The following is a 57429-nucleotide window of genomic DNA, read 5'->3' as shown; positions in this document are numbered from 1 at the left end:
GTTGCGCATGCACGAGCGCATGGTCGAAGCGCGCTCTCTCGAAGAGCGCCTCATCCGCATGCAGCGTGGAGGGGACGGCTACTTCTGGATCGGCGGGCCCGGCGAAGAGGCGTTCAACGTCGCGCTCGGCCTGCTCGCGAAGAAGGGCCAGGGTCTCGATCACGACTACCTGCATCTGCACTATCGCTCGAGCGCGACGCTGCTCGCGATGGGCGCCGATCCGGTGGACGCGCTCCGGCAGATGAAGAGCGTCGCGACCGATCCCTACTCGGGCGGTCGCAACTTCTGCGGTCACTACAGCAAGCGCGAGTGGAACGTCGCGCCGATCACCTCGCCGATCGAAGTGCAGTACGCGACCGCGATCGGCACCGCGATCGCGCAGAAGCGCGCGGGCGGCGAGGGCATCACGATCGTGCAGGGCGGCGACGCGGGCACGGCCGAGGGCGACTTCGCGAGCTGCCTCGTCTGGGCGTCGCGCCCGGGCTTCGAGCTGCCGATGCTGATCATCGTGACGAACAACGGCTGGGGCATCTCCACGCCGGGCCACGAGCAGCACGGCGAGCAGCGCATCGCGGATCGCGGCAAGGCGTTCGGGATCCGCACCGCGACGATCGACGGCAACGACGCGGAGAGCGCGTACCGCGGCCTCGAGGACGCGATGCGCTACGTGCGTCGCGAGCGGAAGCCGTTCCTCCTCGAGGCGTACGTCTCGCGCCTCTACGGGCACTCGAGCTCGAGCGGCTCGAACTACGTCGAGAGCGAGATCGACTGCGTGACCGAGATCGAGAAGAAGCTCGTCGCGCGCGGCCTGCGCACCAGCGACGAGTGCGACTCGCTGCGCAACGAGTACGAGCAGTTCCTGCTCGAGGCGGCGAAGACGGTCTCGCTCGAGCCGAAGCCCGAGCCGGCGTCGGTCTGGGAGCACGTCTTCGCGGATCGCGACATCGTCGGCGAGGGCGCGCGCAAGGTGCCGCACGACAATCGTCTGTGGAAGGCGCCGAGCTGCACGTTCCCGACGACGAAGGCGTCGAAGAACGGCAACGCCTCCTGAGCTGATCGATCCACCACGACGACGATTCGACGGGGCCCTCTCGGGGCCCCGTCGCGCATGAGAAACCCGGAGCTCCTCATGGCAACGATGGTCCAGGCAGTCCGTCTCGCGCTGCACGTCGGCGAGACGAAGCTCGGCGTGACCGACATCTTCGGCGAGGACGTGGGCCCGCCGCTCGGCGGCGTGTTCACCGCCACGCAGGGCCTGCGCACCGCGTGGAACTCGCCGCTCGACGAGCGCGGCATCGTGGGCGCCGCGATGGGCCTCGCGATGGCGGGCCAGAAGCCGGTCGCCGAGATCCAGTTCTGCGACTACGCGTTCAACACGATCGACCTGCTGAAGCTCGCGGGCAACACGCTGTGGTCGAGCAACGGCGACTGGAACGTGCCCCTCGTGCTGATGACGCCGGTGGGCGCGGGCATCCACGGCAGCCTGTACCACTCGCACTCGCTCGACGCGCAGGCGACGCGCATCCCGGGCTGGAAGATCGTGATGCCGAGCAACCCGCGCGACGCGTACGGGCTGATGCTCTCGGCGATCCAGGATCCGAACCCGGTCATGGTGCTGATCCCGAAGGCGCTCATGCGCGTGAAGGCCGCGGGGCCCGACGAGATGATCCCCGGTGAGCCCGACGACGCGCGCGCGCTCGGCAAGATGATCGACGCGCCGATCGGCCAGCGCGAGGGCTGGGAGCCCGAGTGGCCCGAGACCGCGCTCGAATTCGTGCCGATCGGCGCGGCGAAGACGGTGCGTCGCGGCGAGCACGTCACGGTCGTGACCTACGGGCGCATGGTCGGCGTCGCGAAGCGCGCGGCGGACGTGCTGTCGCGCGAGGACATCGACGTCGAGCTGATCGACCTGCGCTCGCTGCACCCCTACGACTGGCCGGCGATCGCGGAGTCGGTCTCGCGCACCGGGCGCGCGGTCTTCGTCAACGAGGACACGGAGATCACGAACTTCGGCGAGCACCTGATCCGCCGCTGCGTCGAGGAGCTCTGGGACTCGCTGCGCGCGCCGCCGATCCTCGAGGCGGGCAAGCACCTGCCGGGCGTCGGTCTCGCGGAGCCGCTCGAGGCGGCGACGATCCCCGGGCTCGGCTCGGTGACCGACGCGATCCGTCGCTGCGTGCGCCAGCCCGATCGCCGCATGGGCACGTCGCGCCCGCGGCGCGACTTCGCGTTCACGTGGACCGGTGAGGCGCCGGTCGGTCCGTTCGACGCGTACGAGCGCGCGTTCCGGCATCGATGAGCCAGTACGGGCTCGCGGCGCGCTGCCCGTCGTGTGGCGCGGCGCGGCTCGAAGAGGCGAGCAACGAGCTCGTGCGCTGCCAGGTGTGCGGCGCGATGCTCGATCGTCATCTGCGCCCGCTGCCGCCGATCCACGGTGCCGGCGCGCCGCGATCGAGCGACGTCCCGCCGCCGATGCCACCAGCGCCCGAGGTCGTCGACGACGCGGAGCAGACGTGGGTCCGGCTCGACGCGAGCGAGGAGATCCCGACCGATCCCCGCGCGCAGCAGCACTTCGAAGGGGCCATGCACCCACGCATGGCGGAGCCCGCGAGCCATGCATCCATGCATGGCCCTCCGCAGGCGCGCGGATCGTTCGCGCCGCCGCCTCCGCAGGTGGCTGGACCGTTCGCCGCGCCGCCTCCGAAGGACGCGTTCGAGCGCGACGCGCAGAAGCGCCCGTGGTTGCGCGCCGTGGGCGATGGAGGTCCGCCGCAGGGCATCGACCTCCTCGTCCTGATCCTCGCGGGGATCGACATCCTCTCGATCGGCCTCTGGGCTCGCTCGAACGCGCCGATCGCGGGCTTCTACATGATCCCGCTCGGGGTCTCGCTGCTGATCGCGTACTTCTTCTGGGCCGGGAAGAACTGGGCGCGCTTCCTCCTGATGACGGGCGCGCTGATCGAGCTCGCGATCGGCGGCATCGCGTTCGCGACGGTGCGCCGGCACATGACCGGGCCCGAGATGTTCTCGCTCGCGGCGCGCGTCGCGTTCGACGTGTACTTCCTCTGGTTCTGCGTGCGCCCCGACACCGTGTCGTACTTCGAGCGACGCTCGGGCCGCCCCAAGCGGTGAGCGCTTGCTGGAGTGCTCGTGCCGCAGGTCCCGGACGGGAGCGCGCGAAGCGCGCGGACGGTAGGGACCGGCGGTCGAGCCGATGTTCGACAGCGCTTGCTGGAGTGCTCGTGCCGCAGGTCCCGGACGGGGGCGCGCGAGCGGCGGGCACCACTGCTGCATATGCACGCACGCAGATGGATGGTCGCGATCGTGGCGCTCGGCCTCGCGCTCGGGCTCGCCGCGGGTGTCGCGCTGCGATCGAGCGCGACCGCGCAGACCCGGGGCTACGCCGAGTGCTACGCGCAAGCGCTCGTCTTCAACGACGTGACAGCGCTCTCGACGCCGCGCACGACGACGCCGATCCCGAGCGGGTGGACGATCGTCGGCGTGCACGGAGGTCCCGCGACGGTCGTGCTCTGTCGCTGACGGGTGCCTATCTCACCTCTCGATGAGCACCCGCGACGTCACCACGCCGGCCGAGCGCATCGATCTGCTGCTCGAGCAGGCGCGTCACTTCCTCGAGCTCGATCTCGTCGGCGAGGCGATCGCGCGCACGCGCCACGCGCTCGCGCAGTGCGAGAAGGAGCTCGCCCATGCGGGCGACGCCGTCACGCGGCGCGAGATCATCACGCGCCGCGAGATCGCGATCGACCTGCTCAACCGGCTCGGCGGCAAGCCGCTGCCGTCCGACGAGGAGCACGGTACGATCTGACCGAGTGTCCAACCTCGGCTCGCCGGCGCAGCACCCTCCCGTCCGCGTGCTCCGCACGCTCCCGTGCGAGCTCCGCACCGATCGCTCGATGCATCGACCTCTCGTCCGTGCGCTGCCAGTCCTCGTCGCGCTGCTCCTGACGCACGCGAGCGCGCGCGCGCAGCTCGAGGGCGCGGTGCACCTGCGCACCGGGTTCATCCCCGACCCCGCGGTGCTCGAAGGGCGCGCCAGCGCGACGCGTCCCGCGAGCGAGCTCGCGTCGGCGTGCACCGGCTTCGTCGGGACCTCCCCGAGCCACGTGCTCGCGCTCGACACGCGCTTCGGGTACCTGCGTCTCTTCGCGACCGCCGACGTCGACCTCGTCCTCGCGGTGCGCAACGCGCGCGGGGAGTGGCTGTGCAGCGACGACCGCTTCGGGCCGCATCCCGCGGTCGAAGGGCTCTTCCCCGCGGGGCGCGTCGAGGTGTGGATCGGCGGCAAGACCCTCGGCACGAGCGGCGACTACCAGCTGCGCATCACCGAGACGCGCAGCGTGAGGCCGGGCATCGGCGAGGCGTCGACGTGGGACGAGGGCGAAGCGCTCGCGCGCGATCTCGGGCTCGAGGTCGAGGCGACCGAGGGCAGCCACGAGGGCATCCGGCTGCAGCGCGGGTTCCTGCCCGATCCGCGCACGCTCGCCGGCGCGGCGGGCGGACCGATCGACGCGACCTCGCTGGGCGGCACCTGCCGCGGGCACATCTCGGCGCGGCCGACGCACGCGATCACGCTGCGCAGCGACTTCGACTTCCTGCAGCTCTGGGTCGATGCCGAGGGCGATCGCGAGGAGGAGCTCACGATCATCGTGCTCACGCCGCAAGGACGTTTCCTCTGCGACGTGGGGACCCGCGAGGTGCCCGACGTCGCGGCCGACGCGTGGCCCGAAGGGCTCTATCGCGTCTGGGTCGGCACGCTCGCAGAGGACACGACCGAGCCCTACCGGCTCGGGGTCTCGGAGATCCGTCGGGTGCGCTGAGCGCGCGCACGCGCTCGCCTCCTCGCCGGGGCGGCGAGGCTCGAGGCGAGCCGTCATCGAGATGTCGAACCGAGAGAGCGGGAGACCGTCGGGGCCCGCGCGATCCATCCGCGCCGCGCGACGCGCGGCGTGCGGGTCACTTCGCGCGGTAGACGATCATCCCGTGGGTGAGGTCGTACGGGCTGAGCGCGACCGTCACGCGATCGCCGAGGATCACGCGGATGCGGTACTTGCGCATGCGGCCGCAGAGCTGCGCGCGGACCACCGCGCCTGCGTCCGTCTTCACCTCGAACTGACCACCGGCGTAGACGTTCGAGATCACGCCGTCGAGCTTGACGTGATCGTCACGCTCGTTGTCTTCCTCGTAGAACGCGTCTTCGTTTCTCCGTCGCCTTGCCACGCATCGCCTTCGGAGCGCGGACACGAGGCTCCGCGTGCAGGGCGCGCGCGGCCGGTCCGGCTCAGGGCGGCGTATATAGTGAAGTACGGCGTGGGTGGCAACGGCACGCGCCTTGATAGCCCTCAGCGGCGCAGCGCGGCCACGAGCCCGGCGGGATCGTCGGTGATGAGCCCGTCGATGCCCGCGGCGGCGAGGGCGAGCGCGCGCTCGGGCGCGTTGACGGTCCACGCGTTCACGAAGTGGCCGCGCGCGTGCCAGCGCGTGATCGCGCCCGGCGTGCAGAGCGTGTGGTGAGGGTGCAGCCCGTCGGACGGGGTCACGCGGCGGAGGAGGGCGCCGCGCACCTCGCCGGTGTGCTCGGGATCGAACAGGAACGCGAGCGGGACGCGGGCGCGGAGCGCACGGAGCGCGACGAGGATCTCGGGGCGGAACGACGAGACGAAGAGCCCCTCGCGCTCGCTGGGCCTGCGGCGCGCGAACAGGCTCGCGACGGCGCGCGCCAGGGCGAGGCGGTCGGGCACGTCGCCCTTGAGCTCGACGTTGACCAGCGCGCCGCGCGCGAGCGCGAGATCGAGCGTGTCGTCGAGCGTCGGGATCGTGTCGCCGCCGGCGTCGATCGTGCGGAGCGTCGCCGCGTCGAGATCGGCGACGCGCTCGGGGCGCTTCGCCACGCGCTGCAGATCGGGGTCGTGCGCGACCATCACGATGCCGTCGCGGCTGAGGCGGACGTCGAGCTCGACGCCGTCGGCGCCCTCGTCGAGCGCGAGCGCGAACGCGCGCAGCGTGTTCTCGGGCGCGCGCTTCGACGCGCCGCGATGACCGTAGACGAAGGGACGACCGCCGCGCGCGCGAAGCCGTGTGATCACGCGCGGAGGTTAGCGCGGTCAGTAATCGTCGCGGAGGCTCACCGTCTCGAGCTCCTTGTCGAGCATGCGACGGAACACGCCGGGCCCGATCCACGTGTACGCGCAGACCGCGAGCCACGCGTACTGGAGCAGCGACGCCGCGCCCTCGAGATCGAGATCCTCGAGCACGAGGCGCGCGATGCGGTAGGTGATGAACGTCGCGAGCATCAGCGCGACCGAGCGTCCGTCGCCGAGCACGCTCGTGAAGCTCGCCCACCGCCACCACAGGCCGAGCCACAGGCTCTCGCGCGCCTTCACCTGCGCGAGCAGGTTCAGCGCCTCGAGATCGGTGGCGTCGTTGCGGAGCGCCCAGATCGCGTGCTCGCGCGCGCCCGCGACGTCGCCCTTCTTGAGCAGCACGAGGCCCATCGCGACGAGCGCGCTCGACGCGCCGGGGTGCTCCTCGAGCGCCTCGCGCGCGTGCTGCTCGGCGGCCGCGAGATCACCCGCCTGGGCCTCGAGCCGCGCGAGATCGGCGAGCGTCTCGGGATCGGTGGGATCGATCGCGAGCGCCTTCTCGAGCCAGCGACGCGCTTCGTCGCGTCGGCCTCGCAGCGTCGCGAGCGTGGAGAGCGCGACGTGCGCCGGCACGTCGGCGGGCTCGAGCGCGAGGGCGGCATCGAGGTGGCGCTGCGCATCGTCGAGCCGGCGCATGCCGATCAGCACGACGCCGAGCACGCGGTGCGCGTTCGCGCTCTCGGGCGCGAGCGCGAGCCCGGTCTCGGCCTCGTGCAGCGCGGCGTGGATGCGGCGCTGCTCGTAGAGCGCGAGCGCGAGCATCAGGTGCGCGTCGGCGTGATTCGGCTCGGCGCCGAGCACGTCCTTCAGCACGCCGATCGCTCCGGCCCAGTGGCGCTGCGCGAGGAAGCGACGCGCGATCTCGAGCTTCCGATCCGCGAACGACTCGCTCACGAGAGCACCAGCATCAGGAAGAGCGGCAGCTCGGGGAGGATCGTCGCGCGGAGGATCGCGCCCGCGATCACCAGCGCGAGCCCGCTGCGCGCCTTGTGCCCGAAGTGCTCGAAGAGCCCGAACGTGCGCTCCTGGAGCGTGTGCAGCCAATACGCGACGCCGAGCTTCAGCCCGAGCATCACGAGCACGACGTAGCGCGCGGCCGGTCCCGCGGCCTCGGCGCCCAGCATCGCCATCACGAGCACCGTGACCACGACCGAGCCGACCGCCGCGATCGCGACCCAGCGCTGCTCCTGCTTGCGCGTCGCGCTGCCCATCGCGATCGAGTTCACGATGAACCAAGGCCACGCGAGCCACGCGCCCGCGAGCATCTGCGCGAGCAGTGGCCAGAACGGCCGCACCGCGAAGCGCGCGAGCCCGCTCGCGCTCGGCTCGTCGACGATCCGATAGCTCATCGCTCTCCCCGATTCTTGAACACTCGTTCAACCCTTCCCGTGTCGATCGAGGAACGCGAGGACCTCGTCGTACTGCCCGGCCTCGTTCGCGTAGCGCGCGTAGTTGCGCGCGGTCGTGAGCCACTCGCTCGTCGTCGCGCGCGTCTCGCCGAGCGCGCGCACCAGGTGCGCCTGGGTGATCGGCACCTCTGCGCCGCGCTCGAGCGACTCCTCGATCGCCGCGTCGGTCGCGTTCTCGACCAAGTGACCGAGGTCCGCGCCCGAGAGCCCGCTGGTGCGCGCCGCGATCGCGCCGACGTCGATCGCGTCGTCGGTCGGCTTGTCGCGCAGCAGGATCTCGAGGATCGCCGCGCGCGCGCCGCGATCGGGCGGCGGCACGAAGAGCACACGATCGAAGCGACCCGGGCGGCGGAACGCGGGATCGATCGCCCACGGCACGTTCGTCGCACCGAGCACCAGGACGCCGCCGTTGTTCTGCGCGAACCCGTCCATCTCCGCGAGGAACTGGCTGACGATCTTCGACGCGTGCATCTCGCGGCTGTACTGGCGCTTGCCCGCCAGCGCCTCGAGCTCGTCGAAGAAGAGCACCGCGGGCGTGCTGCTGCGCGCCTTCTCGAAGATCGCGTGGAGCTTCCGCTCCGACTCCCCGATGTACATGTCGAGGATGTCGGAGATCGCGACGTCGAAGAACGTCGCGTCGCACTCGCCCGCGGTCGCGCGCGCGAGCAGCGTCTTGCCGCAGCCGGGCGGTCCGTAGAGCAGGATCCCGCCGCCCACGCGCTTCTTGAACCGCTGGAAGATCGTCGGCTTCTGGAAGGGCAGGATGATCTTCTTCTCGATCTGCCGCTTCACCTCGTCGTGACCGCCGACGTCGCGCAGCGTGACCTTCTCGCGCGCGGGCTGGAGCATGCGGACGACGTCGGCGTCGTCGGTCGCGTCGTTCGCGATCACGCGCAGCTTCGGGCCGCCCGGGCGTGAGACCTCGCGCACCTTCGCCTCGAGCGCGGCCGCGAGCTCCTTGTCCTCGAGCGTCGGGTTCGCCGCGAGCGCGGCGCGGTACGCGACGAGCGCTTCGTCGCGGCGATCGAGCGCGAGCAGCGCGCGAGCGCGGCGGATCGTGATCTCCGGGCGATCGCCGGTCGCGAACGCGAGCGCGCGCGTCGGGCTCTCGGCGCGGAGGTACGCGTCGATCGCGAGGATGCGTTGCGCGGGCTCGAGCACCGCGCTCGGATCGACGACGTCGAGGTGTCTCGCGGCCCGGCGCGCCTCGCCTGCGGCGAGCAGCGTCTCGACGACGATCGCGCGCAACGCGAGGTTGTCTGGGGATGCGGCCAGCGCTTTCTCGAGCGCGTCCAGCTGGGCAGTGCTCACGGGACGACGAAGGTAGCAGGACGCGCGTCCCGACGCGCCCCACGCGCGCGTGGCGGAGGGTCCCTCGTGCCTCACGTCGCTGGCTCGGTGCGACGACGTGGGGCCCGGGAGCGGTCTGCGCGTCCGACGTCACACGCACGGTCGATGCAGCGCGGCCAACGCCTCCCGCGTCCGCGCGTGCTCGCGCGAGCGGACGAGGCGGAAGGAGCGATCCGTCGTGGCGATCAACCTGTTGAACGAAGTGACGTCGGCGATCGGGACCGACACGCTGAGCGGGCTCGGTGGAGCCCTCGGCGAGAGCCCGGACGTCGTCCGGCGCGGCGCGCACGCCGGCATTCCCGCCATCCTCGGCGGACTGACGGCGATGGGCGACACGCCGGGCGGCGCATCGCGCGTGCTCGCGCTGGTGCGATCGAGCCAGTACGACTCCGAGGGCTCGCTCTCACGCATCACGTCGTCGTTCGGCCGAGCAGGGATCGGGGCCGAGCCGCTCGCGCGCGAGGGGTCGGGGATCCTCGGATCGATCTTCGGATCGCGCACCGACGAGGTCGCGGGTGCGCTCGCGGGCCGCTCGGGCATGAGCGGACGCTCGATGGGCGGCCTGCTCGCGATGCTCGCGCCGCTCGTGATGGGCGTGCTCGGGAAGACCATCCGCGAGCAACGTCTCGACGCGAACGGGCTCTCGTCACTGCTCGGTCACCAGCGCTCGTATCTCGGCGGGCTGGTGCCCGACGAGGTCACGCGGACGTACGGCGTGGTCGGGCCGCACGTGTACGAGCGGCCTGCGCCGGTCGTGACCGAGCCGGTGCGCACGCAGCGCGTCGCCACCGAGGAGCCGCACAAGAAGCGGCCCGCGTGGCTGATCCCGCTGCTCCTGCTGGGCGCGCTGCTGCTCGCGCTGTTCTTCCTGTTCCGCGGGCGCGGCGAGGAGCGGCGCGCCGCGGTCGCGCCGGTGCCGGTCGAGCGCGAGGAGCGCGCCGCCGTGCGCGAGCCGCCGGCGAAGCCCGAGCCCGCCGCGACCGCGACGACGACGCCCGAGCGCGAGCCTGCCGGCAAGCCCGAGGCGACGCCTGCGCCGATGGTCGCGCCGGTTCCCGAGGGCACCGAGGCAGAGCCCGCGATGGAGCCGCAGGGAGAGCAGCAGGCGACGCTCGGTGGCACGCCGCCCTCGGGCGCGATGCACGAAGAAGAGGCCGCCGCGGCCGAGCAGGCCGCGATGGAAGAGCAGCAGGCCGCGATGGAGGAGCAGCAGGCCGCGACCGAGCAGGCTGCGATGGAAGAGCAGCAGGCTGCGATGGAGGAGCAGCAGGCCGCGACCGAGCAGGCTGCGATGCAGGAGCAGCAGGCTGCGATGGAGGAGCAGCAGGCCGCGACGGAGGAGCAGGCCGCGATGGAGGAGCAGGCCGCGATGGAGGAGCAGCCTGCGATGGAGGAGCAGGCTGCGGCCGAGCCGATGCAGCCCGCGCCCGGCGAGGAGACGCTCGCCGAAGCGCCGCGCGGCGGCATCGACGCGCTCGCCGCGTCGTTCGAGGAGGGCTCGGGGGAGTCGCTGCCCGCGCGCTTCACGATCGACGGGCTCGACTTCCGCTCCTCGGAGGCCGACCTCTCCGCGGACTCGCCCGAGCTCGATCGCCTCGCCCAGATGCTGAGCGAGAACCCGAACGCGCGCGTGCGCATCGAGGGCCACACCGACTCGACCGGCGATCCCGCGTTCAACGACTCGCTCTCGCAGATGCGCGCCGAGGCGGTGCGCGACGCGCTGGTCACGCGCGGCGTCCAGCCCGATCGCATCGAGGCCCAGGGCTACGGCGCGTCGCGTCCGATCGCGTCGAACGACACGGAGGAGGGTCGTCGAGAGAACCGTCGCAGCGAGATCGTGCTGCTCTCGCGCTGACGCGAAGGAGGAGCACCCCACCGAAGGAACCGAACAGGAGGAGAAGTCATCATGGCCAAGACTGTCGTCGGGCTCTTCGACGACGCCACGAGCAAGCGCGTCGAGAGCGATCTTCTGGGCGCGGGCTTCGCCCGCAAGGACATCCAGCGTCGGGGCAGTGCGTCGATGCGTGATCTCGAGAGCCTCGGGATCCCGCGCCCGGACGTCGGACGGTACGAGTCCGCGATGAAGAGCGGACGCACGCTCGTCATCGCCGAGACCAGCGATCTCGAGGCCGGCAAGGCGAGCGACATCATGCGGCGGTACGAGCTCGCCGAGGCGCGCGCTGCGACGACCGCGACCACCGCGACCACCGCGACCACCGCGACGACCGACGCCGCGCGCGTGAAGGCGGGCGAGCGCGAGGTCGTCATCCCGGTCGTCGAGGAGGAGCTCGAGGTCGGCAAGCGCGAGATCGAGAGCGGCGGCATCCACGTGATGACGCGCGTGATCGACAAGCCCGTCGACGTCGACGTCTCGCTCCGCGAGGAGCACGTGCACGTCGATCGCAAGCGCGTCGATCGCCCGGCGACCGAGGCCGACATCGCGGCGGCGCGCAGCGCGGGCGACATCGAGATGAGGGAGCACGCCGAGCGCGCGGTCGTCGGTAAGAGCGCGCACGTCGTCGAGGAGGTGCGCGTCAGCAAGGACGTCGCACAGCACGTCGAGCACATCCACGACACGGTCCGGAAGACCGAGGTCGCGGTCGAGCCGCTCGCCGGGTACGACGCGACGTTGCTGCGCGAGCACCGCGGGCACTTCGATCGCACGTTCGCCTCGAGCGAGGGCGCGACGTGGGAGAGCTACGAGCCCGCGTACCGCATGGGCCACTCGTTCGCGATCGATCGCCGCTACGGCGGCCGCGAGTGGACCGCGGTCGAGCGCGACCTGCGCACGCGCTGGGAGACCGAGCACCCCGGCACCTGGGAGCGCATGAAGGGTGCGATCCGTCACTCGTTCGACCGCGCGCGCGGCGCCGTGGGCGCGCCGCGGCACGCGTAGCGCGCGGCGCGACGGCGCGGGCTGCTCTCTCGGGCGGCTCGCGTCGTCGTGCGCGTCCCGGGGGCGCCGGATAGACATGGGCGATGGTGTCCCGGTTCGAAGCGATCGGCGGTGAGCGCGCGCTGCGCGCGATCATCGACGACTTCGTCGCGCGCATGACCAGCGACGCGATGATCGGGTTCTTCTTCGCGAAGGTCGATCGCGCGCGGCTCGCCGAGAAGGAGTACGAGCACGCAGCGGACTTCCTCGGCGCGCCCGACGTGCGGTACACGGGGCGTCCGCTGCGCGCGGCGCACGGGCCGCACCGCATCTTCGGCGGGCAGTTCGCGCGGCGGAAGGAGATCCTGCGTCAGGTGCTGATCGCCCACCGCGTGCCCGAGGACGTCCAGCGCGCGTGGCTCGAGCACGTCGAGTCGCTGCGCGCCGAGGTCACCAGCGATCCCGGCAGCGAGTGTCGATGAGCGACGCTCAGATCGTGGTGCGCGATCTGCGCAAGGAGTTCCGCGTGCACCAGCGCGCCGCGGGGCTGCTCGCGGCGACGCGCTCGCTCTTCCGCCGCCCCACGACGATCGTGAAAGCGGTCGACGGCATCTCGTTCTCGCTCGCGCGCGGTGAGCGCGTCGGGTTCCTCGGGCCGAACGGCGCGGGCAAGACCACGACGCTCAAGACGCTCGCGGGATTGCTGCACCCGACGAGCGGCGAGGTGCGCGTCGACGGGCACGTGCCGCAGAAGCGCGAGGTGCGCTTCCTCGAGAAGGTCACGCTCGTGATGGGGCAGAAGCAGCAGCTCCTCTGGGATCTGCCGCCGGTCGAGACCTTCGAGCTCAACCGCGCCGTCTACGAGGTGCCGCGCACGCGCTTCGAAAAGACGGTGCGCGAGCTGAGCGAGCTCCTCGAGCTCGGCGATCTCGTGAAGAAGCCCACGCGCGAGCTCTCGCTCGGCGAGCGCATGAAGTGCGAGCTCATCGCGGCGCTGATCCACGAGCCGAAGGTGCTCTTCCTCGACGAGCCCACGATCGGCCTCGACGTCGCGATGCAGGTCGCGGTGCGCGAGTTCGTGCGTCGCTACAACCAAGAGCACGAGGCGACGCTCATCCTCACGAGCCACTACATGGACGACGTCGCGGCGCTCTGTCCGCGCGTGCTCGTGATCGACAAGGGCGTGCTCAGCTACGACGGCGCGCTCGACGAGCTGGTGCGCCGCGTGCGCCCCGAGAAGCGCGTCGTGCTGCGCTTCTCGCGCGCGGTGGAGCGCGGCGATCTCGACGCCCTCGGGAAGATCGTCGAGCACGCCGGCGAGCGCGCGGTGATCGACGTGCCCCAGCAGGATCTCGGCGCGCGGGTGTCGCGCGCCCTCGAGACGCTGCCGGTGATCGATCTCGAGGTGACGAGCGCGCCGCTCGAGGAAGTGATGAGCGAGCTCTTCGCGCGCACGCGCAAGGAGCGGGCGGAGCACGCGCGATGATGCGCACGCTGCGCGCGATGCCGACGCTGATGCGCGTCGGGTTCGCCGAGGCGATGGCGTACCGCGCGGAGCTGCTCGTCTGGGTGCTCACCACGACGATGCCGCTCGTCATGCTGCCGCTGTGGATCGCGGTGGCCGAGACCGGCCCGGTGCGCGGCTTCACCGGCGACGACTTCGTCGCGTACTTCCTGACGACGTTCGTCGTGCGTCAGGTGACGAGCGCGTGGGCGAGCTGGACGATCAACTACGAGGTGAAGAACGGCACGCTCGCGCTGCGCCTGATGCGCCCGATCCATCCGTTCTGGGCCTACGCGATCGAGAACCTCGCCGCGCTCCCGATGCGCCTGCTCGTCGCGGGCCCGGTCGCGATCGTCGCGCTGCTCGCGACGTCACGCGATCGGCTGACCAGCGATCCGCGCATGCTCGCGATCTTCTTCGTCTCGCTGATCGGCGCGTGGTCGATCACGTTCCTCGCGCACGTCGCGGTCGGGACGCTGAGCCTCTGGACGCAGAGCAGCATCAAGGTGATGGACGTGTGGACCTCGGGGTTCTTCGTCTTCAGCGGGTACCTCGTGCCGATCGCGCTCTTCCCCGAGCCGGTGCGCGGGCTGCCCGAGTGGCTGCCGTTCCGCTATCAGCTCGGCTTCCCCGTCGAGGTCCTCACGCGATCGATGGCGCTCGAGGACGCGCTCTCGATGCTCGCGCGGCAGTGGGGCTGGGTGCTCGGTCTGGGCCTCTTGTGCGTCGTGCTGTGGAACCGGGGGCTCAAGCGGTTCCAGGCGTTCGGCGGCTGAAACAATTGTGGAACATCGACCGACTCGGCAGACTCGACTCGTCTGGGGCTGACGAGGAGAGAAGATGCGGTTGGTCGATCTCTCGGTGGCGGCGAGCGGCGCGTCGCGCGCGCGGTGGGCGCTGGTCTACAGCACGTCGGACGCGGCCTCGGCCGCGCTCGCGACGTCGGCGCGCACGCGGGCGGACGTCGTGCTCGGGTGCACGTCGTCGGGCGGCGTGTTCACCCCACGCGGGTTCGAGCGCGGCGCGTTCGCGCTGCTCGGTGACGAGGGCGATCCCACGGTCGAGATCGCGGGGCGCGCGTGCAACGCCGCCGCCGCGCGCCGCAGCGCCCGCGATGCCGCGCAGCAGATCGTGAAGCGCCTCGGCCGCAAGCCCGACGCGCTCTTGTTGCACGCGACGCCGGGCTTCGAGGAGCGCCTCATCGAGGGCGTCGACGACGCGTTCGAGGGCGCCGCGCCCCCGATGTACGGCGGCAGCGCGGCCGACGACGATCTCAGCGGGCAGTGGCGTGTCCTCCACGGCTCGACGATCGAGCGCGAGGGCTTCGTGCTCGCCGGCTTCGCGAGCTCGGCGCCGATCCACGGCTCCTTCGTGAGCGGCTACGTGCCGGGCCGACAGCGCGGCACCGTCACGCGCGCCGCGGGGCGCGTCGTGTACGAGATCGATCGACGCCCCGCGGCCGAGGTCTACGACGAGTGGCGCGGCGGCGAGCTCGGTCACGAGCCCGGCGTGGTGCTCGCGAAGACGACGCTGCACCCGCTGGGGCGCGTGATCGATCGCGTGGGCAACCTCCCGCGGCATCTGCTCTCGCACCCGCACGAGGTGCGCTCCGACGGCGCGCTCACGCTCTTCACCGAGGTCGCGACGGGCGACGAGCTCGTCATGATGATTGGCTCGCGCGGCTCGCTGATGGATCGCACGGAGCAAGCGGTCTCGCGCGCGCTCGGCAGCGAGCGCGGTCGCGCGCTGCGCGGCGGCGTGCTCGTGTACTGCGGCGGCTGCGTGATGGCGATCGGCGACGCGGCGCGCGAGGTGGGCACGCTCTACTCGCGCGCGATCGGCGGCGCGCCGTTCATCGGGGCCGCGACGTTCGGCGAGATCGGGTGCTTCACCGGCCCGACGCCGACGAACCGCCACGGCAACCTGATGTGCGACACGCTCTTGTTCGCGTGAGCCTACGGGAGCGCGCGGACGGTAGGGGCCGGCGGGCGAGCCGATGTCGTGCCGGAGTGCTCGTCCCGCCGGTGCCGGACGGGAGCGCGCGGAGCGCGCGGACGGTAGGGGCCGGCGGGCGAGCCGATGTCGTGCCGGAGTGCTCGTCCCGCCGGTGCCGGACGGGAGCGCGCGGAGCGCGCGGACGGTAGGGGCCGGCGGGCGAGCCGATGTCGTGCCGGAGTGCTCGTCCCGCCGGTGCCGGACGGGAGCGCGCGGAGCGCGCGGACGGTAGGGGCCGGCGGGCGAGCCGATTTGTTTCGAGCCGGGGGCGCGAGGCCCGGGCGCGGGGTCTCGGAACCCCGCCGCGTTCGCGGACATCCGCGCGTAACCATTCACGATTCGTCGTGGCGCATCGGTTGCGTTGCCGGTGAACCGTGACCATGCGTACGCACCTCGCGCTCACGTGCGCGCTCGCGCTGACGGGCGCGTGCAGCGGCGCGCTCGACGACGCGCCCGCCGGGCCGTCGGGCACGTCGCGCACCCCACCCGGTCCCGGCGCGACCTCGACCGTCGCGTCGGTCAGCGGCGCGCGCCGTCTCTCGCAGGCCGAGCTCGATCGCACGCTGTTCGATCTGCTCGGCGACGACACGCGCCCCGCGCGTCGCCTGCTCGCCGAGGACGAATACGCGCCCTACGACAACGACTACACGCTGCAGCGTGCGTCGCGCGCGCTGATCGAGTCGCTCGAGGCGCTCGCCGAGGACGTCGGCACGCGCGCGGTCGCGAATCCCGCGGTGATGGCGCGCATCGTCCCGTGCACGCCGGCGAGCGACGGAGACGAGGCGTGCTTCCGTGCGTTCGTCGCGTCGTTCGTGGGCCAGGCGCTGCGTCGTCCGCCGAGCGACGACGACGTCGATCGTTACCTGCCGCTGCTCGCGTTCGCGACGGAGGACAACCCGTACGTCGACAACGACTTCTCCACCGCGGTGGACCTCGTGATCCGCGCGGTGATCCAGGACCCCGAGTTCCTCTATCGCATCGAGGTCGGCGAGCGCACCGACGACGCCGGCGTCTTCACGCTGGGCGATCACGAGATCGCGACGCGGATGGCCTACCTGCTCTGGGGCACGACGCCCGACGCGACGCTCCTCGCCGACGCGGCCGCGGGACGGCTGCGCACCGGCGAAGGTCGCCGCGCGATCGCCGAGCGCATGATGGAGGACGAGCGCGCGCGCGAGCAGGTGCGTCGCTTCCACGCGATGTGGCTCGGCTATCGCTCGATCCCGCACTCGGCGGAGCGCGTCGCGCAGTTCGATCGCGAGACCAGCGCGCTCATCGATCGCGTCGTGTTCGACGAGGCGCGCGCGTACACCGACCTCTTCGCGAGCGACGAGACGTTCGTCGACGCCGCGCTCGCGACGCACTACGGGCTGCCCGCGCCGAGCGATCCCGCGGGCGCGTGGGTGCGCTATCCGGAGGGGAGCGGGCGCGCGGGCATCCTCGCGCACGGCAGCGTGCTCGCCGCGTTCAGCAAGTTCACCGACACCAGCCCCACGCAGCGCGGCATCTTCGTGCGCACCCGATTGATGTGCGACGCCGTCGCGCCGCCGCCGCCGACCGTCGACGTCGATCAGCCGCCCGGCGGCGACGGAGGCGACGCGCTGTGCAAGAGCGAGCGCTACGCCGCGCACAGCGACATGTCGTCGAGCTGCGGCGCGTGCCACGCGCAGTTCGATCCGATCGGGTTCGGGCTCGAGCGCTTCGACATCTCGGGGCGCGTCCGCGAGCACGACGAGGGTCGCCCGGAGTGCGCGATCGACGGGGTCGGCGAGCTGCCGGGCGTCGGTGCGTTCAGCGGTCCCGCGGAGCTCGGCGCGATGTTGATCGCGGAGGGCGAGATCGACGACTGCGTGGTGCGGCAGGTGTGGGAGTTCGCGGTGGGCCGCGACGCGATGACCAGCGAGCGCGCAGCGATCGACGCCACGGTCGCGCGCTTCCGCGAGAACGGTCGCTCGATGCGTGGCCTCTTGATCGATCTCGTCGCGAGCGAGCGCTTCGCGCTCCGGGCGGAGGAGTGATCATGCGATTGAACCGCAGGACGATGTTGCTCGGCGCGGGCGGGGTCGCGATCGGTCTGCCGCTGCTCGACGCGATGCTCGAGCGTCGTGGATCGCGGGCGCGCGCGCAGACCGCGCCGTCGCGCTACTGCGTCGTGTTCGCGGGCCAGGCGTGCGGCGGCGACGGATGGGCGAACGATCGCTCGATGGTCGCCGGCGTGCGCAACAGCGAGACCGGGCACTGGATCGTGCCCTCGACCTACGGCGACGGATACGAGATCACGACGCCGCTGCGCCCGCTCGAGACGATGCGCGATCAGCTCCAGATCGTCTCGAACATGCGCATCCCGTACTCGACCACGTCGACCGACGCGGCCGCGGTCCCGCCGGGCGGCGCGTATCGCGACTTCCACGGCGGCGGGAAGAGCCCGCTGCTCAGCGGCACGCGCTCGACCGAGGCGCGCTTCACCTGCAACGGGCCCACGAGCGATCAGCTGATCGCGCAGCTGCACGCGGGCGCGACGACGCACGAGTCGCTGGTGCTGCGCGCGCAGCCGAGCTGGTATCTCAGCGGCTCGAGCTACGCTGGGCGCCAGTACGTGAGCTATCGCGGGATGCGCGATCCCATCGAGGCGCAGACCTCGCCGCAGATCGCGTTCGACTCGCTGTTCCGCGGGTTCGTGCCCGACGACGACGCGGCCGCCGCGCGCCAGGACTTCGAGCGCCGCGCGCGGCGCAGCGTGCTCGACGTGGTGCTCGGCAAGCGCGATCAGCTCCTCGCGCGGCTGGGGCGCGCCGATCGCGAGCGCATCGAGCGGCACTTCGACGAGCTGCGCGATCTCGAGACCCGCATCGCCGCGCTCCCTCCGGTCGCGGGCGGCGGCTGCGAGGTGCCGACCGATCCCGGGCCCGACTCGCCGATCGGCGGCGACAACACCGGCAGCGGCAGCGACGACATCCGCCCCGGCGCGGGCTACTCGAACGAGCACGAGCGCGCGCGGATCATGGCGGACCTGATCCACATGGCGTTCGTCTGCGACCTCACGCGCGTCGCGACGCTGCAGATCACGACCTTCCAGAGCCACATGAGCGTGCTGCCGGTGAGCGAGATGCTCGGCACGCCAATCTACGCGGACCTGCACGAGGTCGGGCACAACGGCGACGCCAACACGCGCGGTCAGTTCGCGGTGAGCCTGATGATGCAGTGGCACGTGAGCCACTACGCGTACCTGATCGACAAGATGCGCGGCACGAGCGAGGGCGACGGCTCGCTGCTCGATCACTCCGTCGTCGTGTTCACGCCCGAGGCGGGGCACGGTCGACAGCTCAACGACGCGACCACCGACTTCCAGACGCACAGCGTCGAGCGCATGGTGATGCTGGTCGCGGGGCGCGGTGACGGCTCGCTGCGCACCGGGCAGCACGTCGACGCGGCGGGCGCGCACCCCGCGCACTGCCTCGTCACCGCGATGCAGGCCGCGGGCTACGAGAGCGACACGCTCGGCGAGGTGAGCGGGACGATCTCCGCGATGACGAGCTGATCGGGAGTACGATGGGCGCGATGCGCGCGCCGTGTGCTCTCGTCTTCGCTCTGCTGATCGCGTGTGGGGGATCTCCGAGCGATCCCGCCGATGCCGGTGCCGTGATCGATGCGGCGATCACACCGGCGATCGAGTGCGTGCGGCCGTTCCACGGCGAGATGGTGCTCGACGAGCCGATGCGCCCGATCCCGTTCGTCGCCGCGATCCGCGCGCCGGGCGCGACGAGCGCGCGCGTGAACGACGTGGCGATCGCGATCGACGCGAACGGGCTCGTCACGACCGAGATCCCGGTGCGCTTCGGCGTGAACGACGTCGAGGTCGAGGTCGACGGCGTGCGTCAGCTCTGCACGTTCGTGGTCGCGCCCGCGTTCGCTGCGACCGACGGCGACGATCCGCGCGTGGGCACCACCGCGCTCTTGCAGATCGGTGGATCCGGCGTCGACGACGGCGACGACGACACGACGCTCGGCTCGCTCGACGACGTGCTCACGCGCGCCGGCACCGCGGGGCTGATCGCGGGCGCGCTCGACGTCGGGCTCGGCAGCTTCGTGTTCGACGTCGTGCCGTGCACCACCGACCCGGGCACCGGGTGCTCCACCGGGCCGCAGGTGATGTTCACGACGATCGATCTCGACACGAGCATGCTCGGCGCGCCCGAGGAGAGCGAGCTCTCGGTCGTCGACGGCGGCCTGCGCGTGATCGCGCGCAGCCGCGATCTGCGGCTCGGCGTGCACGTCGTGGGCTGGACCTACGAGGCCCACATGGTCTGCGACGACGTGACCCTCGAGTGCCATCCCGTCGGCCCGGACTTCGACTCGATGGGCACGGTCGAGCTCGACCTCGAGATCACCACGATCGTCGACGTCGGTCTCGACGGAGCCACGCCGACCGCGACGACGCGCACCATCGAAGCCGTGCGCATCACGAGCGTCGACGTCGAGCTGCCCGACATCCACGAGCTCATCCGCGACCCGATCGTGGGCTCGCTGCGGAGCCAGCTCCCGTCGGAGCGCGCGACCGCGAGCGCGCGCGACGACCTCGGTGACGCGTACGGCGAGGGCGTGCGCGCGCTCGTCGAAGGCCTCCTGCGCGGGCTCGAGACGCCGCTCGCGCGCGGCAGCCTGAGCGTGCCGAGCTACGCCGGCGCGACGACCGAGCTGCGCCTCGCGGCGACCCCGACGCGCATCGAGGCGAGCGCGGAGCACGGCCTCTTGCTCGGGATCCGCAGCCGCTACGAGCTGATGGGCGATGCGGTGCGCGACGGCGGGCGCGGCATCGCGCTCGAGAGCGCGGCGATCGACGTCGACACGATGCTCCACGAGGCGAGCCGATCCGCGGTGTCGGTCGTCGCGCTGAACCAGACGTTCCACGCGCTGCATCGCGCGGGCGCGCTCGACGGAGTCGTCGCGCCCGACATGGTGGTCGCGCCGGACATGGTCGTGGCGCCGGACATGGTGGTCGCGCCGGACATGGTGGTCGCGCCGGACATGATGCGGCTCGACGCGACGGTGCCGCCGATCGCGAGCGTCGACGCGAGCGGCGTGTCGCTGATGCTCGGCGGGATGACGGCGACGTTCGACGGGCCCGCGCCCTACGGCGACGGACTGCGGGTGCGCTTCTCGGCGCTCGCGCGCGCGAGCACCGTGTCGTCGGGCGCCGATCCGAGCTTCGGTGGGATCGAGCTCACCGAGCTGCGCGTCGCCGCCGAAGGGCGCGCGATGTCGAGCGCGGAGACCGCGACGGTGCGCGCGTACGTCGCGGTGCTGAGCCACTTCCTCGCGAGCTCGCTGCTCGATCGTTCGCAGCCCGCGCTGCCCGCGCCGACGCTGCGCGCGCCGTCGACCATCACGATCGGCGGCCGCGCGCTCTCGACCGGGATCGCCGAGGGAACGCAGCTCGGCTCGGCGCCCACGTGGCGCGCGGCGGAGGGCCGCTTCGAGTCGAGCGGCGCGTTCCGCGAGCTGTGATCGCGACCCGAGCCGCGCTGGCGCCGAGGATCGCGCCTGGCCGCGGGAGACTGGCGTTTTTTCACCAAAAAACGCGTCTGGCCCGGGGCCAGAGCCGTTTTTTGGTGGAAAAACGCGTCCGAAGCAGCGGCGGAGCCGTTTTTCGGCGAAAAAATGCGGGTTTCCCGGGGCGGGAGCCGTTTTTCGGCGAAAACCCGCGGGTTTCCTGGGGCGGGAGCCGTTCTTCGGCCGAACGACGGGTCCGAGGCGGCCGCGGGGAGCCGTTCTCGCGCCGATGTATCAAATCGGCGGCGTGATCGGCCGCAGATCGAGCCCGCCCGACACGACGTAGCTCGTGTACGCGCCGAACCCGTAGACCTGCAGGCCGAACGGGCGCTCTGCGCTCGCGCGGTGCACGCCGGGCTGGATCTGCATGCTCGCGTGCGACCACCCCGTGCCCTCGATCTCGCGCCAGCCGGTGACGATCGTGCGATCGAGCTCGACGCGCGCGCCGGTCGGCGCGATCATGTCGAGCCAGCTCTGACGGTACGTCTCGGGCGCGAGCACCGTGTACGAGCTGCGGAACTGCGCGTCGGGGATCGCGAGCGCCATCCCGGGATCGCCGCTGCCTCCGCGTCCCGACGTGCCGAGCCCCGCGTAGTCCTGACCGACGAGGAACAGCGTCGCGAGCAGCGCGCCCGTGCCCTCGACGCGCACGCCGTCGCGCAGCTCGAGCTCGGCGTGCTCACCGCGGCCGAGCGTGATCGGCGCGTGGATCGCGGGCGTGAACGTGATCGTGTTCGCGTCGGCCGCGCTCACGACGCGCAAGAGGTTCGGCTCGTCGCGCAGCGGGCTCGTCGGCGCGACGAACGCCGAGCGACCGAGCGACTCCACCGGGAAGAGCTGCTCCTCGAGGTGATCGCACGCCCAGCGATCGAAGGGCACGAACGTGCAGTCGTGGCCCGCGATCACCGCGACCGGTCCGTCGGCGCGCACGATCGTCCCCGTCAGATCGTACTCGGCGCCGGGATCGCAGTAGCGCACGCCGGGATCGAGCGCGCTCGTCTCGACGCGCTCGACGCCCGGGCACGTCTCCGCGCCCTCGCTCGCGAGCTGAATCACCTCGCCGCGCGCGAGCGTGATCGTGCGCCGCTCGCCGGGCGCCATCGCGGCGAACGTTCCGTCGAGGCTCGGCGCGATGCGCGCGCTCGCCTCGATCTCGACCGACACCTCGCCCTCGGCCGCGCCGACGATCGTCACGAACCCCGGCGACGTCGAGTACGTGCCCGCGCGTCCGAGGAAGAACGTGGGCCGCGAGACCGCGACGTAGTTGCCGGTGAGCACGTGCGCGGGCAGCAGCAGCGACGCGTCGTTGGTGAACGAGTGGCACTGGCGATCGCCGGCGACGCCCTCTTCGTCCTCGCAGTCGTGCTCGAGCCGGAACTCGAGCGGGTTCCACTGCGTGACCACGACCGGCACGTCGGACACGAGGTGGTACGCGCCGTCCGCCTCGCGCACCGACGCGATCCCGAGCGGCGCGCGCAGCGACTCGATCCACGGCAGCGCGACGATCTCGAGCGCGCCCGGCGCGACGGTGCGCCGCGCGATCTCGGTGCCCGCGCGATCGACGACGATCACCGCGGGCACGAGCTGCGGGTTCGCGATCGCGACCGCGAACGTGAACTCGCGCGGCAGCGGCGCGTTGCGCGTCACGACCGGCCAGTACTCGCACCCGAGGTACGAGCGATCCTCGGCGGCGCGCGCGCAGAGATCGACGCAGCCATCCGCGCTGCAGCGCTGGCCCGTGCTCGGATCGCAGGTCGCGCCGCGCGTCCAGCCGCTGCCCGCGGCGTCGCAGACCTCGATCGTCTCGCCGTCGCAGCGCACCTCGTTGGGCAGACAAGGACGACAGCCGGTGCCGGTCACGCAGCGCTCGCCTCGCGCGGCGCAGTCGTCGGGCATGCGCGGGACGCCGCGCGCATCGCACGACCACGCGACGTCGCCCGCGCACACGATGCCTTCGCTCGCACCTTCGCAGACCGGCGGCGGTCCGGCGTCGCGCGAGGTCGGCGCGAACGGGACGGGATCGTCACACGCGACGAGCAAGAGGAGCGCCGAGCAAAGCGCGACCGACACGTGGCGGGCTGACACCACGCGCATCGTAGTCGGTCGCAACGCGCCGCGGGATCGGCGTGCGGCGTGCCTTGCTCGCGCCGCTCAGTTCGGCTTCTTCTGCTGGTTGTCCTCCTTCTTCTTCGGCGCGCTGTTCGGCTTCTTCTCGTCGTCGGCGTTCGCCGCGAACACCGTGTCGTCGCCGGGGTGCGCCTTCGAGCGCAGGGCGTCGCCCTCGCCCGTCGGGTCCTCCTCGCGCGACGGCAGCGGCGGGTTGTGGGGCCACTCGGTTCCGGTCTTCTTGGCCGGCTCGCTGCGCTCCTGCGGCTGCGAGCCCGCCTGCTTCTGGTTCGCCATGCGACAGATCGCTGCAGCGCGCGTGCCCGCTTTTCGGGGTGCAGCGCGCGACCCATACTCGTGCGCATGGCCATCGCGACTTCGGAGCTGGTCACTGCGCTGCGCACCACTGCGGCGCGCCTCGAAGACGGCGCCACGTACCAGTGGACGCACATGGGCGCGTGCAATTGCGGGCACCTCGCGCAGACGCTCACGCGGATCGATCGCGCCGAGCTCCACCGGCTCGCGCTCCAGCGCGCGGGCGACTGGGGCGATCAGTCGATCGAGCACTGCGCGACGAGCGGCCTGCCGATCGACGACGTGATCACGACGATGCTCGACGCAGGCATGGAGCTGCGCGACATCGGCGAGCTCGAGCGCCTCTCCGCGCCCGACGTGCTCGCGCGGATCCCGCTCGAGGAGCGGCCGCTCGATCGCCGCGATCGCGCGCACGTCGTGAAGTACATGCGCGCCTGGGCCGAGATGCTCGAGGAGCGCCTCGAGCCGACGTCGGGCGTGCACGAGATCGCTCGTCCCGTCGCGACGAACGCGCTACGTCGCGCCGGATGATCCGTCGTCACCTGCGACTGCTGGCCGCGCAGCTCCGGCTCTCGGGGCTGCTCGCGCTGCAGTACCGCTGGGAGTTCCTGCTCGACGGCTTCTTCTCGATCTTCTGGACGATCACCGCGCTGCTCCCGCTCTGGCTCGTGTTCGACGAGCGCCCGGTGATCGCGGGCTACACGTACCCCGAGGCGCTCACGGTCGTCGGGTTCTTCACGCTGCTACAGGGGATCCTCGAGGGCGCGATCCATCCGAGCCTCGCGACCGTGATCGACGCGATCCGCACGGGCACGCTCGACTTCGTGCTGCTGAAGCCCGCGGACGCGCAGTTCCTCGTCTCGACGCAGCGCTTCGCGCCGTGGCGCGGCGTGAACGTGCTCGCCGGGATCGGCGTGCTGATCTACGCGTTCTTCGAGATGGGCCGCGCGCCCGAGCCCGCGCACGTCGCGCTCGCGGGCTTGATGCTCGTGCTCGCGATCATCGTGCTCTACGCGCTCTGGATCATCGTGGTGAGCGCGGCGTTCTACGTGGGGCGCATCGACAACCTGCGCTTCTTGTTCCTCGCGGTGTTCGACGCGGCGCGCTGGCCGAGCACGGTCTATCGCGGCGTGCTCTCGTTCGTGTTCACGTTCGTGATCCCGCTCGCGCTGATGACGAGCTACCCGGCCGGCGCGCTGCTCGGACGACTTCCTTGGTCGACGGTGATCGGCGCGTGGATCGGCGGCCTCGTGTTCGCGCTCGCGGCGCGCGCGGTGTGGCTCACGTCGATCCGTCGCTACACGAGCGCGAGCTCGTAGTCAGCGCATCACCTCGATGATCGCGGCGGCCTCGCGATCGGCGAGCCCGGCGCGCGCGGCGCGCGCGAAGATGCCCGCGGCGAGCGCGGGGAACTCGGTGCTCAGCCCCGATGCGCGCGCGGTCTCGAGCAGCCGCGCGGTCGCGTCGACCGAGATGCGAAGCGGGCTCTCGCTGACGGTGAAGTCGCCCGACTGGATCACCGCGCCCTCGTGCTGGAAGAACGCGCCGAACGAGGGCCCGATGTCGCGCACGATGCGGCCGTAGGTCGCGACGTCGAGGCCCTCCTTCTGCGCGATCGTCGCGCCGTGCACGAAGCCGATCATCGCGCCGTAGACCCACGAGAGCGTCGCGAGATCCATCGTCGCGGCCGCGGCGGGATCGTCGCCGAGGTACACGAGGCCGCCGGCGAGCGTCTCGAGCAGCGCGCGCTGCGCGTCCCACGTCGCGCGATCGCCGCTGACGAGCACCGGCGTGTCGGGGTGGCCCATCTGGCTCGGCGCGGCCTGGATCGCGCCCGCGAGGAAGTGTCCGTCGTGCTCGCGCGCCCAGCGCGCGCCGCGGCGCGCGCTCTCGGGCGAGATCGTCGTCAGCTGGATCAGCGTGCGGCCCGCGAGCGTCGCGCCGGGGGCCGCGAGGATCGTGTCGACCGCGTCGTCGTTCGAGACGCACATCACGATCACCGGGCTCGCGGCGAACGCCGACGCGACGTCGGGCGCCGCGAGCGCGCCGCGCGCGACCTCCTCCGCGACTCTCGTCGCGCTCCGGTTCCACACGGTCACCCGCATGCCGTTCGCGCGGAAGAGGCCGGCGATCGTCACGCCCATCGCGCCCAGGCCCACCACCGTCACGTCGCTCGTCTGCATCCGAACCTCCTTCGCGACGAGCTGTGTGGATGCTCGAACCGGACGTCGAGTACGGATGTCTTGGTACGGTACGTACCTTCTGGTGCGTGGAGGCGAGGATGGCGAAGAAGCGCCCTCGGGTGTGCGGCATCGGTCCCGCGTTCGAGGTGATCGGCGGCAAGTGGAAGGCGCAGATCCTCTGGGAGATGCACACCGACGCGAAGCGCTTCGGCGAGCTCAAGCGCCTCGTGCCCGGGATCAGCGAGAAGATGCTCACCCAGCAGCTGCGCGAGCTCGAGGCGGACGGGCTCGTGCATCGCGAGGTGCTCGTCGCGGTGCCGCCGCACGTCGAGTACTCGTGCACGCCGCTCGGCGCCTCGCTGAACGAAGCGCTCGGCCCGATCGCCGACTGGGGCGAGCGCTACGAGAAGGCGCGCGCGAAGGGACGCTGATCTCGTAGGATCGCGCGCACCGCACACGATGCGCGATCGCGGCCACGTCTTCGTCGTCCACGGCAACCTGCTGCGCCTCGAGTGCGACGCGTGGCTGCTGCCGTGCGGCGTCGGAGGGAGCACGGCGGGGTATTGGCGCATCCCGCCCAACGCCGACATCTACGACGCGTGGGAGTGGCCGCCCGGCGACTGGACCAAGGTGCTCCGCTGCGTCGCGCTCGAGGGCGATCACGATCGGCCGCGACCGTTCGCGACGCACATCGGCGGCGGCAAGGACGCCGAGGTCGCGTGGTTCGTCGAGGGCGCGCTCGAGTTCGTCGCGCGCGCGCACGAGCGGCTGCGACGCGACGGTCATCCGCCGCGTCACGGTCGCGCGCGTCACCTGCTCGCGATGCCGATCGTCGGCACCGGCTACGGCGGCGGCGCGGCGCGCGCGGGCGAGATCGTGACGATGCTGCTGCCCGAGCTCGAGCGCGAGAGCGAGGCGCGCGGGATCGACATCGCGCTGGTGTCGCTCGATGCGTCGAACCACGCGGCCGCGCAGGCGACGCGCCGCGCGTACTGGGCGTCGCGCTCGCCCCACGAGCCGGCGTGGCCTGCGCTCACCGAGGCGCAGCGCGCGCGCGCGATCGCGCTCGCGCAGCAGGCGGTCGAGGGCAAGCTCGTGCTCTTCCTCGGCGCGGGGATCTCGCGCGGCGCGGGCTTGCCCGACTGGGCGACGCTGCTCGAGCAGCTCGCGGCGCGCGCCGCGATCGACGATCGCGCGGGCTTCGCGCGGCTCGATCACCTCGATCGCGCGGAGGTGCTCGAGCGACGTTTCGGAGGGACCGCGGCGCTCGGTCGCGAGGTCGCGTCGCTGCTCGGCTCGGAGCGATCCTCGCTCGCGCATGCGCTGCTCGCGGCGCTGCCCGTCAACGAGATCGTCACGACGAACTACGATCGACTCTTCGAGATCGCGAGCGAGCCGGTGATCGGCGCCGACGCGCTCGCGGTGCTCGGGCCGGGACGACGGAGCGATCGCGCGCGCTGGCTGCTCAAGATGCACGGGTGCGTGACGCGGCCCGAGGAGATCGTGCTCACGCGCACCGACTATCTCCGCTACGCGGAAGAGCGCGGCGCGCTGATGGGCATCGTGCAGGCGCTCCTGATGACGCGGCACATGCTCTTCGTCGGGTTCTCGCTCGACGACCCGAACTTCCATCGCATCGCGGACGCGGTGCGGCGCGCGGTGCGGGGGAGCGAGCGGCGCGGCAGTCGCGACTTCCTCGGCACCGCGCTCACGCCGGCGCGCCGCGGCTTCGTCGAGGAGCTGTGGAGCGACGACCTCGACTGGATCGCGCTCGCCGAGCAGGGAGACGACTTCGCGGAGGCGGCGCGCCGCCACGACGTGTTCCTCGACTGCGTCGCCGCGCACGCGCCGCGCGCGGCGCACCTGTTCGATCCCGCGTTCGCACCGCTGCTCGCGCCGCACGAGGCGGAGCTCACGAGCGCAGTGTCGGAGCTGCGCGGATTGGTCGAGACGGTGCGCGCCCGCGGCGAGACGTCCCCGGCGCTCGCGGTGATCGAGCGAATGCTCGTGGAGCTCGGCGCAGTGGGTCGAGTGCCTCACCGAGCGTTGCGAAAGCGCTGAGCCCGACGGCGCGTTCCGAGGAGAGCCGGAGCCGCTTCTGAGGAGAGCAGGAGGAGAAGGAAGACCACGGCAATGCGCGCGCAGGTCATCACGGCGTGGCGCGTCGAGCGCTCGAGTCGAAGCCGATCGGCTTCACGTGCGAAGCGCCCGGTGGATCCAGCAGGTCAGCAGACGACCAGAATCCACGTGGTCCTCCTAACTCGCCTGCTTTCCTCGGAATCCCGAGCGCGTTCCGAGCGCAGGCGCGACGAAAGGAAGAACCATCGACGTGGTCTTCCTTCTCCTCCTGCCCTCCTCGGAAGCTCTCTTCCTCAGAACGTCATTCGCAGACCGGAAGCACCGCCGAGTCGGGGCTCAGCCAGCGCCCGAGGGCACCGGCCGGCGCCCGCGTCGCATCGGGCAAAACGTGCGCGAACCGTGCGCGCACGCTCGGGCGAGCGGGCAATTCCCACGGAAATTCGCGATCCCGCCTTGGCTCGCCGGGTGCACCGGGGCGCTTCGTCAGTCTCGAAAGGAGCCCTCGCGTGTCCGACCCCTACGCCCCGATCCAAGGCATCTCGCTCGAACGCTACGCGGAGCTCGGCGCGGAGCTCGACGGCATCACCGACGAGCAGGCGCAGATCGCGAAGGTCGCGCAGCTCGGCGTGAGCGCGGCGGACTGGACCGCGGCGAAGAACGGCTGGACCGCGCGGATGCAGGACATGAGTCTGATGGGCGCCGTCGCGACGAAGTACATGGGCCTCTACAACCAGGCGCTCGCGAAGAAGACCGGCGTCGCGAAGGTCTCGTTCGAAGACTGGTGCGCGATGAGCGCGGCGATCGCGGTGTTCGGCTACGAGGCCGCGATGAAGCACTTCGGGGTCACGCAGGGCGAGTGGACGACGATCAGCGCGCACTGGCAGAGCGAGCTGAGCCGTGATCCGATGAACCTCGCGATGAAGCGCAACACGCTGCAGGAGCAGGAGACGCAGCGGCTGCGCGCGGGTGGTCAGCCGAAGGCGGTCGTCGTGGAGCGCGGTCCCGCGGGCGCTGCGGTGGCGGGCGGCGCGGCGGCGTTCGATCCCAACGCGCACGCCGCGATGCAGATGAACGCGGCCGCGCAGCACAACCAGCAGTACTTCGCGCAGGCGGCCGCGGTGATGAACCAGGGCGCGGTGCAGGCCGCGGTGAAGATGGCGAGCGGCATGGCGCAGCTCGGCGGCGGCAGCGGGCTGATCGTCGGCGCGGCGGTGAAGGTGCAGTGGTCGGACGGGAACAAGTACCCCGGGACGATCATGCAGATCGCGCAGGGCCAGTCGCAGATCGTGTTCTCCGACGGCCGTACGATGTGGATCGCGAACCAGTACCTGAGCGTCTGAGCGCCCCGTGTACCAAGTCGTCCAGAAGTGCCAGGGCTGCGGCGCGGGGCTGACGCTCGACGACATGCGCAAGACGCAGTGCCCGTACTGCCAGGTCGTCTATCCGCATCACTCGCAGGCCGCGCAGCACGCGCAGGTCGCGGGCGCGATGATGAATCAGATGATGGCGCAGGCGGGCTACGTGCAGAGTCCGTATGCCCCGCCGCCGCTCGGAGGAGGACCGCCGGGCGGGCCGCCGCCGGCGGTGATCACGCAGGCGTATGGCGACCCGTCGGCGATCGTCGCGAAGCAGGCGCAGGCGATGGGGCGCGGCATCGCGATCGTGATGATCGTGTCGACGCTCGTCGTGCTCGGGATGATGGCCGCGGGCGTCGCGGTCGCGCTCGTGTTGCTGCGCTGAAAACGACAAGAGCGCCGATCCCCTCGCGGAGGATCGGCGCTCTTCGTGTGCCCGCGACCGGCAGTCCGAAATACGATGTGCGCCGTGCGCGGCCTCGCTCCACTCGCGATGCTCGCTGCGTTCGCAGCCAGCTGCGGCTCACCGGCGGATTCGCCTGACGACTCCACGTTTGCCGCGCGAATGGAGGAGCTCGATCGCGCATCAGCGCACGTGCCGGTGCCGGAGGTGGTCGACTTCACCGATCCACCGCCGGAGCCGCCGATCGGCGCGGACGGTTTGCCGACCGCACGGGCGCTCGCGCGCGTCACGCGGGAGATCGACGAGCTCTGCCCGGACACGTACTGGCACTCGCCACGTCGCTCGGTTGAAGATCGGCTCGCCCGCTGGTCCCGTCCGTCCGCGCGCTGCGCGCGCTGCCATGCGGGACCCGCGGGACGAGCACTCCTGCAGGATCAGCGCGTCGTGACGCTCATCGACCAGCGGTCGAGCGTGCCCACGTCGTTGCGCGCGCCGTCGACCACCGTGAGGCGCCACGTGCCGGTCACGCTCTCGCCGACGAAGCCCTCGACCGCGAACGTGCGCTCGAAGCTGCCCGCGTCGATCGACGCTTCGCGCAGCAGCACGAACTCACGACCACCGACGCGCGAGAGGCGCACCGTGAGGTCCATCGGGAACTCGTGCGTGATGCCGACCGTCACGCTCATGCGCGAGATCGTTCCCGCGTCGCTCACCACGATGTCGCTGGTCACGCCGCTCGTGCTGTCGTCGGGGATCGCCGCGGCCGGCGTCGCCGAGTGCTCGCGCGTCTGCTCGGTGCCGCCGCAGCTCGCGCCTTCGCAGCGCGTGATCGCGAGGCTCCACGAGCTCAGCGTGCCCACGTCGGCGCTCGCCGTGTCGACCACCACGAGGCGCCACGTGCCCGCCGCGTCGACGCCGTTGAAGTCGGCGACGCTGAACGTCTGCTGCACGTGATCGTCCGCGCCGCCCGCGCGATCGAGCAGCGTGACCACGCGGCCGTCGCGCTCGAGGCGCACCTGCAGATCGCCGCGGTACGTGTGCGTGATGTCGACGGTCACCGCGAGCGAGCTGATCGCGCCCGCCTCGGCCACCACGATCTCGCTGCTCACGCCGGCCGGCGTGTTGTCGGGGATCGCGACCATCGGCATCGCCGAGTGCGTCGTCTCGCTCGTGCTGTCCATGCACGCGCGGTCGCTCGCGCAGTCGCTGTCCTCGCAGTCGATCGCACCGTCGCGATCGTCGTCGCTCGTGTTGTTGCAGGTCTCGGGAGGCAGGCGGACCGTGGGCACCGCGCTGACGTACGCCGTGAGGTACTGCTCGACGTAGCGGAACGAGATCCAGCCGTAGCCGTCGGGCTGCGTGCCCTCGGTGCCGAAGCGCGTGGTGCCCCACGAGTTCTTGAACATGAAGAAGCCGCGCTCCATCACCGGGCGGCCCATCGCGTCGACGACCGGATTGCCCTCGCCGTCGAGGCGCTGGACTTCCATCTCCGAGTCCCAGCCGACGAGCAGGAACGCGTGACCAGCCGGGCGCATGCGCGAGTCCGCGATGTCCGCGTCGTTCGGCGACATCACGATGCCGCGGCGCGAGTTCTCGCCGTTCGTCGGCAGCATCGAGCCGCCGTGGTTCCACGCCTGGTAGAAGAAGTCGCCGCCGACGACGACCGGCGTGCGCTTGGTGACCATGTGGCCCTGGATGCTCCGCGGCGTGCTGCGGATCCAGCGGCCCGCGGGCAGGTGCCAGCGCATGCCCTCGCGCGCCGCGGCGGGCGGCTCGCCGTTGGTCCAGCAGCGCACCGGGCGGTTCTCACCGGTGCACGCGGCATCCTGCGTCGTGCTCCAGCCGCGCGACTCGTAGGGCCAGAGCGACTCTTCCACGATGCCGAAGCGGTTGATCGCCTCGAGGTTGCGCTGCGCGCTCGAGCCGTCGGTGTTGGTGAACGCGCCGACCTCGGTCTTCACCGACCACTGCAGGTACTGCTCGCTGAAGTCGGGGCTCGTGATCGTGCCCTCGCTGATGTAGAGCGACTCCATCAGCGCCGCGGTCGCGAAGATCGAGCACACGCCGCGGCTGCCCTGGTTGCGCACCGGCGTCTGCGTCTCGAGCAGATCGAAGCGCGCGGGATAGACCTCGTCGGCCTTGCTCTCGTCGGGCAGCTCGGCGTTCGGCGGGATGCCGTCGACGAGCGGACCGAGCTCGGAGACCGGCGCTTCGTCGTAGGTGAGCGGGAGGTCGTCGTCGGGGCTGTTCGCGCAGCCGGCGAGCGCGACGAGCGACGCGAGGAGGAATGGGCGGCGGTTCGTGAGCGACATGCGAGGCGGCCGATTACAGATCCCGTGCCGCATGTGGGATAGACGAATTGCGCAAGAAAATCGTGATAACGCGCTGCGTCGAGGCTGGGGTCGGTGGTCGCCATACCCCAGCGCACCTGGCGTCTGGGGGAGCCATGGCGACGGGCTTCGTGCTGTGATGCGGGGCGATGGGGGCGCGCTTCGAGAGCTCGCACGCGCGGCTGTTCTGGATTGTGCCCGCGGTCTCCGCGGTGCCATGTGTCTTGGCGCTCTTCGCATCCCCTCGCGCGCCGGTCGCGGCGCCTGCGATCGCCAGCATGTTCTTCGCGATGACCGTGCTCAGCGCCGAGCTCGTGAAGCGCGCCGAGTGGCTCGAGGTCGATCGCGACGGCATCCGCCAACCGCGGCTGTTCCGCGTCGCTCGGATCGCGTGGAGCGAGATCGCGGCCGTCGAGCTCGCCGCGGGGATCACGCGCGAGCTGATCGTGACGTCCCACGCCCGACGTCGGCTCACCGTCCCAGCGCTGCTGCTCGGCGAGACGCTGCTCGCGACGCTGCGCGCGCACGCACCTCCGGGTGTGTACCGCGTCCGGGCCGAGGACGAGCTCGTCATCAGCGAGCGCGTGGCTCGGCTCCGGCGCGAGGGCGCGCGCGTGATGATGCAGCGCGAGCCACGCGCCGCGTATCGTGAGGCCGAGCGTCGGGCCGCGTCGTTCTCCTTGCGGCGTCGGCTGGCACCCGAGCGTCGCGCGTTCCGACGCGCGCTCGTGGTCTCGATCACGTTCGGGCTCGCGACGATGCTGGTCGCGTGGCTCGTCACGATCGAGCGCGTGCCGGTCGCGCTCGCCGTGCTGGTGGTGAGCCTCGTGCTCACGGCGGGGGCGCAGCGACACTTCCTCGGGATCGCGCTCGGGCTGCGCGTGCTGAGGCGGCGACTGATCGAGCGTCTCGGCCCCGACGTCGAGCTCGATGCGCGCGGCATGCTCGTCTCGCGCGATCGGCGCACGCGCGTGCGCCAGCTCCCGAGCGATCTCGACGATCCCGCGATCGGGCTGCACCTCCACGTCGAGGTGCTCGATGCCGACGGGCGCGTCGAGCGCTCCGCGATCGTGCTCGGCCTCGACCTCGGGCTGCCCGCGAGCGCGCGCCCGATGGCGCTGCGCGAGCGCGCCGACGTGCAGGGCCACGCCGTCTCGTCGCTCGACGACGACGCCTGGCCGGTCGAGCCGCGCCTGCTGCGCACCGACGGACAGCGCGTCGAGACGCTGGTGATCGAGCAGGGCCCCGACGGCGCGATCCTCTCGCGGCTCGGACGGGGAGGGCGCCCGCTCGGCGACACGTTCCACGAGGACGCCGACGCGGCGCGCCGCCAAGCCGCGCACGAGACCGAGCACGGCGCGTGGCGCGACGCAGCGGAGGCGCGATGAGGCGCGCGCTCCTGCTCGCGATCGTGCTCGCCGGGTGCGGCTGCCCGTGCGACGCGACCGACATCGCGCGCGATCTCGCGGGCGACGGCGCGACCGACTGCGGCTTCGTCCGGCTGGGCGACGACCCCGCGCCCGTGCTCGCGTGCGCGGAGCAGGCGATCGCCGAAGAGCGCGCGTTCTCCGCGGGATTCGCGCGCTTCGGCATCGACTCCGAGGTGCGCACGTACGTCACGCGTCGCGAGGACGGCAGCGCCCGCGCGCTCTCCTACGACGGCGATCCCAGCGGGGGCGACGGCGCGTGCCCGCGGCTCGTCGCGTTCCGCTGCGTCGGCCCGATCGAGCGAAGGACGGACGGCTTCGGTCCCCGGTCCGTCACGATCCTCGCGTGCTCGACGAGCAGCACCGAGGAGGCCGTGCTCTGCGATCGCTGAGAGTTGCGCGCGCAACCCTCACGGTTGCGTGCGCAACCGTCACGCGACGCGGCGCTCGACGTCCACGTCGACCGCGCCGCCGCCCGCCGCTTGCTCCGCGACCATCTTCGCGCGCAGCGCCTCGCCGCGGCTCGCCCACCACGCGCGCGCCGCGTCGTCGCCGAAGGGCACCACGCCGCCGAGCGCGTCGATCGCCTCGATCAGCGCGCGCGCGCTCGCGATGCGACGGGCGCGATCCTTCTCGAGCAGCCGCATCACCAGCGCCTCGAGCTCCGCAGGCAGCGCGCGCCCGAGGCGCTGGCTCGGCGGCTCCACCTCCGCGCGCAGCTGCATCGTCGCCACCGCGAGCGGCGTCTCGCCGACGAACGGCGGCGTGCCCGTGAGCAGGTGGTACGCGAGCGCGCCGACCGCGTAGAGATCGGCGCGTGCGTCGATGCGATCGGGCGCGCTGATCTGCTCGGGCGCCATGTACACCGGCGTGCCGATCATCGTGCCCTCGTGCGAGAACGCCGCGCCGTCCGTGAGCTCCGCGCCGAGCATCTTGCCGAGCCCGAAGTCGAGCACCTTCACCGCGTCGGGCGTGCCCGCGCGCACCGCGATCATCGCGTTCGCGGGCTTCACGTCGCGGTGCACGATCCCGAGCGCGTGCGCTTCGTCGAGCGCCTCCGCGATCGCGCGCACGATGCGCACCACGCGCCCCGGCGGCAGCGCGCCCTCTTCGCGCACCACGAGGTCGAGCGGCAGCCCGTCGACGTGCTCCATCGCGTAGTAGAGCTCGCCGCTCGGGGTGCGGCCGTAGTCCCAGACCTGCACCGTGTTCGGGTGCACGAGGCGCGAGGCCATCTGCACCTCGCGCTCGAAGCGCGCCGCCCGCTCGCGGTCCGCGCCGCGCAGGATCTTGATCGCGGTGGGCCGCTTCATCATCGCGTGCTTCGCGAGATAGACGACGCCGGTGCCGCCCTCGCCGAGCTTGCGCTCGAGGACGTAGCGACCGAGCCGACGCGCGCTGCGCACCTCGTCCTCGAGCGCGCGAACCCGCGCGATGCCGCTCGCGCCCCACGCGAGCAGCACGCTCAGCACGAGCCCCACGACGAGCACCACGAGCGTGTCCGTGCGCGCGCCGCCGAACCCCGCGCCGGGCCGCGCGACGAGCCGGAAGCTGCGCTCCGCGAACGGGATCTCCACCTCGCGCGAGAACGACGTGACATCGCTCGCGACGCCGGGCGCGGTCTCGTAGAGGACCCGCAGATCCTCGGGCGCGTCGGGATCGATCAGCGCGAGCTCGACGTGCTCGCGCACCACCGGCGCGACCAGCGGCTCGAGCAACGGACGGAGTCGGAAGAGCGCGATCGCGAGCCCGAGCGCGCGCGCCTCGCGGTTCGCGATCGCGTCGGGGCGCGCGCCGCCTTCGTAGACGGCGAGGTACACCGCGAGCGAGAACACGCCCTCGGGATCTTCGACGAGGCGCAGCCGTCGCGAGCCCACCGGCTGTCCGAGCTCGCGCGCCTGGAGCACGCTCGCGCGCCGCACCGGCTCGCTCATCAGGTCGTAGCCGAACGCGATGCCGTCGGGCGGCTCGGCATAGAGCAGCGGCGCGTAGAGCGCGTCGCGCGCGCGGGGCTGCATCGTACCGTCGGACGCCTGCTCGGTGATCGCGAGCCCGAGCGCGTCGCGATCGGCATCGCGCACGAAGGGCACCCACTCGAGCGCGGCGATCCCTTGGTGACGCGCCAGCGCATCGCGCACGAACACGCCGAACGCCGCGCGGCTCGGCACGCCGTCGTTCGCCGCGAAGAACGACGGCACCGCGCGCAGCACCTCGAGCGGCCTGCCGAGCTCGTCGCGCAGCGCGTCTCCGAGGCGCTCGGCGCGATCCGCGAGGCGCTGGCGATCGTGCTGCTGCGCGCGCTCGTGCGCGAGCGCGGTCGCGGCGATCGTGAGCACGATGCCGAACGCGAGCACCATCAGCGCCTCGCGTCGCACCAGCGGATGCGCCGCGCGCGTCTGCGAGCGGTCGCTCAGGGATCGCCTCCGAGCACCACGTACGCGACGAAGATCGCGAGCGCGCCGAGCATCGCCAGCGCCACCGCGAGCATCGTGCGCCGCGACGGCGGGGGCCGGTCGGTCTCGGTCCCGAACACCTCGCCTGCGTCCTCGGGCAGCTCGCGACCTCCGGGAGGCGGCTCGCTGCGGACCGTCTTCTTCGACTCCTCGTCGCGCGCGCGCTGCGGATGGATCTGCGGCATCCGCGCGCTGCCGATCACGAACCCGCACGACGCGTCCGCGGGCACCGATCGCAGCGCGATCTCGAGCGCCTCGCGCATCGCGCGTGCGTCGGGCCAGCGATCGTCGGGCGACTTCGCGAGCGCGCGCGCGACCACCGCGCTCACCTCGGAGCCGATCGCGGGCACGCGCTCGTGGAGCGGCTCGGGATCGTCGGCCGACACCGCGAGCAGGATCTCACCGACGTTCGCGCCCTCGAACGGCGCGCGCCCCGCGAGCGTCTCGTAGAGGATCGCGCCGACGCTGAAGAGGTCCGCGCGGTGATCGACGTGGTGCGCGTTGGTGCCCTGCTCGGGGGCCATGTACACCGGCGTGCCGAGCATCTCGCCGCTCCGCGTGAGCGAGTCCCACTGCGCGGCGCGACCCATCGGCGGCGCGGCGGTCATCCGCGAGATGCCGAAGTCGAGCAGCTTCACGCGCGTGCGCCCGCCGGGCGCGTTCGCGAGGAAGAGATTGTCGGGCTTGAGATCGCGATGGACGATCCCCGCCGCGTGCACCGCCTCGAGCCCCGCGAGCGCATCGACGATCCATCCGATCGCCTCGCGCGCCATCGGCGGCGGCGTTCGCTCGATCCTCCAGCCGAGGCTCTCGCCCTCGAGCAGCTCGAGCACGAGATAGGGCTCGTTCTCGTCGGTCGTGCCGTGGCCGAGCACCGAGACGACGTTCGGATGACGCACCGACTCGCACGCGATCGCCTCGCGTGAGAAGCGCTCCTCGAACGACGCGAGGCCGCGCACGTGCTTCGCCATCAGCTTCACCGCGACGTCGTCGCCGCCCTGCCGATCGCGCGCGCGCCAGACGGTGCCCATCCCGCCGCCGCCCACCGGCGCGACGAGCTCCCAGCGACCGCCGAGCACCGACCCGATCCCCGCCACGACGGCGAGCATAGGGCGAGCGATGCCTTCGCGGCGAGCCTCGCTCGCTGCGCTCGTTCGTGAAGCAGCCGGCGACATCGCGTCGTCGACGAGCGGGCCTGCAGACCCCGGCGCGGAGCACGCGGTGCTCCGCAGAGCACGCGGTGCTCCACGGATCACGCGGAGATCCGGGGTGTTTCGTCCCGGTACGACCGGTGCAGAGGTGCGCCGACCATGCGCCTCTCAGGACTTCGCGCGATGCTGCTGGTGACTGCCGGCCTCCTCGCGCTCGGTGGGTGCGTCGGCGACCTCGGAGACTCGCGCGGTGTGGGTCCCGGAGGCTGGAACGGCGGTCCCGAGCCCATCCCCGCGACGACGCAGCCAGTGCAGGCCGCGATGCGGCGCCTGACGGCGGTGCAGTACGACGCGACGATGCGCGCGCTCTTCGGCGACGACGTCCAGGTCGACGCCGAGCTCGAGGCCGATACCCCGGTGAACGGCTTCGTCGCGATCGGCAGCGCGCGCACCACGATCTCGCCGCGCGCCGCCGAGCTCTACGAGTCGGCCGCGCTGCGCATCGCGGAGAGCGAGCTGACGGATCCCGCGCGTCGCGGCGACGTCGTGCCCTGCACGCCGAGCGGCACGGTCGACAGCGCGTGCGCGCGCGAGTTCGTCGAGACCTTCGGCCGCCGCGCGTGGCGCCGCCCGCTCGCGGTCGACGAGGTGACCCGCTACGTCGCGATCGCGGATCAGTCGGCGACGGTGCTCGGCGACTTCTACGAGGGCCTCGCGATGGCGACCGCGGGCCTGCTGCAGTCGCCGAACTTCCTCTTCCGCGTCGAGATCGGCGAAGAGGCCGACGGCCGCCGTCGCTACTCGAGCGTCGAGATGGCGTCGCGCCTCTCCTATCTCATCTGGAACGCGCCTCCGGACGAGGCGCTGCTCGCGGCCGGTGAGCGCGGCGATCTCGTCGACGCCGAGCTGCTCCGCGCGCAGGCCGAGCGCATGGTCGCGGAGGAGCGCAGCCGCGGCGCGCTGCGCGACTTCTTCGCGGAGCTGCTGCGCCTCGAGGGCCTCGATCGCCTGCCGCAGGATCCCGACGAGTTCCCCGCGATGAGCGCGACGATCGGCGCGGCGATGCGCGAGTCGACGCTGCGCACGATCGAGGATCACCTGCTCGTCGAGGGCGGCAGCTACCGCGACCTCTTCACCACGCGCACGACGTTCGTGAACCCCGAGCTCGCGGCGCTCTACGGCGTCGAGGCGCCGGCGGAGGGCGAGTGGGCGCGCGTCGAGCTGCCCGACGGTCCGCGCGCGGGTCTGCTCGGCCAGGCGTCGGTGCTCGCGCTCTTCTCGCACAGCCACGCGTCGTCGCCGACGCTGCGCGGCAAGTTCGTCCGCGAGACGCTGCTCTGCCAGTCGATCCCGCCCCCGCCCGCCGACGTCGGCGAGCTGCCCGAGCCGAGCCCCGAGCTGCCGACGATGCGCGAGCGCCTCCAGGAGCACCGCGCGAACCCGGCCTGCGCGAGCTGCCACTCGATCACCGACCCGATCGGCCTCGCGCTCGAGAACTTCGACGCGATCGGGAGCTTCCGCGAGCAGGAGAACGGCGCGACGATCGACCCGAGCGGCGAGCTCGACGGCACCGCGTTCGCCGACGCGCGCGAGCTCGGACAGGCGATGGCGTCGCACCCGCAGCTCACCGCGTGCTTGGTGCGCAACCTCTACCGCTACGGCACGGGTCACGTGGAGACGCGCGGCGAGGAGCCGACGATCCGCGACCTGGCCGATGCGTTCGCCGGCGAGCCCGAGCTGGGCGCGCTGATGGTCGAGCTCGTGACGAGCGATGGATTCCGTTTCGCAGGGAGCGCGGACTGACATGGGACGCTTCACGCTCAATCGGCGCACGGTCCTCCGCGGGATGCTCGGTGGCGCGGCGATCGCCGTCGCGCTTCCGCCGCTCGAGGCGATGTTCGACGTGAACGGCACCGCGTACGCGGGTGGCGAGACCATCCCGAAGCGGTTCGGCGTCTTCTTCTGGGGCAACGGGGTCAAGAAGGACCGCTGGAACCCCAGCGGCACCGGGGCCGACTATCCCCTCTCGCCGGCGCTCGAGCCGCTCGCGGCGGTGAAGGACTACGTCTCGGTCGTCAGCGGGATGGACATCAAGACCGGCAACGAGCGCGGTCACCACGCGGGCGCGGTCGGCATCCTCTCGGGCTCGCCGATGATCTCGCAGGACCCGATGGGCGCGCCCTACGCGTCGACGTTCAGCGCGCCGAGCATCGACCAGGTCGTCGCGCGCGCGTTCGCGGAGACGTCGCCCACGCGCTTCCGCTCGCTGGAGATCGGCATCACGCAGCAGGTCGTGCGCGGCGAGGGCACGACGCTCCACTACCTCTCGCACAACGGCCCGGACAACGCGAACCCGCCGATCTACTCGCCGCGCGCGGTGTTCGATCGGATCTTCGGCGACGGGTTCACCGATCCCTCGACGACGCCGACGATCGATCCGCGCCTCGCGCTGCGCCGCTCGATCCTCGACGCGGTGATGAGCGACGCGCGCGCGATCGAGTCGCGCGTGTCCTCGACGGATCGCATGCGGATCCAGCAGCACCTCGAGAGCGTGCGGACGCTGGAGCGGCAGATCGAGCTCATCGAGACGATGCCGCCGCCGATCGACGCGTGCATGCGCCCCGAGGCGCCGGGCACGTTCGACTCGTTCGACTACCGCCCGATCTCGCGCACGATGAGCGACCTCGTCGCGATGGCGCTCGCGTGCGACCAGACGCGCGTCTTCTCGAACATGTTCAGCGGCGGCGTCAGCCTCGCGGTGTATCGCGCGCTCGGCGCCGGCGAGAACCACCACAGCCTCAGCCACGACGAGGCCGGTGATCAGCCGATGATGCAGAACATCACGCGCTACATCATGGAGGAGTTCGCGTACCAGCTCGAAGCGCTGCGCGCGATCCCGGTGGGCGACGGGAACCTGCTCGACCACTGCGCGATCCTGGCGAGCAGCGACGTGGCGGACGGTCGCGCGCACTCGATCGACGACTACCCGGTGCTGGTCGCGGGCCGCGCCGGCGGGCGGCTGCGCTCGGGCGTGCACGTGCGTCGGCTGGGCGACAACACGAGCAAGATCCTGCTCTCGATCCTGCAGGCGCTCGATCTGCCGTTCACCCAGTTCGGCAATCGCGGCGGTCAGGTGAGCGAGACGGTGAGCGAGCTGATGGCGTGATCGCGCCAGTGCCACGGTGGCACTGGACGCTCACTGCGCGTGGAGCTGCATCCACGCGGCGCGCGGGCCGTTCGGGTACGCATCGAGGTAGCGGCGCGCGGTCTCGGTGAGCTCGGTGCGACGATCGCTCGCGAGCTGCGCCTCGGCGCGGAGCACCAGCGCGCGCTCGCGCAGCGCGGTGCCTTCCGCGTCGACGCGGCTCGCGTCGAGCGCGGCGAGCGCGCGCGCGGGATCGTGCAAGCGACGCAGGTAGAGCTCGGCCGCGAGGAACCCCGCGCTCCGCGCGAGGCCGGGAGGCAGCGTGCGCGCGGCGCGCTCGTAGGTGTGCGCGGCCTCGGCATCGCGACCGAGCGCGCGCAGTGCGTCGGCTTCGAGCAGCGTCCATTCTCCGTCGCGCTCGGGCGGCGGCGGCAGCGCGGCGAGCGCGGCCGCGGGATCGCCTTGCAGCAGGTGGGCGCGCGCCGCGTCGCGCCGCTCGGTGGGGTCGATCGCGGGCTCCGCGCGCGTCGTCGTCGGATGCGCGCGTCGCGTGGCGCGAGGGCGCGGTGATGCAGCAGGCGGATCCGACGCGTGTGCTTGGTCCGCGTCGGGCTCCGGTGCCGCGATGCGCGCGACGCGCGCGCGTCGATCGGCGGCTTCGCGGGCGCGGCGTTCCAGCCGCGCGCTCCGCTGGGTCGCAGCGTCGCGATGGACGTGGTCTCCCGCGTGCAGCGCGAGGCGCTCGCCGCGCGCACGAACCTCGACGTGTCCCTCGTAGACGCGCACCGAGGTCGCGCGCGCTCCGACCTCGACGACGAACACCGTGCCGCGCACCGCGACGATCGCGTGCGGCGTCGACACCTCGAACGACGATCCCGGCCCGAGCGGCGCGACGTCGAACATCGCGGCGCCCTGCGCGAGATGGATGCGTCGCGCGCGCTCGGCGGAGCGGACCTCGAAGCGCGCATCGCCCGTCGTCGCGAGCCGATCGCCGGTGGGCAGCGTGAGCTCGACGATCTCGTGCGCGACCGTCTCGCGCCGCGCCTTCTCGGGCGTCCACGCGAGCAGCGCGATCGCGGCGATCGCGACCCCCGCTCCGAGGAGCGCGATCCGGGCGCGCCACGCCCTCGCGCGTGCTCGCGCGCGGCCGGCGAGCACGGCACGCCTCGCGAGCGACGCATCGTCGGCCTCGCCGTGCCGAGGCTCGAGCGCGCGCGCGTCCTCGAGCAGCTCGTCGAGCTCGCTCATCGCTCCCTCCTCAGCGCCGCGTCCTTCGCGATCCGCGCCTCGAGCTCGCGCCGCGCATCGAACAACCGGCTGCGCATCGCGAGCGGCGTGCACCCGACGATCGCCGCCGCCTCGCTCGGCGACATCTCCTCCATCGCGCAGAGCACGAAGGCCGTGCGCCGCGGCTCGGAGAGCGCGTCGAGGTGCGCGTAGAGCCGCGCGACGCGCTGTCGCGACGAGAGCGCGCGCTCGGGACAGCTCGTTTCGTCGGGGAGCGTCTCGACGTCGTGATCGCCGCGCGCGCGCCTTCGCCCGTAGTAGCGCGCGACGGTGCGCACCACGATGCGATGCGAGAGCGTCGCGACGCTCGAGCGCCCTTCGAAGCGAGGCAGCGCCGACGCGATCTCCGCGAGCGAGTCCTGGATCGCGTCGTCGAGCTCGGGATGCGGTCCGAGCAGGCGGTACGCCCAGCGCCGCACCGAGGGCACGAGCTCGCGCACCACGCGCTCGAGCACGCGGTCGTCGCCTCCTCGCAGCCGCGCGACGAGGCGCTCGAGCATCACGCGGTCGTCCTGTGTGCCCGGTGACAGGTGCACCCAGTCGGCGAGCGCATCGAGCCGCAGCGCGTCGCTCATCGCCATCCCCACTGCGTCGAGAGCCCGACCGCGGGCATCGCCGCGCGCTCCGCCGCGAGCCACACGTCGACGTCGATGCGCACGCCCATCTCCGCGGTGCGGCCCATCGGGATCGTCATCCCCGCGTGCCCGCCGAGGATCGCGACGAACGACCACGGCATCGGCTCGCGATCGATCGCGAGCCCGACGTGGCGCGCCTGCCCGATCACCGCGTGCGCGCCGATCGACAGCGCGTGGCCCGGCACCGCCGCGCGCAGCCCGCCCTCGACGCCGATCGCGATCGCGCCCGCGAGGCCCGACACCCGACGGTCGTTCCACTCGCCGCTCTCGTTGGTCGGCATCGCCGCGAGCGAGACCGCGGCGCGAAGCCCGCTCCGCCACTCGAGCCCGACCGCGCCCCGCACCGCGAACCCTCCGCGCGCGGCGCGCGCAGGCTCGATCCAGAAGCCCGTCGCGAGCAGCCCGAACACGCGCTCCTCGGCGATCACGACGTCGCGCGGCGCGCTCGCGATCACGGGCGCGCGCTCCGCGTCCGACGTCGTCGGTGGTGGAGGCGGCGGCGGCGTGATCGGCATGGCGAGCAGCTCCTCGACGAGCACCGACGCGACGAGCGCGGCCTCGCGCGGCTCGTCGATCAGCGCGCGACGTGGCAGCGGCGTGCTCGTCTCGCGTCCATCCTCCGCGCGCACGACGCGCACCACCGCGGTCTGCCAGTCCGGCCCCGCGTCGACCCAGAGCGCCGCGTCGGCGCCGAGCGCCTGCGCCATCACGCGCGACTCGTGCGCGCGCCGCTGCGCGTCACCCTCGCCGGGCGGGGCGTCGTCGATCGTCTCGAGGCCGCGCTGTCGGAGCTCGAACGCGAGCGCGCTCCTCAGTGGATCGTCGCTCGCGATGCGCAGCACGACGCGTCCGTCCGCCGCCGCGCGCGAGGCGAGGGCGCAGAGCGCGATCACGATCACGGCGCCGCGCGCTCGCATCACCGCATCACTCCGCCGGCGCGAACGGCGCGCACGCGCGCGCGTTCATCCACGTGCACTCGGGCGACGGATCGAGCGCTGCGAGCTCCGCGTCGATGCGCGCGGTGTCGCCGGCCATCGAGCAGTCGAGCTCGATCGTGAGCAGCGCCTCGACGGCGTCGCGCGCGCACGCTTCGTAGTCACCGACGCGGTGGGCCGGGTCGCACGCCGGCACCGCGTGCGCGCCGTCGCACGCGTTGGCCTCGTCGAACCGCGCGCGCGTCGCCGCGAGGCACGCCGCGACCGACGCCTCGCACGCCGCCTCGTCCTCGGTCGTGCGCAGCGCGCCCGAGAGGCACGACGTGCGGCTCAGCGCTTCCGGCCCGCGCGCCTCGTGGATCGGCGCGAGCTGCCACTCGCACAGCACGCGGACCTCGTCGCCGGAGAGCGCCGAGAGCGAGCGCTCCTCGCCGAGGCCGCTGCCCACCGCTCGCTCGGTGCTCGCGCACCCGATCGCGAGGCCCACGCACACCATCACCGCCGCGCACCTTCTCTGGTTCTCCACTCGAGCCTCCCCGGGGCTCTCGCGCGTGCCCCGGGGACCTCAGTGCGAGCGTCCTCGCGGGCGTTGCCGGGATTCGTCCGCGCGCCGTGCGATTTCCAACCGCGTCGGGGGCGACACGCCGCCGTGTCTCGCGGACGCGGAGATCCGCGCAGATCTCGGTGCTTCGTCGCGGCACGCGGCGTGAGACGTCGTCCCGGCATGACCTTCGTCGCCGGGTTCGTGATCCTGTCCACCGCGTTCGTCTTCGTGTCGACGCTGCGCCTCGGGCGCGCTCGTCCGAGCGCGTGCGAGACCTCGCGCGGGTGACCCACCGAGGGCTTCCCCCAGGGTTGCCGTCCGCGTTAGCGTGGTCTCGTTCGGTGCCGCTCGACGCGGCGCGCGGCATGAGCACGGCGCGCGGGAAGTGGGGGACGATGCTCGATCTCGCGTACGACTACGAATCGTGCGTCCGCGCGTCCGAGAAGGTCTCGTGGGCGATCGACGACGTGATGCCGCGGGGCACTCGCCTCGACTTCACGCGACCCTTCCTCCCGCGCGCGCTCGCCGGGCGCGACACCCACGCGTTCCTCGACGCGCGCGCGGAGCGCGTGCTGAACCAGATCAACGGCAACGCGTACCTGAACCTCTTCGCGTTGGTCGAGGAGTACATCCTCGCGCTGATGATGCAGCACGCGCGCGCCGAGCTCTTCGGAGACCACGACGCCGTCCGCGCGCTGCTGCGCTTCGCCGACGAAGAGGCGAAGCACCAGAAGCTCTTCCAGCGCTACGGCGACGCGTTCCGCCGCGACTCCGGCTACGCGACCGAGGTGCTCCGAGGCGCGTCGGACGTCGCGAACGTCGTGCTCAGCAAGAGCCCCATCGCCGTGATGATGGTGACGCTCCACCTCGAGATCATGACGCAGGCGCACTACGTCGAGTGCGTGCGCGACGACGACACGATCGATCCGTTCTTCTCGAAGCTGCTGCGCATGCACTGGCTCGAGGAGTCGCAGCACGCGCGCATCGACGCGCTCGAGCTCGACAAGCTGCTGCGGCTCGCGACGCGCGGGCAGATCGAGCAGGCGTTCACCGAGTACCTCGAGCTCGTGAGCGCGATCGACGCGCTCCTCGCCGAGCAGGCGGAGATGGACGAGCGCGTCCTGGCGCGTGCGCTCGAGCGCACGTTCGAGGCGTCCGAGCGCGCGGCGATCGTCGCGTCGCAGCACGCCGGATACCGGCGCACGTTCCTGACGTTCGGGATGACGAACGCGATGTTCACGCGGCACCTCGAGGCGATCTGGCCGGCGGGCGCAGCGCGCGTGAAGGGCCGCGCGATCGAGCTCCAGGGCTGACGAGTCGCCGCGCGTGTCGTGTCGCGCGCGTCCGTGGTGCGGCGATCTGCCCCGCGGCGCGATGCGCGCACGGGCGTGCGCCCTCATTCCTCGCGCTCCTCGCGCGCTGACGGCACGTCGCGTGCTGTGTCGCAGGGCGTTCCACACGATGCCCGCGAACACGAGCGCGGGAGGAGAAGACCCATGTACCGCCACGCTACGAAGCTCCTCGTCGCGTTCGGCCTCGCGGCCTTCGCGATCGGCTGCGACATCGACCAGACGCGTGAAGGCCGGCTCCCCGAGGTCGAGGTCCGCGAGGGCGACATGCCCGCGTACGACGTCGACACCGCCGAGATCGAGACCGGCACGCGCACCGACACCGTCGAGGTGCCGGACATCGACGTCCAGACGCGCGAGGAGCGCGTCGAGATGCCGACCGTCGACATCCAGATGCCCGACGAGGGCGAGCAGGACTGATCGAGCTCACGGCTCGATCGAGGACGAGCCCGTGGCGGTCACGCCGCGGGCTCGTCGTGTTTCGTGTGCGCGCGGGACGCGGGATCAGCCGGCACCGTTCTCGCAACGCGCTCGGCCGATACACGAGGAGAGAAGCGCGTGGCGGAGATCTGGCCCTGGGTGATCTTCAACGGGTTCGTGCTCGCGATGCTCGCGCTCGATCTCTTCGTCTTCCATCGCGAAGCGCATCGAGTTCGGCTCCGCGAGGCCGCGGTGTGGAGCGTGGTCTGGGTCGCGCTCGCGCTCGCGTTCTGCGCCGGGATCTATTGGTTCCGGGGGCCCGAAGCGGGCACGCAATTCCTGACCGGCTACCTGCTCGAGAAGGCGCTCTCGGTCGACAACATCTTCGTCTTCGTTCTGATCTTCGGCTACTTCCGCGTTCCGCCGCAGTTCCAGCACCGCGTGCTCTTCTGGGGCATCCTCGGCGCGCTGGTGATGCGCGGCACGATGATCGCCGCGGGCGCGTTCCTCGTCAGCCGCTTCCACTGGATCCTCTACATCTTCGGCGCGTTCCTGGTGATCACCGGGCTGCGCATGGCGACGCAGAGCGAGCACCACATCGAGCTCGAGTCGAACCCGGTGCTGCGCCTCCTCAAGCGCATCATGCCGATCAGCCGCACCTACGAGGGCTCGCACTTCTTCGTGCAGCGCGAGACGAGCCCCGGGCGCATGCAGCGCATGGCGACGCCGCTCTTCGTGGTGCTCGTGCTGATCGAGACGACCGATCTCGTGTTCGCCGTGGACTCGATCCCGGCGGTGTTCGCGATCACCACCGATCCGTTCCTCGTCTACACGTCGAACATCTTCGCGATCCTCGGCCTGCGCTCGCTCTACTTCCTGCTCGCGGGCGTCGTGCACCGGTTCCACTTCCTCAAGCTCGGCCTGAGCGCGGTGCTCGTGCTCGTCGGCGTGAAGATGCTGATCGCCGACGTCGTGCACGTCCCGATCGGGCTCTCGCTCGGTGTGATCGCGCTGATCATCACCGCGTCGATCGTCGCGTCGATGATCTGGCCGAAGGAGCGCGACGAGCACGATCCGCTGATGGCCGCGCACGACCCGCTGAAGCCGCGCCCCGATCACACGCCCGCGCCGGTCGACGTCGATCGCGACGAGCGCGGCGGGACCGAGAGCCCGGTCTGATCACATCGTGGCGCGGGTGAGCACCTGCGAGAGCGCGACGAGCTCGCGACGCAGACCGGGCGGCATCACGTACTCCGATCCGTCGTGCGTGACGCGCGGTCCGACCGCGACGATCTGCACGTGCCCGCTCTGGTGGCACTGCACGACGAACGCGTGCTCGCCGATGCGCGTCGAGCGATCGGCGTAGCGCGACACGACGCGGAAGCGCCCCGCGACGACGTCGGCGTCCTCCACCGAGAACCCGGCGGCGCGCGCGCCGTCGAGCAGGCGCTCGAACGCCTCGCGCGAGGGCGCGACGCGCATCGGGCCGACGAGCACCGGCGGCACGCGCTGCGACGCTTGGCACCCGAGCGACGCGAGCGACGACGCGCCCGCGAGCACGAGCGCGATCAGAGCTCGACGCGCAGCCACGTGCCGCCCTCCGTGCCAGTGAAGTAGGGCGTGAGCGCGACGCTCGCGTGCTCGCCGCCGATCTCGCCGGGCACGAGGTGCTCGGCGCCGCCGAAGAGCGCGATCGTCATCAGCGCGAGGCCGAACCCTTGGATCGCGGCGAGCGGCAGGCCGAGACCGATGCCGAGCGCGACGTTGCGACAGCACGCGTTCTCGCGCTCGATCACCGTCCCTGCGAGCACACCGCCGACGACCGGGATGAACGCGTAGGGCCAGCTCTCGCAGCCGACCGAGCCGAAGCTCACCGGGCCGAACTGCTGACAGTTGCGCGCGGCCTCGTCGGCGAGCGCGAGCACGAAGCCGCCGACGTACCCGCCGAGCAACGCGGTGAGCCCGGCGACCAGCAGGCCGTCGTCGGTGCCGCGCTCGAGCCGCGGCGAGACGATGGCGTCGGCCAGCGAGCGCGGCTCGTCGGGCCAGGCGAGCGCGGGCGAGGTCGTGGTCCCCGGCGCGCGCATCGAGCTCGGGACCTGCACGAGATCGTCGGCCGGCGGTGGCGCGTTCGCCCACTCCTCGGGCAGGCCGTAGTGCGCGGTGTACGGCGGCACGCACGCATCGCCCTCGGCGACGAACGGAGGCGGGCACGCCGGCGCGCCCGAGCAGCGACCGAGCGATTCGGAGAACGACTGGCCGGGCCAACAACAGCGGCCGAGCGTCGCCGGTGTGCTGACGCGTCCTTCGGCGCACTCCTGCGCGTGCGCGAGCGCGGCTGGAGCGAGGATCGAGAGCGCGATCGCGACGAGCGTCCCCAGCGATGTCGAGATGCGGTGTGAAGGCATGCGTGGAGGCAGGCTCGGCCGCGCCTGCAGCGATGTCAAATGGGTCGACGAGCGCGCGGCGGGTTTCCATCGCGCGCTCGGGCCCGCATGTTCTCGGTCGGATGTGGCGGAGCGCCCGAGAGGTGATCGAGCGGGACGCGCGCGGGCTCGTCGCGGCGATCACGGTGCTGCTCTCGTTCGTCGCGCTGGTCGCGCTCGCGGCGGCGGTGGCGACGCGGCCCGAGCCCGAGGTGCGCGCGCCGAGCGTCGTGTCGATCGATGCGGGCATCGAGCGTGTCGATGCGGGCGCGGCCGAGGTCGCTCCGACGCCGCGGGTCGAGGTGCCCTACGCGCTCGACGATCTCCCGCGCGACGGCGCACAGCTCGCGGAGGGCTGTCCCGAGGTGCCGCTCGTCGATCACGCGGGCGATCCGGTGCCCTGGCGTCCTGCGCTGCGCGTCCATCCCGCGCTGGTGCCCGCGGTGCGCGCGCTCGAGCGCGCGATCGTCGAGACCGCGATCCTCACGTATCACCGCGCGCCGATCCGCATCCTGTCGGCGAGCAGCCATCGCTGCCGCACGATGCGCGGCAACCCGACGCGCATCAGCGAGCACGCGCTCGGCAACGCGGTCGATCTGCGCGGGATCGTGCTCGACGAAGGCGAGGAGATCACGATCCGCGATCACTGGAGCGCGACCGGCGAGGACGCGATCCACGTGCGGTTCTGGCACGCGCTGGTGCGGCGCATGATCGACGAGCAGAGCTTCCGCGGGATCGTCGGCCCGCCCCGCGCCGATCACCTCGACCACCTGCACTTCGATCACGGCCGCTCGCGCTTCACCGACGTCGAGCTGCCGTAGCGCGAATCACGCGCTCGTGCGCCGCGCGCTCGACCAGCGCGCCGCGATCGCGTCCTGCGACGCGACCAGCCCGGCGAGGCTCTTGCGCCGGACGCGCTCGAGCCGATCCAGCACCTCGCCGTGCTGTCGCGCGAGACGCTCGATCACCTCGCGGGAGACGCGCGCCTCCATCAGCCGCGGGTCGGAGATCAGCGGCTCGGGCAGCAGCACGCGCGCGAGCCGCTCCGGCTGTGCTCCGCCGCGATCCGCAGCGAGGCCCGGCAGCGCCGGCGGCGTGAGCGTGCCTGCGTGCGCGAGCACCTCCGCGACCACGCCGCGCGCGTCGAGCGCGAGCCGCATCGCATGCTCTTGCACGTGCGGCGCGAGCGCGACCTGCACGCCCGCGGCCTCGATCGCGGGATGCAGCAGCGCCGCCGCGCGGTGCAGCCCGCGGCGCAGATCCTGGATCGCGAGGTGGAACGCGTACCGCGCGCGCAGCTCGTTCGTCGCGTCGGGCCCGAGGTCCGCGGCCATGCGCGCGTGCACCTCGGCGACGCGGCGGTCCCACGCGTCGCGCGCCGAGCCCAGCGCTTCGAGCTCGGCCTCGAGCGGCATCGCGACGTCGCGCACCTCCTCGAGCGGTCGCTCGAAGCCGCGCACCGTCACGCTCGAGCGCCCCTCCTGCTCCGCGTGTGCGAGCGCCCGCGAGAGCGACTCGAGCTCGCGCAGGATCGCCTCGGCGCGCGCGACCGCGCGCGTGTGATCGGGCCCGTAGAGCTCGATGCGCGCACGCTCGACGGCGTCGGCCGACATCGCCGATGCGCTCGCACGCGCGAAGATCTCGTCGAGCGGCAGCAACGCGATCAGGCGCTGCCCGTATGCGCCGCGGTGTCGCTCGTCCAGCTTCGCGCTCTCGCGCTCCTCGACGAGGAAGCGCTCGACCGTCGTGGGATCGCTGAACCGCAGCGTGCGCCCGGGATGCATGCGCCGGAAGAGCTGCATCGTCATGCGCTGGCGGAGCCCGTCGGGATCGGCGAACAGCGCCCACGCCGACGTCTCGTCGCCCGCGCTGCGCGCGGCGTCGATCCACGGTGCGCGCGCCGCGTCCTCGCGCGCCGCGTTCGGCGGATGGGTCGCCCACATCGAAGGCCGCGCGTCGTCGGCGCCCGGCGGGAAGAGCGGCGGCAGATCGGGCCCCAGCGGCGCGTCGAGCCGGGCCCACTCGGCGCGGAACGCCTCGTCGGGCAGCGTCTCCGCGGCGCGTAGCTGGTGCGCGTAGAGATCCGTCGTGAAGAGCGCGTGATCGCCCGCGTGCGCGAGCTCCGACATCGCGTGATCGAGGCACGCCTGGCCGTACGCGACGCGCCCGAGCAGTCGCACCGTCGCGTCGCTCCCTGCTGCCGCGATCGCGACACGATCGGCGTGGAGCTCCATCTCGCGCGAGAGCGCGCGGTCGGCGAGGGTGACCAGCCGGTACGTCGTCGCGAGCACCGCGCGCATCGAGGCCACGAGCCCGTACGCGGTCCAGCCGACGAGGCTGAGCTCGCGGCGCGACGCGAAGCGCAGCTGATCGATCGCGACGTCGACCGCGTCGCGCCCCGCGACCAGCTGCACGAGGATCTGCTGGCCGAAGTAGACGTAGCTGCCGAGCCGCATCGAGCGCTGCGAGAAGTGCCCGAGCTCGTGCGCGAGCACGGCCTTGAGCTCGCGCAGATCGAGCGAGTTGATCAGACCGAGACCGATGACGAGCTGCTTGCGCGAGGGCAGGACGAGCGAGAGCAGCGTCGTGTCCTGGAACACCGCGGCGTTCACGTCGGGCGCGACGTAGACGCGCCTCGGGACCGGCGCGCCGACCTCCTTCGCGAGGCGCGCCAAGAACGCGAAGAGCACTGGCTCGCGCGCGGGGAGCAGCTCGATCCACTCGTCGCGCGCACGCGCCTGACGCACGAGCAGGCCCTTCAGCAGGAAGAGCAGCACGAGCCCGAGCGCGACGATCGCGCCGACCCAGAACAAGAAGAGGAAGATCGGGAGATCGCGCGGTGGCACGTGCACGACCACCCAGCGCAGCGCGCCGACCGTGCACGCGAGCAGCGCGACGTAGACCGCGACGAAGGTGCCCATCGCGAGCAGCACACCGAGCGCTTGGGCGCGGTACGAGAAGGAGGACCCGAGATAGCCCGGCGGCAGTCGCGGCGGGGGCGCGGGATACAGTCGCTCGTCCATCGACGCGCCGAGTCTGCCACGCATGGACCGCTGCGGCGCGCGACGGTGCGAGCATCACTGCCTACGAGGCATTCGCGCCGCGAGGCAGATCGTTCTCCTGGGAAGAACGATCAGCGGCACTCGGTGGGCACTTCGCCGTCGCCGCCGGCCGCGACGAGGCGCACCGTCGCGAGCTCCTCGGTGCAGTCGCCGCCTTCGTGCTGCGCGACGAGGATGCCGCAGATCGGGCCCGCGCTCGCGATCGCGCCGCAGCACGCGACGAAGGCTCGGCACGCGGGCGTCGGCGGCAGCTGCACCTGCTGGCCGTCACGGAACACCGCGAACCCGCCGCCCTCGGGGTCCACCACGATCTGAGTGCTGCGCTGGGCGCCCGGCGTCGGCACGACCGCGTAGTCGAACGCGTAGTCCTGTCGATCGACGATGTTGCGCGTGAGGTCGGGCTGCCCCGGCGCGCGCCACGTGAGCGACGTGCGCTCCTCCACCACGATCCGGTGCGGCGCGAGCGTCGCGACCTCGACCACGAGATCGATCGTGCGCTCGAGCGTCGCGTTCGCGAGCACGGCGCCCTGCTGCGCCGCGAACCCGGCGAGCGCGGACCGGAGCGAGCCCGGGCGCGCGCGCTGGCGCACCTGCAGCGCGACGCACCGCGCTTCGGGCGAGACCGCCGCCTCGCCGGGCGCTTCACCGATCAGCTCGAGCTCGGTGTCGACCTCGGTCGGCGTCGTCGTCCCGAGGGAGAGCGCAGGCACGGTCGCCGAGCCGCGGACGACCTGTCCGCACCCGAGCGTCTGCCCGCTCCACGCGCGCACGACCCAGTCCCAGTGGGCGTGCGCGGTCGCGAGCTGCGCCTCGGCGGTGAGGTTCGGCTCGATCATCGCGACCGAGCGCGGATCGAGCTCGCCGCGCGCGACTGCATCGCCGAGCGCGCGGCGCATCTCGTCGACACCCTCGACGCCGACCACGGCGCCGCCGCCGTCGAGCACGAGCGTCGGGCGCGCGCCGGCGATGTCGGGCGCGAGGCCCTGGCTGCGCAAGCGGTTGCGTCCTTCGACGAGGAACCGCATGCGCCGCGTGTCGCCCTCCGCGCTCACCTCAAGGCGCAGCTCGGAGACCGACTCGCCGCGCATCGGGTGCGAGCCGTCGGCGAACGCGCTCTCGGTGAGATCGACGCCCCGCACCCGCGCGCGCATGCCGTCGGGCCAAGCGAAGCGCAGCGCGACCGGCGCGACGTTGCAACCGCCGCCCGCGCGTGCCGCGGGCGTGGTGTCGCGTGGTGGCGAGGAGGACGCCGCGCCGCCGCACGCGACGACGAGGCTGCTCAGGATCACGACGAAGGAGATGCGCATGCGACGACGCTACGCCTCCTCGACGGAAAGCACGAGGCCGGCCGCTCTCTCGAGCGACCGGCCTCGCATCGTTCATCCCAGGAGAACGATCACCACCCTGCGCCCACGGCCTCCATGCGGCTCTCGCGACGCACCACGATGCGCGCGACGCTCTCGCGCTCGCCGTCGTCGATCACGAAGGGCACGGTGCGCGTCCCGTCGAGCGCGCGGATGCGCAGCGTGCCGCGGATGGCGCCGCGCTGCTCGGGGCTCGTGCGCGCGACCTCGACGAGGTAGTTGCCCACCGTCGCGCGCGAGAGCCCGATCGTCTCGCGCCCGTCGCGACGCGCGTCCTCACCGACGATCGTCGTGCGCCCGCCCATCCACGAGAGGCGCGAGCCGTCGGGCGCGATCAGCGCGACGTCGACGTCGTCACCGCCCGGCCAGCTCGCCTCCACCGTGATCTCGCCGCGGCTGCGGCGCGCGTCGTCCGCCTGCTCGGCGAGCGTCGCAGCGCGGGTGCGCGCACGGTCCTCGCGCACTCCGTCGAGGAGGAGCTGCGCGAGCTCGCGGTGGCTCGCCATGCGCTCGCAGCGCACCGCGTCCGCCACGATCTCGGCGTCCTCGTTGCGGATCTCGGCGAGCGAGATCCGGTGCGCGCACGCGCGCGCTTCGTCGCCCGCACGCTCGAATGCGCCGGCGAGACGGGTGTGGAGCGCCGCGTCGTCGGGCCGCACGTCGACCACGCCGGTCAGGAGGCGCAGCGCTTCGTCACGGCGACCGAGCCGCGCCAGCACGTCGGCCCGCGCCACGAGCGCCTCGGGGTCGAGGCGATCGCGCGAGAACCACGCCTCCGCCACCTCGAGCGCGCGCTCGAGGTTGCCGGCGCGCGAGAGCGCACGAACCGCGGCACGATGACGATCGCGGCTGTCGGGCTGCATGCGCAGCGACTCCTCCGCGAGCCGCGCCTGCTCCTGCTCGCGGAAGCTCGGCGCGCCGTCCTCCTGGATCTCGCCGACGCGGTAGTACACGCGGCGCATCCACTGACCGGGTCCACGCGGACGCATCGCGGGCACGGTCGGGGTCGGCGCGGCGGCGGCGGGCGGCCGCTGCGGCGCCTGCTGCTGCTGCTCGCGCCACGCGCGATCGAAGTCGTCACGCGTCTGCGCGACCGCGCTCGAGTCGGCCGCGCGCCCGCGCGAGCGCTCCTCCGCTTCCTCCGCCATCGGCGCGGCCTCGGTGACCGTCGGTTCCGCCGGGGCGCGGCGCGCTGCGCGGGTGCCCGAGGTCGCGAAGCCCGCGGCCGCTTCCCCACCGCCGCTCCGACCGGCGCCGCTCGCGGAGCTCGTCACCGCGCCGCCCGCGAGCACGTCGCCGACGCCGCCCATCTCGCTCGGCGGCAGCGCGAGCGCGCCGATGGCCGTGCCGCCCTCGACGTCGTCCTCGCCGGTCCACTGCGCGACCGGGGCCTCCGCGCGATCGATGCCGAACGCGCGGAACATCGCCTCGCTCTCGAGCACGAGCAGCGACGTGTGGCGCGACATCACCGAGTACGCCTTGCTCATCGCGACGATGCGCGCCTCGTCCTCGCCGCGCCCCGCGGCCTCGATCTGCTCGATGCGGTGCGCGGCCCAGAGCGCGGGCACGAAGCGGTTGCCCGCCGCGGTGCTCGGCACGAGGCGCACCGGATAGCGCTGCTCGAAGGGCTCGCCGCCCACCGTGCCGCGCAGCACGACGTCACCGCTCAGCTCGCTCGCGCTGCTCATGCGCGCGGTGACGATCACCTCTTCACCGGCGCGGATCGTCGGAAGCCGCTCGGGCGCGACCTCGACGAGGCCCGAGGGCAGCTCGAGGCGCGCGTCGCGCAGCGCGACGCCGTACGTCGTCTCGAGCACCGAGAGCGCCGCGAGCGACGCGCGCTGGCCGGGCACGAAGGGCACGTAGTGACCCCCACCGCTGCGCGCGATCGCCGCGAGCGAGGTCGCGTCCGCGTCACCGCCGATGCCGACGGTCGTGAACGCGACGTGCGCGCTCGTCGCGAGGCGCTCGGCCTCCGAGCTCAGCGCCGCGGTGCTGCGATGGCCCGCCGACGCGACGCCGTCACCGACGTAGATCACGTGCACGCGGCGGCTCGTCTCGCGCTGCGCCGATCCGGCGCGCGACGCGGTCCGCATCGTCGCGATCAGATCGCTCGCGCCCGCGGGCTCCACGCGCGAGAGCCACTGCGAGACCTGTGACATCTCGCCCGCGCTCGGCACGCGCATCCGCGCGTTCTCGGCGGTGCCCTCCATCGAGCGGCACTCGTAGTCGCACGCGAGCACGGTGAAGCGATCGCGGCGATCCATCTCCGCGATCACGCCCGACACGAGACGGCTCGCGCGCTGGAAGCGCTCGCCGACCATCGACTGGCTCGAGTCGACGACGATCACGTAGTCGCGCGCCGCGCCCTCGGTGCGCGCCGGCAGCTCGGGCCGCAGCGCGAACGCGACGTAGGGCCGCGAGTCCGCCGCGATCTGACGCTGCAGATCGATCACCTCGCGATCCTGATCGCGGCTCTGCGCGGGCGGCGCCTGCGCGGCGTCGCCCTGGTAGGTCCAGAACGCGAGCTCGCGCTCACCGCCCGGGATCGCGTAGTCGATCACGAGATCGCCGTTCGGCAGGAAGCCCGTCTGCTGGTACGAGAGACGCGTCGCGTCGGCGTCCGCTGCGCTGCGCACCTGGTAGCCCGACGCGTTCACGCGCTGCGCGTTCGCGACGCGCACGTCGACGTTGAACTCCCCGACGCGCAGCGACTCGTCGCGCGAGTGCGCGAGCGGGTACACGTAGCGACGGCCCTCGGCCGTCGGCGCGATCGTCTGGGTGTACGCGATCACCACGCGACGCTCGCCGTGCGCGGGGATCGGGAAGATGCGCAGCTCGAACTGACCGCCCCGCTGCCACTCGAGCAGCGCGGGATCGCGCCACGGGCCGGGCACCCAGATGAACTCCTCCGTGGGACGGCGCTCCGCGACCGGCGTCGCGTTGCGGATCACGCCGCGCCAGATGCGCTGCGCGCGCTCGCGCGCGACGAACGCGCCCTCTTCCATCACGCCGTTCACGTCGAGCGCGAGGCGCGCGATCTGCGCGTCTGCGGGCAGCGGGAAGCGGTAGATGCCCTCGAGCGTCGCGTCCGAGTCGTTGCGGAAGACCTCTTCGATCTCGGTGCGCGCGACGTTGCCGACGATGCGCACCCGCACGTCGTGGCGCGCGAGCGTGAGCGGGCGCTCGCGATCCTCGCGCTCACCGGGACGGCGCGCGCGCAGCGAGCCGATGCCGGGCAGCGTGGTCTCGGGATCGTCCTGCGCGACGACGTTGTTCAGCTCGCTCCACGAGAGCGAGCGCGCGAGGTCCATCACCGGCGCGACCTCGGGCGCCGCGTTCGCGCGCAGCACGCCCTCTTCGCCGCTCTTCACCTCGCGCGAGCCTTGGTTCGCACCGTGGACGCGCACCGTGCCGCGGGTCACGCGCACGCTCGCGCTCTCGGGCGTCGCGGCGAGCACGAACTTCGTGCCCAGCACCTCGACGCGCCCGGTCGGCACCGTGATGCCGAGGTTCGGCCCGTTCTCGAGGTGCGCGATCTCGGCGAGCACCTCGCCCGCGGGCAGCTCGAAGCGGCGCGCCTGCTGGGGGTCGAAGCGCACCTCGGTCGAGTGGTTGAGCACCATCTCGCTGCCGTCCGAGAGCGTGATGCGCGCGCGCGTGCGCTCGTCGGTGCGGATCGCCGCGCCCGCCGCGATCTCCGCGCCCTGCGTCGCGGGCTGCCACGCGCCGCCCGCCGCGCGCACCTGCACGCCGCTCGCGCCGTCGCTCGACGAGCGCGCGATCTCCACGACGCGCCCCGTCGTCGCGCCCTGCGCGATCACGACCGGCGTCTCGGTCTCGCCCTCGGCGACCTCTTCGCCGCCGCCGAGCATGCTCGCGCCGATCACCACGAGCGCGGCGGCCGCCGCGGCCGCGACGCCCAGCGCGCCGAAGAGCACGATCACCTTCGCGAGCCCGTTGCCACGCGCGGGCTCGACCTTCTTCGCCTCTTCGCGCGGCGCGGGCTCCACGACCTCGCGCATCGCGACCGTCGGCGCGACCGCGCGCTCCGCGATCGGCGCGGGCTCGTTCATGCGCGCCTCGACCTTCGCGATCTCCGCTTGCGCGTGCGGGTCGAGCACGAACCCGGGATCGGTCTTGCGCGTCGTGCCCTCGACCGCAGGCACCGTGCCCGCCGCGCGCGCATCGAGCGCCGCCATCAGCCGCGCCTCGAGGTCCGCCGGCGGCACGTAGTCCGCGCCCGCCTCCGCCAGGCGCTCCGCGGTCTCCATCGCGTCGTGCTTGAGGTCGCGCGCCTCGTCGTCGTCGGCGAGGAAGTCCGCATGACGCTCCATCGCCTCGCGATCGCCGTCGACCACGAGCGCGAGCTCGTCGAGCAACTTCTCCATGTTCTCGTTGCGGTTCATCGCTCGACCTCCGAGAGCAGCTCCTTCATCCGCGCCAGTCCCCGGCTCACGCGTTTGCGCGCGGCGGGCTCGTCGATGCCGCACGCTGCGGCGATCTCGCGGTACTCGAGGCCGCCCTGGTACCGCATCACCACCGCGTCGCGCTCGCTCGGCTTCAGTCGCTCGAGCGCGTCGCGCACCTTCTCCGCTTCGCGTCGCGCCTCGAGCAGCCCTTCCGGGTCGCTCGACGGTGCGTCCGCGTCGTGCACCAGCCGCAGCCGGCGCTCGCGTCGTCCTCGCATCTCGAGCCGTCGCGCGCACATCCGTCGCGCGATGCCGAAGAGGAACGCGCGCACCGTGCCTTCCCCGCGGTAGCTGGGGAACGCGTCGTGCGCGGCGAGCAGGACCTCCTGCACGCACTCCTCCGCTTCGGCTTGGCTCCCCAACATCGCCATGCAGAGCCGCCCGAGGGGCGCTCCATGCATGCGCGCGCACAGGGCGATCGCGTCTCGGAACGCGCCCGCCCGGATCGATCGCTCGATCGGATCCTCGATGGGATCCGGGTTCGTCTGCGGCATCGCCCAGGTCATCCTGTCGTCCATGTGACTGCGTCCCCGCTCGCTGTGACCGCGCGCGTGATCGACGCGGCGTCCCCCACGGACGCGCCACGTCGCGCGACGATCTCCACGTGGCACGCCTCCGCACGTCGCCGAGCGCCCCCGCGCGCTCTCGACCCTCTCACATCGCGGAATTCCCGGCAATTCCTGCAGGCGCGTGACTTGCTGTTCGCACCCGCGCGGCGCGCGACGTCAGGGCGCCGGTGTGGGGGGACGAAGCCGGATGAGCACCAACGATCGTCGGTGGACGTCGTGCATGGGCGCGCTCGGGATCGCGCTCGGCGCATCGCTGCTCGCGCCCGATCGCGCGTCCGCGTGCGGCGGGTTCTTCTGCCAGAACGTCCCGATGGATCAGGCGGGCGAGAACATCCTCTTCTCGATCGAGGGGGACGGCACGCTCACCACGCACGTGCAGATCCTCTACTCGGGCGAGGCCGACGCGTTCGCGTGGATCCTCCCGCTCCCGAGCGTGCCCGAGCTCGACGTCGGCAGCGACGAGCTCTTCCGCCAGCTCGGCCAGCGCACCGCGACGCGCTTCGATCTCGCGAGCCGCACCGACGGCACCTGCCGCTACCCGCCCGAGCGCTGCGAGCTCGACGGCACCGACGACG

At 72.4% G+C, this 57429-nt stretch carries 51 protein-coding genes (1 of these 51 only partly in view); 30 read left to right on the top strand and 21 right to left on the bottom strand.

Annotated elements, in window-relative coordinates:
* Positions 1-7: 7 nt before the first annotated feature.
* From DB32_RS37930 to DB32_RS37905, 6 genes are all read left to right on the top strand, one after another.
* On the top strand, positions 8-1051 hold the full coding sequence (locus DB32_RS37930) for a thiamine pyrophosphate-dependent dehydrogenase E1 component subunit alpha (protein WP_075097721.1): 1044 nt from the start codon (positions 8-10) through the stop codon (positions 1049-1051).
* A 78-nt stretch (positions 1052-1129) separates the two neighbouring features.
* Complete coding sequence (locus DB32_RS37925; protein ID WP_083458289.1) at positions 1130-2299, top strand: alpha-ketoacid dehydrogenase subunit beta; 1170 nt, start codon at positions 1130-1132, stop codon at positions 2297-2299.
* Positions 2296-3132 carry a hypothetical protein gene (locus DB32_RS37920; protein WP_053237537.1) on the top strand — a complete coding sequence of 279 codons (837 nt, stop codon included), beginning with the start codon at positions 2296-2298 and terminating at the stop codon, positions 3130-3132. Before DB32_RS37925 ends, DB32_RS37920 begins: the two co-directional genes overlap by 4 nt.
* A 162-nt stretch (positions 3133-3294) precedes the next feature.
* Positions 3295-3540, top strand: a complete 246-nt coding sequence (locus DB32_RS37915) for a hypothetical protein (protein ID WP_157069986.1) — start codon at positions 3295-3297, stop codon at positions 3538-3540.
* Between the two features lie 22 nt (positions 3541-3562).
* Positions 3563-3826 (top strand): hypothetical protein, encoded by a 264-nt coding sequence (locus DB32_RS37910; RefSeq protein WP_053237535.1) that lies wholly within the window; start codon positions 3563-3565, stop codon positions 3824-3826.
* 88 nt (positions 3827-3914) lie between these two features.
* Positions 3915-4838, top strand: coding sequence for a hypothetical protein (locus tag DB32_RS37905; protein WP_157069983.1), 924 nt, complete (start codon positions 3915-3917; stop codon positions 4836-4838).
* Between the two features lie 136 nt (positions 4839-4974).
* On the opposite strand, the gene infA is transcribed toward DB32_RS37905, so the two are convergent.
* The 5 genes from infA to DB32_RS37880 all read right to left on the bottom strand — a co-directional run bounded on the left by infA (position 4975) and on the right by DB32_RS37880 (position 8881).
* Positions 4975-5238, bottom strand: coding sequence for a translation initiation factor IF-1 (infA, locus tag DB32_RS37900; protein ID WP_053237533.1), 264 nt, complete (start codon positions 5236-5238; stop codon positions 4975-4977).
* 122 nt (positions 5239-5360) lie between these two features.
* Positions 5361-6104, bottom strand: coding sequence for a glycerophosphodiester phosphodiesterase (locus DB32_RS37895; RefSeq protein WP_053237532.1), 744 nt, complete (start codon positions 6102-6104; stop codon positions 5361-5363).
* A gap of 18 nt (positions 6105-6122) precedes the next feature.
* On the bottom strand, positions 6123-7055 hold the full coding sequence (locus DB32_RS48795; RefSeq protein WP_053237531.1) for a tetratricopeptide repeat protein: 933 nt from the start codon (positions 7053-7055) through the stop codon (positions 6123-6125).
* A complete protein-coding gene (locus tag DB32_RS48790) occupies positions 7052-7510 on the bottom strand; it encodes a hypothetical protein (RefSeq protein ID WP_053237530.1) in 459 nt (152 codons plus the stop codon). The genes DB32_RS48795 and DB32_RS48790 overlap by 4 nt, the downstream gene beginning before the upstream one ends.
* 27 nt (positions 7511-7537) lie before the next feature.
* Complete coding sequence (locus DB32_RS37880) at positions 7538-8881, bottom strand: ATP-binding protein (protein ID WP_053237529.1); 1344 nt, start codon at positions 8879-8881, stop codon at positions 7538-7540.
* A 217-nt stretch (positions 8882-9098) separates the two neighbouring features.
* Here DB32_RS37880 and DB32_RS37875 point away from each other — a divergent pair, with 217 nt between their 5' ends.
* From DB32_RS37875 to DB32_RS37835, 9 genes are all read left to right on the top strand, one after another.
* A complete protein-coding gene (locus tag DB32_RS37875; protein ID WP_053237528.1) occupies positions 9099-10775 on the top strand; it encodes a DUF937 domain-containing protein in 1677 nt (558 codons plus the stop codon).
* A gap of 51 nt (positions 10776-10826) precedes the next feature.
* Positions 10827-11816 (top strand): YsnF/AvaK domain-containing protein, encoded by a 990-nt coding sequence (locus DB32_RS37870; protein WP_053237527.1) that lies wholly within the window; start codon positions 10827-10829, stop codon positions 11814-11816.
* An 86-nt stretch (positions 11817-11902) separates the two neighbouring features.
* The gene (locus DB32_RS37865) at positions 11903-12277 is read left to right on the top strand and encodes a group I truncated hemoglobin (RefSeq protein ID WP_169791690.1); all 375 of its coding nucleotides are present in this window, start codon (positions 11903-11905) and stop codon (positions 12275-12277) included.
* A complete protein-coding gene (locus DB32_RS37860; protein ID WP_053239095.1) occupies positions 12274-13281 on the top strand; it encodes an ABC transporter ATP-binding protein in 1008 nt (335 codons plus the stop codon). Before DB32_RS37865 ends, DB32_RS37860 begins: the two co-directional genes overlap by 4 nt.
* Entirely contained in the window at positions 13278-14075 is a 798-nt protein-coding gene (locus DB32_RS37855) for an ABC transporter permease (protein ID WP_053237525.1), read from the top strand. Before DB32_RS37860 ends, DB32_RS37855 begins: the two co-directional genes overlap by 4 nt.
* Positions 14076-14139: 64 nt before the next feature.
* Positions 14140-15252 carry an FIST signal transduction protein gene (locus DB32_RS37850; protein ID WP_083458284.1) on the top strand — a complete coding sequence of 371 codons (1113 nt, stop codon included), beginning with the start codon at positions 14140-14142 and terminating at the stop codon, positions 15250-15252.
* Positions 15253-15674: 422 nt separating this feature from the next.
* A complete protein-coding gene (locus DB32_RS37845) occupies positions 15675-17312 on the top strand; it encodes a DUF1592 domain-containing protein (protein ID WP_053237523.1) in 1638 nt (545 codons plus the stop codon).
* Positions 17313-17314: 2 nt separating this feature from the next.
* A complete protein-coding gene (locus DB32_RS37840; protein WP_157069978.1) occupies positions 17315-18832 on the top strand; it encodes a DUF1552 domain-containing protein in 1518 nt (505 codons plus the stop codon).
* 20 nt (positions 18833-18852) lie between these two features.
* On the top strand, positions 18853-20799 hold the full coding sequence (locus DB32_RS37835) for a hypothetical protein (RefSeq protein WP_157069976.1): 1947 nt from the start codon (positions 18853-18855) through the stop codon (positions 20797-20799).
* Positions 20800-21078: 279 nt separating this feature from the next.
* Here the strand turns inward: DB32_RS37835 and DB32_RS37830 are convergent, their stop codons facing one another.
* Both DB32_RS37830 and DB32_RS37825 read right to left on the bottom strand, forming a co-directional pair.
* On the bottom strand, positions 21079-22929 hold the full coding sequence (locus DB32_RS37830) for an IgGFc-binding protein (RefSeq protein ID WP_157069973.1): 1851 nt from the start codon (positions 22927-22929) through the stop codon (positions 21079-21081).
* Positions 22930-22995: 66 nt separating this feature from the next.
* A complete protein-coding gene (locus tag DB32_RS37825; RefSeq protein WP_053237519.1) occupies positions 22996-23247 on the bottom strand; it encodes a hypothetical protein in 252 nt (83 codons plus the stop codon).
* A 66-nt stretch (positions 23248-23313) separates the two neighbouring features.
* Between DB32_RS37825 and DB32_RS37820 the strand changes: the two genes are divergently transcribed.
* Positions 23314-23796, top strand: coding sequence for a hypothetical protein (locus tag DB32_RS37820; RefSeq protein ID WP_075097719.1), 483 nt, complete (start codon positions 23314-23316; stop codon positions 23794-23796).
* Positions 23793-24584 carry an ABC transporter permease gene (locus tag DB32_RS37815; protein ID WP_053237518.1) on the top strand — a complete coding sequence of 264 codons (792 nt, stop codon included), beginning with the start codon at positions 23793-23795 and terminating at the stop codon, positions 24582-24584. The genes DB32_RS37820 and DB32_RS37815 overlap by 4 nt, the downstream gene beginning before the upstream one ends.
* Here DB32_RS37815 and DB32_RS37810 read toward each other — a convergent pair whose 3' ends face one another.
* On the bottom strand, positions 24585-25505 hold the full coding sequence (locus DB32_RS37810; RefSeq protein ID WP_275935535.1) for an NAD(P)-dependent oxidoreductase: 921 nt from the start codon (positions 25503-25505) through the stop codon (positions 24585-24587).
* A gap of 41 nt (positions 25506-25546) precedes the next feature.
* Here DB32_RS37810 and DB32_RS37805 point away from each other — a divergent pair, with 41 nt between their 5' ends.
* From DB32_RS37805 to DB32_RS37790, 4 genes are all read left to right on the top strand, one after another.
* Positions 25547-25879, top strand: a complete 333-nt coding sequence (locus DB32_RS37805) for a winged helix-turn-helix transcriptional regulator (protein ID WP_053237516.1) — start codon at positions 25547-25549, stop codon at positions 25877-25879.
* Between the two features lie 28 nt (positions 25880-25907).
* Positions 25908-27509: an SIR2 family protein gene (locus DB32_RS37800; protein ID WP_053237515.1), complete on the top strand. Its 1602-nt coding sequence runs from the start codon at positions 25908-25910 to the stop codon at positions 27507-27509.
* A 524-nt stretch (positions 27510-28033) separates the two neighbouring features.
* Complete coding sequence (locus tag DB32_RS37795; RefSeq protein WP_053237514.1) at positions 28034-28867, top strand: tudor domain-containing protein; 834 nt, start codon at positions 28034-28036, stop codon at positions 28865-28867.
* Between the two features lie 7 nt (positions 28868-28874).
* Entirely contained in the window at positions 28875-29267 is a 393-nt protein-coding gene (locus tag DB32_RS37790; RefSeq protein ID WP_053237513.1) for a hypothetical protein, read from the top strand.
* Between the two features lie 452 nt (positions 29268-29719).
* Here the strand turns inward: DB32_RS37790 and DB32_RS37785 are convergent, their stop codons facing one another.
* Positions 29720-31597: a proprotein convertase P-domain-containing protein gene (locus DB32_RS37785; protein WP_053237512.1), complete on the bottom strand. Its 1878-nt coding sequence runs from the start codon at positions 31595-31597 to the stop codon at positions 29720-29722.
* A 308-nt stretch (positions 31598-31905) separates the two neighbouring features.
* Between DB32_RS37785 and DB32_RS37780 the strand changes: the two genes are divergently transcribed.
* Complete coding sequence (locus DB32_RS37780; RefSeq protein ID WP_157069971.1) at positions 31906-33003, top strand: hypothetical protein; 1098 nt, start codon at positions 31906-31908, stop codon at positions 33001-33003.
* Positions 33000-33434 carry a hypothetical protein gene (locus DB32_RS47595; protein WP_157069968.1) on the top strand — a complete coding sequence of 145 codons (435 nt, stop codon included), beginning with the start codon at positions 33000-33002 and terminating at the stop codon, positions 33432-33434. Before DB32_RS37780 ends, DB32_RS47595 begins: the two co-directional genes overlap by 4 nt.
* Before the next feature lie 39 nt (positions 33435-33473).
* On the opposite strand, the gene DB32_RS37770 is transcribed toward DB32_RS47595, so the two are convergent.
* Both DB32_RS37770 and DB32_RS37765 read right to left on the bottom strand, forming a co-directional pair.
* Positions 33474-35417 carry a protein kinase domain-containing protein gene (locus DB32_RS37770; RefSeq protein ID WP_053237509.1) on the bottom strand — a complete coding sequence of 648 codons (1944 nt, stop codon included), beginning with the start codon at positions 35415-35417 and terminating at the stop codon, positions 33474-33476.
* A gap of 35 nt (positions 35418-35452) precedes the next feature.
* Positions 35453-36592, bottom strand: a complete 1140-nt coding sequence (locus DB32_RS37765) for a serine/threonine-protein kinase (protein WP_169791689.1) — start codon at positions 36590-36592, stop codon at positions 35453-35455.
* A gap of 237 nt (positions 36593-36829) precedes the next feature.
* Between DB32_RS37765 and DB32_RS37760 the strand changes: the two genes are divergently transcribed.
* Together DB32_RS37760 and DB32_RS37755 are read left to right on the top strand one after the other, a co-directional pair.
* Entirely contained in the window at positions 36830-38449 is a 1620-nt protein-coding gene (locus DB32_RS37760) for a DUF1592 domain-containing protein (RefSeq protein WP_053237507.1), read from the top strand.
* A 1-nt stretch (position 38450) separates the two neighbouring features.
* Positions 38451-39812 (top strand): DUF1552 domain-containing protein, encoded by a 1362-nt coding sequence (locus DB32_RS37755; protein ID WP_053237506.1) that lies wholly within the window; start codon positions 38451-38453, stop codon positions 39810-39812.
* A 30-nt stretch (positions 39813-39842) separates the two neighbouring features.
* Here the strand turns inward: DB32_RS37755 and DB32_RS37750 are convergent, their stop codons facing one another.
* Genes DB32_RS37750 through DB32_RS37735 form a run of 4 tightly spaced genes read right to left on the bottom strand, consistent with a single transcriptional unit; the run spans position 39843 to position 43174 of the window.
* Positions 39843-41039 carry a FecR family protein gene (locus DB32_RS37750; protein WP_053237505.1) on the bottom strand — a complete coding sequence of 399 codons (1197 nt, stop codon included), beginning with the start codon at positions 41037-41039 and terminating at the stop codon, positions 39843-39845.
* A complete protein-coding gene (locus tag DB32_RS37745; protein ID WP_169791688.1) occupies positions 41036-41653 on the bottom strand; it encodes an RNA polymerase sigma factor in 618 nt (205 codons plus the stop codon). The genes DB32_RS37750 and DB32_RS37745 overlap by 4 nt, the downstream gene beginning before the upstream one ends.
* Entirely contained in the window at positions 41650-42630 is a 981-nt protein-coding gene (locus tag DB32_RS37740; RefSeq protein ID WP_053237503.1) for a hypothetical protein, read from the bottom strand. Before DB32_RS37740 ends, DB32_RS37745 begins: the two co-directional genes overlap by 4 nt.
* Before the next feature lie 7 nt (positions 42631-42637).
* Complete coding sequence (locus DB32_RS37735) at positions 42638-43174, bottom strand: hypothetical protein (RefSeq protein ID WP_157069966.1); 537 nt, start codon at positions 43172-43174, stop codon at positions 42638-42640.
* Between the two features lie 359 nt (positions 43175-43533).
* Here DB32_RS37735 and DB32_RS37730 point away from each other — a divergent pair, with 359 nt between their 5' ends.
* From DB32_RS37730 to DB32_RS37720, 3 genes are all read left to right on the top strand, one after another.
* Positions 43534-44505 (top strand): diiron oxygenase, encoded by a 972-nt coding sequence (locus DB32_RS37730; RefSeq protein ID WP_053237501.1) that lies wholly within the window; start codon positions 43534-43536, stop codon positions 44503-44505.
* Between the two features lie 183 nt (positions 44506-44688).
* Positions 44689-44961: a hypothetical protein gene (locus tag DB32_RS37725; protein ID WP_053237500.1), complete on the top strand. Its 273-nt coding sequence runs from the start codon at positions 44689-44691 to the stop codon at positions 44959-44961.
* Between the two features lie 138 nt (positions 44962-45099).
* Positions 45100-46140, top strand: a complete 1041-nt coding sequence (locus DB32_RS37720) for a TerC family protein (protein WP_075097717.1) — start codon at positions 45100-45102, stop codon at positions 46138-46140.
* Here the strand turns inward: DB32_RS37720 and DB32_RS37715 are convergent, their stop codons facing one another.
* Both DB32_RS37715 and DB32_RS37710 read right to left on the bottom strand, forming a co-directional pair.
* Positions 46141-46551, bottom strand: coding sequence for a hypothetical protein (locus DB32_RS37715; protein WP_053237499.1), 411 nt, complete (start codon positions 46549-46551; stop codon positions 46141-46143).
* Positions 46530-47369 carry a hypothetical protein gene (locus DB32_RS37710; RefSeq protein ID WP_053237498.1) on the bottom strand — a complete coding sequence of 280 codons (840 nt, stop codon included), beginning with the start codon at positions 47367-47369 and terminating at the stop codon, positions 46530-46532. Before DB32_RS37710 ends, DB32_RS37715 begins: the two co-directional genes overlap by 22 nt.
* Before the next feature lie 122 nt (positions 47370-47491).
* Here DB32_RS37710 and DB32_RS37705 point away from each other — a divergent pair, with 122 nt between their 5' ends.
* Positions 47492-48208 (top strand): extensin family protein, encoded by a 717-nt coding sequence (locus DB32_RS37705; protein WP_169791687.1) that lies wholly within the window; start codon positions 47492-47494, stop codon positions 48206-48208.
* Positions 48209-48214: 6 nt separating this feature from the next.
* Here DB32_RS37705 and DB32_RS37700 read toward each other — a convergent pair whose 3' ends face one another.
* The 4 genes from DB32_RS37700 to DB32_RS37685 all read right to left on the bottom strand — a co-directional run bounded on the left by DB32_RS37700 (position 48215) and on the right by DB32_RS37685 (position 56803).
* Complete coding sequence (locus DB32_RS37700) at positions 48215-50410, bottom strand: M48 family metallopeptidase (protein ID WP_169791686.1); 2196 nt, start codon at positions 50408-50410, stop codon at positions 48215-48217.
* Between the two features lie 110 nt (positions 50411-50520).
* Positions 50521-51756 (bottom strand): hypothetical protein, encoded by a 1236-nt coding sequence (locus DB32_RS37695; protein WP_053237495.1) that lies wholly within the window; start codon positions 51754-51756, stop codon positions 50521-50523.
* An 89-nt stretch (positions 51757-51845) separates the two neighbouring features.
* On the bottom strand, positions 51846-56222 hold the full coding sequence (locus tag DB32_RS37690) for a FecR domain-containing protein (RefSeq protein ID WP_053237494.1): 4377 nt from the start codon (positions 56220-56222) through the stop codon (positions 51846-51848).
* Entirely contained in the window at positions 56219-56803 is a 585-nt protein-coding gene (locus DB32_RS37685) for an RNA polymerase sigma factor (protein WP_240481303.1), read from the bottom strand. Before DB32_RS37685 ends, DB32_RS37690 begins: the two co-directional genes overlap by 4 nt.
* A 238-nt stretch (positions 56804-57041) precedes the next feature.
* On the opposite strand from DB32_RS37685, the gene DB32_RS37680 reads away from it, so the two are divergent.
* Positions 57042-57429 carry the beginning of a DUF2330 domain-containing protein gene (locus DB32_RS37680; protein ID WP_053237493.1) on the top strand. The gene runs 1280 nt beyond the window's last position, so only the first 388 of its 1668 coding nucleotides appear in the window; it begins with the start codon at positions 57042-57044; its stop codon lies beyond the right edge, outside the window.

The organism is Sandaracinus amylolyticus, from assembly GCF_000737325.1.
GTDB lineage: Bacteria > Myxococcota_A > Polyangia > Polyangiales > Sandaracinaceae > Sandaracinus > Sandaracinus amylolyticus.
Note: the sequence above shows the minus strand (reverse complement) of the source record. Positions and strands in the feature narration are given on the sequence as shown.

Excerpts from the sequence above, each read along its gene's own strand:
- DB32_RS37800 (WP_053237515.1), top strand. The coding sequence starts at position 25,908 with ATGCGCGATCGCGGCCACGTCTTCGTCGTCCACGGCAACCTGCTGCGC.
- DB32_RS37840 (WP_157069978.1), top strand. The coding sequence starts at position 17,315 with ATGCGATTGAACCGCAGGACGATGTTGCTCGGCGCGGGCGGGGTCGCG.
- DB32_RS37820 (WP_075097719.1), top strand. The coding sequence starts at position 23,314 with ATGGCCATCGCGACTTCGGAGCTGGTCACTGCGCTGCGCACCACTGCG.
- DB32_RS37860 (WP_053239095.1), top strand. The coding sequence starts at position 12,274 with ATGAGCGACGCTCAGATCGTGGTGCGCGATCTGCGCAAGGAGTTCCGC.
- DB32_RS37780 (WP_157069971.1), top strand. The coding sequence starts at position 31,906 with ATGACCGTGCTCAGCGCCGAGCTCGTGAAGCGCGCCGAGTGGCTCGAG.
- DB32_RS37855 (WP_053237525.1), top strand. The coding sequence starts at position 13,278 with ATGATGCGCACGCTGCGCGCGATGCCGACGCTGATGCGCGTCGGGTTC.
- DB32_RS37920 (WP_053237537.1), top strand. The coding sequence starts at position 2,296 with ATGAGCCAGTACGGGCTCGCGGCGCGCTGCCCGTCGTGTGGCGCGGCG.
- DB32_RS37755 (WP_053237506.1), top strand. The coding sequence starts at position 38,451 with ATGGGACGCTTCACGCTCAATCGGCGCACGGTCCTCCGCGGGATGCTC.
- DB32_RS37925 (WP_083458289.1), top strand. The coding sequence starts at position 1,130 with ATGGCAACGATGGTCCAGGCAGTCCGTCTCGCGCTGCACGTCGGCGAG.
- DB32_RS37930 (WP_075097721.1), top strand. The coding sequence starts at position 8 with ATGCACGAGCGCATGGTCGAAGCGCGCTCTCTCGAAGAGCGCCTCATC.
- DB32_RS37785 (WP_053237512.1), bottom strand. The coding sequence starts at position 31,597 with ATGTCGCTCACGAACCGCCGCCCATTCCTCCTCGCGTCGCTCGTCGCG.
- DB32_RS48790 (WP_053237530.1), bottom strand. The coding sequence starts at position 7,510 with ATGAGCTATCGGATCGTCGACGAGCCGAGCGCGAGCGGGCTCGCGCGC.
- DB32_RS37910 (WP_053237535.1), top strand. The coding sequence starts at position 3,563 with ATGAGCACCCGCGACGTCACCACGCCGGCCGAGCGCATCGATCTGCTG.
- DB32_RS37835 (WP_157069976.1), top strand. The coding sequence starts at position 18,853 with ATGCGCGCGCCGTGTGCTCTCGTCTTCGCTCTGCTGATCGCGTGTGGG.
- DB32_RS37850 (WP_083458284.1), top strand. The coding sequence starts at position 14,140 with ATGCGGTTGGTCGATCTCTCGGTGGCGGCGAGCGGCGCGTCGCGCGCG.
- DB32_RS37710 (WP_053237498.1), bottom strand. The coding sequence starts at position 47,369 with ATGCCTTCACACCGCATCTCGACATCGCTGGGGACGCTCGTCGCGATC.
- DB32_RS37905 (WP_157069983.1), top strand. The coding sequence starts at position 3,915 with ATGCATCGACCTCTCGTCCGTGCGCTGCCAGTCCTCGTCGCGCTGCTC.
- DB32_RS37825 (WP_053237519.1), bottom strand. The coding sequence starts at position 23,247 with ATGGCGAACCAGAAGCAGGCGGGCTCGCAGCCGCAGGAGCGCAGCGAG.
- DB32_RS37685 (WP_240481303.1), bottom strand. The coding sequence starts at position 56,803 with ATGGACGACAGGATGACCTGGGCGATGCCGCAGACGAACCCGGATCCC.
- DB32_RS47595 (WP_157069968.1), top strand. The coding sequence starts at position 33,000 with ATGAGGCGCGCGCTCCTGCTCGCGATCGTGCTCGCCGGGTGCGGCTGC.
- DB32_RS37725 (WP_053237500.1), top strand. The coding sequence starts at position 44,689 with ATGTACCGCCACGCTACGAAGCTCCTCGTCGCGTTCGGCCTCGCGGCC.
- DB32_RS37760 (WP_053237507.1), top strand. The coding sequence starts at position 36,830 with ATGCTGCTGGTGACTGCCGGCCTCCTCGCGCTCGGTGGGTGCGTCGGC.
- DB32_RS37745 (WP_169791688.1), bottom strand. The coding sequence starts at position 41,653 with ATGAGCGACGCGCTGCGGCTCGATGCGCTCGCCGACTGGGTGCACCTG.
- DB32_RS37750 (WP_053237505.1), bottom strand. The coding sequence starts at position 41,039 with ATGAGCGAGCTCGACGAGCTGCTCGAGGACGCGCGCGCGCTCGAGCCT.
- DB32_RS37690 (WP_053237494.1), bottom strand. The coding sequence starts at position 56,222 with ATGAACCGCAACGAGAACATGGAGAAGTTGCTCGACGAGCTCGCGCTC.
- DB32_RS37695 (WP_053237495.1), bottom strand. The coding sequence starts at position 51,756 with ATGCGCATCTCCTTCGTCGTGATCCTGAGCAGCCTCGTCGTCGCGTGC.
- DB32_RS37805 (WP_053237516.1), top strand. The coding sequence starts at position 25,547 with ATGGCGAAGAAGCGCCCTCGGGTGTGCGGCATCGGTCCCGCGTTCGAG.
- DB32_RS37915 (WP_157069986.1), top strand. The coding sequence starts at position 3,295 with ATGCACGCACGCAGATGGATGGTCGCGATCGTGGCGCTCGGCCTCGCG.
- DB32_RS37870 (WP_053237527.1), top strand. The coding sequence starts at position 10,827 with ATGGCCAAGACTGTCGTCGGGCTCTTCGACGACGCCACGAGCAAGCGC.
- DB32_RS37740 (WP_053237503.1), bottom strand. The coding sequence starts at position 42,630 with ATGCGAGCGCGCGGCGCCGTGATCGTGATCGCGCTCTGCGCCCTCGCC.
- DB32_RS37845 (WP_053237523.1), top strand. The coding sequence starts at position 15,675 with ATGCGTACGCACCTCGCGCTCACGTGCGCGCTCGCGCTGACGGGCGCG.
- DB32_RS37815 (WP_053237518.1), top strand. The coding sequence starts at position 23,793 with ATGATCCGTCGTCACCTGCGACTGCTGGCCGCGCAGCTCCGGCTCTCG.
- DB32_RS37700 (WP_169791686.1), bottom strand. The coding sequence starts at position 50,410 with ATGGACGAGCGACTGTATCCCGCGCCCCCGCCGCGACTGCCGCCGGGC.